The organism is Pseudovibrio sp. JE062 (assembly GCF_000156235.1).
Taxonomy (GTDB): domain Bacteria; phylum Pseudomonadota; class Alphaproteobacteria; order Rhizobiales; family Stappiaceae; genus Pseudovibrio.
In genome coordinates, this window is sequence record NZ_DS996815.1 from 1 (window position 1) to 57,507 (window position 57,507).

Annotated in this window: 57 protein-coding genes (1 of these 57 only partly in view); 44 read left to right on the top strand and 13 right to left on the bottom strand. The window is 52.7% G+C overall.

Features of this window, described 5'->3' with window-relative positions; translation table 11 throughout:
* On the bottom strand, window positions 1-1,007 hold a 1,007-nt coding region (locus PJE062_RS22520), incomplete at its 3' end, for a class I SAM-dependent methyltransferase (RefSeq protein WP_008552334.1).
* A 356-nt stretch (window positions 1,008-1,363) separates the two neighbouring features.
* Here PJE062_RS22520 and PJE062_RS22525 point away from each other — a divergent pair.
* The 5 genes from PJE062_RS22525 to PJE062_RS22545 all read left to right on the top strand — a co-directional run bounded on the left by PJE062_RS22525 (window position 1,364) and on the right by PJE062_RS22545 (window position 6,559).
* Window positions 1,364-2,071, top strand: a complete 708-nt coding sequence (locus PJE062_RS22525; RefSeq protein WP_008552452.1) for a carbon monoxide dehydrogenase subunit G — start codon at window positions 1,364-1,366, stop codon at window positions 2,069-2,071.
* Window positions 2,072-2,257: 186 nt separating this feature from the next.
* Complete coding sequence (locus PJE062_RS22530; RefSeq protein ID WP_008552435.1) at window positions 2,258-2,746, top strand: (2Fe-2S)-binding protein; 489 nt, start codon at window positions 2,258-2,260, stop codon at window positions 2,744-2,746.
* Between the two features lie 105 nt (window positions 2,747-2,851).
* Complete coding sequence (locus PJE062_RS22535) at window positions 2,852-5,215, top strand: xanthine dehydrogenase family protein molybdopterin-binding subunit (protein ID WP_008552448.1); 2,364 nt, start codon at window positions 2,852-2,854, stop codon at window positions 5,213-5,215.
* 4 nt (window positions 5,216-5,219) lie between these two features.
* Window positions 5,220-5,717 carry a hypothetical protein gene (locus tag PJE062_RS22540; RefSeq protein ID WP_008552425.1) on the top strand — a complete coding sequence of 166 codons (498 nt, stop codon included), beginning with the start codon at window positions 5,220-5,222 and terminating at the stop codon, window positions 5,715-5,717.
* A gap of 41 nt (window positions 5,718-5,758) precedes the next feature.
* Entirely contained in the window at window positions 5,759-6,559 is an 801-nt protein-coding gene (locus PJE062_RS22545; RefSeq protein ID WP_008552347.1) for a xanthine dehydrogenase family protein subunit M, read from the top strand.
* Window positions 6,560-6,592: 33 nt separating this feature from the next.
* On the opposite strand, the gene PJE062_RS22550 is transcribed toward PJE062_RS22545, so the two are convergent.
* Together PJE062_RS22550 and PJE062_RS22555 are read right to left on the bottom strand one after the other, a co-directional pair.
* Window positions 6,593-7,318, bottom strand: a complete 726-nt coding sequence (locus PJE062_RS22550) for a hypothetical protein (RefSeq protein WP_208982444.1) — start codon at window positions 7,316-7,318, stop codon at window positions 6,593-6,595.
* Window positions 7,319-7,484: 166 nt separating this feature from the next.
* Window positions 7,485-8,246, bottom strand: a complete 762-nt coding sequence (locus PJE062_RS22555) for an SDR family NAD(P)-dependent oxidoreductase (protein WP_008552480.1) — start codon at window positions 8,244-8,246, stop codon at window positions 7,485-7,487.
* Between the two features lie 117 nt (window positions 8,247-8,363).
* On the opposite strand from PJE062_RS22555, the gene PJE062_RS26195 reads away from it, so the two are divergent.
* Both PJE062_RS26195 and bfr read left to right on the top strand, forming a co-directional pair.
* The gene (locus tag PJE062_RS26195; protein ID WP_063286750.1) at window positions 8,364-8,573 is read left to right on the top strand and encodes a bacterioferritin-associated ferredoxin; all 210 of its coding nucleotides are present in this window, start codon (window positions 8,364-8,366) and stop codon (window positions 8,571-8,573) included.
* Window positions 8,574-8,627: 54 nt separating this feature from the next.
* On the top strand, window positions 8,628-9,113 hold the full coding sequence (bfr, locus tag PJE062_RS22560) for a bacterioferritin (protein WP_008552486.1): 486 nt from the start codon (window positions 8,628-8,630) through the stop codon (window positions 9,111-9,113).
* 113 nt (window positions 9,114-9,226) lie between these two features.
* Here the strand turns inward: bfr and hrpB are convergent, their stop codons facing one another.
* The 4 genes from hrpB to PJE062_RS22580 form a co-directional block, all read right to left on the bottom strand.
* Window positions 9,227-11,680, bottom strand: coding sequence for an ATP-dependent helicase HrpB (hrpB, locus tag PJE062_RS22565; protein ID WP_008552478.1), 2,454 nt, complete (start codon window positions 11,678-11,680; stop codon window positions 9,227-9,229).
* A 98-nt stretch (window positions 11,681-11,778) separates the two neighbouring features.
* Entirely contained in the window at window positions 11,779-12,822 is a 1,044-nt protein-coding gene (glk, locus tag PJE062_RS22570) for a glucokinase (protein WP_008552505.1), read from the bottom strand.
* Window positions 12,823-12,839: 17 nt separating this feature from the next.
* Window positions 12,840-13,265: a methylglyoxal synthase gene (locus tag PJE062_RS22575; RefSeq protein WP_008552320.1), complete on the bottom strand. Its 426-nt coding sequence runs from the start codon at window positions 13,263-13,265 to the stop codon at window positions 12,840-12,842.
* 261 nt (window positions 13,266-13,526) lie between these two features.
* Window positions 13,527-14,351: a DUF1194 domain-containing protein gene (locus tag PJE062_RS22580; protein ID WP_208609126.1), complete on the bottom strand. Its 825-nt coding sequence runs from the start codon at window positions 14,349-14,351 to the stop codon at window positions 13,527-13,529.
* Window positions 14,352-15,078: 727 nt separating this feature from the next.
* Between PJE062_RS22580 and PJE062_RS22585 the strand changes: the two genes are divergently transcribed.
* The 22 genes from PJE062_RS22585 to PJE062_RS22690 all read left to right on the top strand — a co-directional run bounded on the left by PJE062_RS22585 (window position 15,079) and on the right by PJE062_RS22690 (window position 37,236).
* Window positions 15,079-16,011, top strand: coding sequence for a sugar-binding transcriptional regulator (locus PJE062_RS22585; protein ID WP_014283869.1), 933 nt, complete (start codon window positions 15,079-15,081; stop codon window positions 16,009-16,011).
* 69 nt (window positions 16,012-16,080) lie between these two features.
* A complete protein-coding gene (locus PJE062_RS22590; protein WP_008552342.1) occupies window positions 16,081-17,079 on the top strand; it encodes a BMP family protein in 999 nt (332 codons plus the stop codon).
* A gap of 306 nt (window positions 17,080-17,385) precedes the next feature.
* Window positions 17,386-18,924, top strand: coding sequence for an ABC transporter ATP-binding protein (locus tag PJE062_RS22595; RefSeq protein ID WP_008552295.1), 1,539 nt, complete (start codon window positions 17,386-17,388; stop codon window positions 18,922-18,924).
* A gap of 61 nt (window positions 18,925-18,985) precedes the next feature.
* Window positions 18,986-20,089 carry an ABC transporter permease gene (locus tag PJE062_RS22600; RefSeq protein ID WP_008552481.1) on the top strand — a complete coding sequence of 368 codons (1,104 nt, stop codon included), beginning with the start codon at window positions 18,986-18,988 and terminating at the stop codon, window positions 20,087-20,089.
* A 10-nt stretch (window positions 20,090-20,099) separates the two neighbouring features.
* Entirely contained in the window at window positions 20,100-21,068 is a 969-nt protein-coding gene (locus PJE062_RS22605) for an ABC transporter permease (RefSeq protein WP_008552286.1), read from the top strand.
* An 11-nt stretch (window positions 21,069-21,079) separates the two neighbouring features.
* Entirely contained in the window at window positions 21,080-21,484 is a 405-nt protein-coding gene (gene cdd / locus PJE062_RS22610; protein WP_008552457.1) for a cytidine deaminase, read from the top strand.
* A 2-nt stretch (window positions 21,485-21,486) separates the two neighbouring features.
* Window positions 21,487-22,293 carry a purine-nucleoside phosphorylase gene (locus tag PJE062_RS22615; RefSeq protein ID WP_008552326.1) on the top strand — a complete coding sequence of 269 codons (807 nt, stop codon included), beginning with the start codon at window positions 21,487-21,489 and terminating at the stop codon, window positions 22,291-22,293.
* Between the two features lie 14 nt (window positions 22,294-22,307).
* Window positions 22,308-23,087 carry a deoxyribose-phosphate aldolase gene (gene deoC, locus PJE062_RS22620; RefSeq protein WP_008552310.1) on the top strand — a complete coding sequence of 260 codons (780 nt, stop codon included), beginning with the start codon at window positions 22,308-22,310 and terminating at the stop codon, window positions 23,085-23,087.
* A gap of 1 nt (window position 23,088) precedes the next feature.
* On the top strand, window positions 23,089-24,405 hold the full coding sequence (deoA, locus tag PJE062_RS22625) for a thymidine phosphorylase (protein WP_008552418.1): 1,317 nt from the start codon (window positions 23,089-23,091) through the stop codon (window positions 24,403-24,405).
* Window positions 24,406-24,504: 99 nt separating this feature from the next.
* Window positions 24,505-25,725 carry a phosphopentomutase gene (locus tag PJE062_RS22630; RefSeq protein ID WP_008552389.1) on the top strand — a complete coding sequence of 407 codons (1,221 nt, stop codon included), beginning with the start codon at window positions 24,505-24,507 and terminating at the stop codon, window positions 25,723-25,725.
* A 148-nt stretch (window positions 25,726-25,873) separates the two neighbouring features.
* Window positions 25,874-26,749: a phytanoyl-CoA dioxygenase family protein gene (locus PJE062_RS22635; protein WP_008552329.1), complete on the top strand. Its 876-nt coding sequence runs from the start codon at window positions 25,874-25,876 to the stop codon at window positions 26,747-26,749.
* A gap of 3 nt (window positions 26,750-26,752) precedes the next feature.
* Window positions 26,753-27,754 (top strand): adenosine deaminase, encoded by a 1,002-nt coding sequence (locus PJE062_RS22640; protein WP_008552500.1) that lies wholly within the window; start codon window positions 26,753-26,755, stop codon window positions 27,752-27,754.
* A gap of 214 nt (window positions 27,755-27,968) precedes the next feature.
* Window positions 27,969-29,231 (top strand): DUF1688 family protein, encoded by a 1,263-nt coding sequence (locus PJE062_RS22645; protein WP_086005235.1) that lies wholly within the window; start codon window positions 27,969-27,971, stop codon window positions 29,229-29,231.
* Window positions 29,232-29,359: 128 nt separating this feature from the next.
* The gene (gene upp / locus PJE062_RS22650; protein WP_008552496.1) at window positions 29,360-29,989 is read left to right on the top strand and encodes a uracil phosphoribosyltransferase; all 630 of its coding nucleotides are present in this window, start codon (window positions 29,360-29,362) and stop codon (window positions 29,987-29,989) included.
* A gap of 169 nt (window positions 29,990-30,158) precedes the next feature.
* Complete coding sequence (locus tag PJE062_RS22655) at window positions 30,159-30,821, top strand: phosphoribosylanthranilate isomerase (protein WP_008552456.1); 663 nt, start codon at window positions 30,159-30,161, stop codon at window positions 30,819-30,821.
* A 164-nt stretch (window positions 30,822-30,985) separates the two neighbouring features.
* Complete coding sequence (locus PJE062_RS22660; protein WP_208609125.1) at window positions 30,986-31,495, top strand: TIGR02281 family clan AA aspartic protease; 510 nt, start codon at window positions 30,986-30,988, stop codon at window positions 31,493-31,495.
* 143 nt (window positions 31,496-31,638) lie between these two features.
* Window positions 31,639-32,631 carry an aldose epimerase family protein gene (locus PJE062_RS22665; RefSeq protein ID WP_037038092.1) on the top strand — a complete coding sequence of 331 codons (993 nt, stop codon included), beginning with the start codon at window positions 31,639-31,641 and terminating at the stop codon, window positions 32,629-32,631.
* Between the two features lie 46 nt (window positions 32,632-32,677).
* A complete protein-coding gene (locus PJE062_RS22670) occupies window positions 32,678-33,727 on the top strand; it encodes a histone deacetylase family protein (protein ID WP_008552390.1) in 1,050 nt (349 codons plus the stop codon).
* A gap of 250 nt (window positions 33,728-33,977) precedes the next feature.
* Window positions 33,978-34,415 (top strand): DUF805 domain-containing protein, encoded by a 438-nt coding sequence (locus PJE062_RS22675; RefSeq protein WP_008552419.1) that lies wholly within the window; start codon window positions 33,978-33,980, stop codon window positions 34,413-34,415.
* A 102-nt stretch (window positions 34,416-34,517) separates the two neighbouring features.
* Complete coding sequence (dapE, locus tag PJE062_RS22680; RefSeq protein WP_037038094.1) at window positions 34,518-35,687, top strand: succinyl-diaminopimelate desuccinylase; 1,170 nt, start codon at window positions 34,518-34,520, stop codon at window positions 35,685-35,687.
* Window positions 35,688-35,711: 24 nt separating this feature from the next.
* A complete protein-coding gene (locus PJE062_RS22685; RefSeq protein ID WP_008552467.1) occupies window positions 35,712-36,320 on the top strand; it encodes a hypothetical protein in 609 nt (202 codons plus the stop codon).
* Between the two features lie 94 nt (window positions 36,321-36,414).
* Window positions 36,415-37,236, top strand: a complete 822-nt coding sequence (locus PJE062_RS22690; protein WP_008552355.1) for a DUF2189 domain-containing protein — start codon at window positions 36,415-36,417, stop codon at window positions 37,234-37,236.
* A 61-nt stretch (window positions 37,237-37,297) separates the two neighbouring features.
* Here the strand turns inward: PJE062_RS22690 and truA are convergent, their stop codons facing one another.
* From truA to def, 4 genes are all read right to left on the bottom strand, one after another.
* Window positions 37,298-38,128: a tRNA pseudouridine(38-40) synthase TruA gene (truA, locus tag PJE062_RS22695; protein WP_037038068.1), complete on the bottom strand. Its 831-nt coding sequence runs from the start codon at window positions 38,126-38,128 to the stop codon at window positions 37,298-37,300.
* Between the two features lie 149 nt (window positions 38,129-38,277).
* Complete coding sequence (locus tag PJE062_RS22700) at window positions 38,278-38,817, bottom strand: GNAT family N-acetyltransferase (RefSeq protein ID WP_008552321.1); 540 nt, start codon at window positions 38,815-38,817, stop codon at window positions 38,278-38,280.
* A 55-nt stretch (window positions 38,818-38,872) separates the two neighbouring features.
* Window positions 38,873-39,811, bottom strand: a complete 939-nt coding sequence (gene fmt, locus PJE062_RS22705) for a methionyl-tRNA formyltransferase (RefSeq protein ID WP_037038097.1) — start codon at window positions 39,809-39,811, stop codon at window positions 38,873-38,875.
* A 181-nt stretch (window positions 39,812-39,992) separates the two neighbouring features.
* Window positions 39,993-40,520, bottom strand: coding sequence for a peptide deformylase (gene def, locus PJE062_RS22710; RefSeq protein WP_008552325.1), 528 nt, complete (start codon window positions 40,518-40,520; stop codon window positions 39,993-39,995).
* Window positions 40,521-40,734: 214 nt separating this feature from the next.
* Between def and PJE062_RS22715 the strand changes: the two genes are divergently transcribed.
* Window positions 40,735-41,976, top strand: coding sequence for a DNA recombination protein RmuC (locus PJE062_RS22715; protein ID WP_008552447.1), 1,242 nt, complete (start codon window positions 40,735-40,737; stop codon window positions 41,974-41,976).
* Window positions 41,977-41,979: 3 nt separating this feature from the next.
* Here PJE062_RS22715 and PJE062_RS22720 read toward each other — a convergent pair whose 3' ends face one another.
* Window positions 41,980-42,897, bottom strand: a complete 918-nt coding sequence (locus tag PJE062_RS22720; RefSeq protein WP_008552465.1) for a LysR substrate-binding domain-containing protein — start codon at window positions 42,895-42,897, stop codon at window positions 41,980-41,982.
* 140 nt (window positions 42,898-43,037) lie between these two features.
* Here PJE062_RS22720 and PJE062_RS22725 point away from each other — a divergent pair, with 140 nt between their 5' ends.
* The 13 genes from PJE062_RS22725 to PJE062_RS22785 all read left to right on the top strand — a co-directional run bounded on the left by PJE062_RS22725 (window position 43,038) and on the right by PJE062_RS22785 (window position 55,744).
* The gene (locus tag PJE062_RS22725) at window positions 43,038-43,493 is read left to right on the top strand and encodes a VOC family protein (RefSeq protein WP_008552354.1); all 456 of its coding nucleotides are present in this window, start codon (window positions 43,038-43,040) and stop codon (window positions 43,491-43,493) included.
* 10 nt (window positions 43,494-43,503) lie between these two features.
* Complete coding sequence (locus PJE062_RS22730) at window positions 43,504-44,502, top strand: carbon-nitrogen hydrolase family protein (protein WP_008552408.1); 999 nt, start codon at window positions 43,504-43,506, stop codon at window positions 44,500-44,502.
* A 223-nt stretch (window positions 44,503-44,725) separates the two neighbouring features.
* Window positions 44,726-45,721, top strand: coding sequence for a carbon-nitrogen hydrolase family protein (locus PJE062_RS22735; protein WP_008552285.1), 996 nt, complete (start codon window positions 44,726-44,728; stop codon window positions 45,719-45,721).
* A gap of 92 nt (window positions 45,722-45,813) precedes the next feature.
* Entirely contained in the window at window positions 45,814-46,758 is a 945-nt protein-coding gene (locus tag PJE062_RS22740; protein WP_008552410.1) for a glyoxylate/hydroxypyruvate reductase A, read from the top strand.
* A 131-nt stretch (window positions 46,759-46,889) separates the two neighbouring features.
* Window positions 46,890-47,105 carry a Flp family type IVb pilin gene (locus tag PJE062_RS22745; protein WP_008552504.1) on the top strand — a complete coding sequence of 72 codons (216 nt, stop codon included), beginning with the start codon at window positions 46,890-46,892 and terminating at the stop codon, window positions 47,103-47,105.
* A 108-nt stretch (window positions 47,106-47,213) separates the two neighbouring features.
* Window positions 47,214-47,726, top strand: a complete 513-nt coding sequence (locus PJE062_RS22750; protein ID WP_008552307.1) for a prepilin peptidase — start codon at window positions 47,214-47,216, stop codon at window positions 47,724-47,726.
* Between the two features lie 230 nt (window positions 47,727-47,956).
* Window positions 47,957-48,736: a Flp pilus assembly protein CpaB gene (gene cpaB, locus PJE062_RS22755; protein WP_008552322.1), complete on the top strand. Its 780-nt coding sequence runs from the start codon at window positions 47,957-47,959 to the stop codon at window positions 48,734-48,736.
* A 91-nt stretch (window positions 48,737-48,827) separates the two neighbouring features.
* Window positions 48,828-50,198, top strand: coding sequence for a type II and III secretion system protein family protein (locus PJE062_RS22760; protein ID WP_008552351.1), 1,371 nt, complete (start codon window positions 48,828-48,830; stop codon window positions 50,196-50,198).
* A gap of 11 nt (window positions 50,199-50,209) precedes the next feature.
* A complete protein-coding gene (locus PJE062_RS22765) occupies window positions 50,210-50,944 on the top strand; it encodes a CpaD family pilus assembly protein (protein WP_198136898.1) in 735 nt (244 codons plus the stop codon).
* A gap of 11 nt (window positions 50,945-50,955) precedes the next feature.
* Entirely contained in the window at window positions 50,956-52,236 is a 1,281-nt protein-coding gene (locus tag PJE062_RS22770) for an AAA family ATPase (RefSeq protein WP_037038070.1), read from the top strand.
* A 29-nt stretch (window positions 52,237-52,265) separates the two neighbouring features.
* The gene (locus tag PJE062_RS22775; RefSeq protein ID WP_008552423.1) at window positions 52,266-53,747 is read left to right on the top strand and encodes a CpaF family protein; all 1,482 of its coding nucleotides are present in this window, start codon (window positions 52,266-52,268) and stop codon (window positions 53,745-53,747) included.
* Entirely contained in the window at window positions 53,740-54,759 is a 1,020-nt protein-coding gene (locus PJE062_RS22780; protein WP_008552430.1) for a type II secretion system F family protein, read from the top strand. The genes PJE062_RS22775 and PJE062_RS22780 overlap by 8 nt, the downstream gene beginning before the upstream one ends.
* A gap of 10 nt (window positions 54,760-54,769) precedes the next feature.
* Complete coding sequence (locus PJE062_RS22785; RefSeq protein WP_008552332.1) at window positions 54,770-55,744, top strand: type II secretion system F family protein; 975 nt, start codon at window positions 54,770-54,772, stop codon at window positions 55,742-55,744.
* A gap of 1 nt (window position 55,745) precedes the next feature.
* On the opposite strand, the gene PJE062_RS22790 is transcribed toward PJE062_RS22785, so the two are convergent.
* A complete protein-coding gene (locus PJE062_RS22790) occupies window positions 55,746-56,528 on the bottom strand; it encodes a tetratricopeptide repeat protein (RefSeq protein WP_008552484.1) in 783 nt (260 codons plus the stop codon).
* 212 nt (window positions 56,529-56,740) lie between these two features.
* Here PJE062_RS22790 and PJE062_RS22795 point away from each other — a divergent pair, with 212 nt between their 5' ends.
* Window positions 56,741-57,507, top strand: the 5' portion of a protein-coding gene (locus PJE062_RS22795) for a M17 family metallopeptidase (protein ID WP_008552487.1). It continues 616 nt past the right edge of the window; 767 of the gene's 1,383 nt are visible here — the first part of the coding sequence; it begins with the start codon at window positions 56,741-56,743; its stop codon lies beyond the right edge, outside the window.

Below are 57,507 nucleotides of genomic sequence, written 5' to 3' on the forward strand. Positions count from 1 at the left end.
ATCAGCAGGAACTGTGCATTCGGTGACAGCAGCTTGCGCACACAAGCCAGCATGTGCGGCACATTCTCAAAGAAGTCCCAGACTTCACCGTTCGGTCCGCGGCCATACTTTGGCGGGTCGAGGATAATGCCGTCATAGGTGTTTCCACGGCGCACTTCCCGTTCCACAAACTTCATAGCGTCATCACAAATCCAGCGGATTGGCTTGTCTTCAAGGCCAGAAAGCTCTTGGTTTTCGCGAGCCCAGCCAATGGCTTTCTTGGAAGCATCCACGTGAGTAACATGCGCGCCAAGGGCAGCAGGCAGCAGCGATGCCAGTCCGGTGTATCCAAACAGGTTGAGGATCTTCAGCTGGCGGTCAGATTTCTTGATCTGCTGACCAACCCAATCCCAGTGGGCCGCCTGTTCCGGGAACACGCCAACATGACGGAAGGACATGAACTGGCCGTTGAAGGTGGCCGGTCCGTACTTCATCTGCCAGATTTCATCGACTTGCTTGGCAAACTTCCAGCGCCCCGGACCTTCTTCCTCAACATCGCCGGTAAAGATCGCATCAGCGCGCTTCCATTCGCTCTCCGGAAGACGCGGCGCACCCATGGCCTGAGCTTCTGGGCGAATGACCGTGTAGCGACCATACCGTTCCAGCTTCTGGCCATGCCCCATGTCCAGCAGCGCATAGTCTTCCCAGCCATTCATCTCCACCATCACAGGCAAAACGCTGGCAGGTGTCTCGAAGCAGGCAGAGGTTGGCTTGTGTTCGCGCACAATCGGCTCAACGGCAACAGGTGCCGGAGCTGAACGTGGTTGCTCACGTCGATTTGAACGGTTTGCAGCCGTGTTTTCCTTCTGGCCACCACGAGCGTCGCGGGCAGGGCGTGTGTCGCGTCCGTCTCGATTATCGCGTTTAGCGGCAAAGCTGCGCTTCGGACCATTGTCCTTCCGCGAACCGCCTTTTTTGGATTGCGCATTGCGGGCCCGTGGAGCGCCGCCTTTTGGTGATTTACTCAAGGATGTTGCCTTTGATTTTCTGCGCACAAACGCAAGGCAAGGCCTCACGCTGAATTCGTTTATTTAATGAAAAGGCATTAAGGCGATGACGCCCTCTGGTCAACGCTTTAGCGCAAAACAAGCTCTTTACCGTTAAGTGAGTATCCACAGCGGGGAAACTCCAGCATATCTCAGGACTGATAAAACGTCATTGTCTTCTGAAAAGAAGTTTTGAGCATCCATGACAATTTTAACACGAGAGGTACTTGTCTTTTCACTCGATTTAAGTCCAATCTACATGACGTGGAATGCAAAAGTGACCTTAAGGCGCGGAGCCTACCTAAAGGAAGCACTGAAAAGAACGAGGGGGCCGATCCATGGAAATGTCTGGAGAGCAGCAAATACCTGCGAGTCAGGAAAAGGTTTGGGAAGCTCTCAACGATCCTGAGTTGCTGAAAAAGTGTATCCCCGGTTGCGATAGTCTGGAAAAAACTTCTGACACCGAAATGACCGCAACGGTCACAGCCAAGGTTGGCCCGGTGAAGGCGAAGTTCAAAGGAGAAGTGACGCTCTCTGATCTGAACCCGCCAAACTCCTATAAGATCTCTGGTGAAGGCAAAGGCGGCGTTGCAGGTTTTGCGAAGGGCTCGGCAGATGTAACCCTGTCAGAGAGTGGGGATGGCACTCTTCTGAGTTATGAGGTTAATGCAAAGGTTGGTGGCAAACTTGCTCAGCTAGGAAACCGACTGATCGACTCAACAGCCAAGAAAATGGCGGAAGAGTTCTTCTCTAACCTGAATAGAGAACTCGGTGGAACACCTGCGGCGGACAAGGACGAGGCGCTTGAGTCCGTTGAACTGGATCAGGGCTTGATTGAAAAAGCAAAATCAATTGCCAACGAGCACGCCATTGAAGGATCAGTCGAAGCAATCGCCGATGCAGAGCACGCATTGGAAGATGCAGTTAAGGATGTTGAGGAGAAGGTTGAAGTTGCGGCGGGCAAAGGATTTTTAGGTGGTCCGCTGGGTTGGGGCTTGATCGCCCTTATTGTTTTACTTGGACTTTATTGGTTGCTTGGAACCTAAGAATTTGGCGGTCGTAATCAGTCGGGTGCGGAGAGGGCACTTGATTGATGAATGACCCCGCCGAATATCAAGGCCTTTGGCCTAAATTACAACCAACTGCGTTGATAGGACGGGAGATCCTGATCAGGGCTGTTGGCTTCATAGTCTGCGGACGCGAAATGCAGGCTTTATTGAGGGAGGAAAACCATGACGACTGTCTCTATGACGGTGAATGGAAAGCAGATTTCTGGTGAGGTCGAAGACCGCACCCTTTTGTCTACATTTCTGCGCGAAAATCAGGGACTAACCGGAACGCACGTTGGCTGTGACACCTCACAGTGCGGAGCTTGCCTTGTTCATATGGACGGCAAGGCAGTCAAATCCTGCAGCATGCTTGCTGTGCAGGCATCCGGTTCTGCTGTCACCACCATTGAAGGCATTTCTCAAAACGGCCAGCTGCACATCATGCAGAAAGCCTTCAAGGAAAATCACGGCCTTCAGTGTGGTTTCTGTACGCCTGGCATGATCATGTCCGCAATCGATATGGTCAATCGCCTTGGTACCGATCTGGACGAAAAAACAATTCGCCATGAGCTGGAAGGCAACATCTGTCGCTGTACCGGCTACCACAACATCGTCAAGGCAATCAAAGCCGCTGCTGACGAAATGGCGGAAGTCCTCGAAGCCGCAGAATAATCCAGAATTGACTGCTCTGTAGTCCGGCGACGCCCTGTTTCAGGTGCGTTGGACGCCCGGGCTCTATGACAGTTGCTGAAGTTAACCTTCCGGGAGGGGATGGAAATGACAGCAGAAGGAATTGGCGCACGAGTGCTGCGCAAGGAAGACAAAAGATTTTTGACAGGAAATGGCCGCTACACGGATGACATGACCATGCCTCGCATGGGCTATGCGGCTTTCGTTCGTTCAACACACGCTCACGCACGCATCACGTCCATCAATACGGACGAAGCGATGAAAATGCCGGGCGTTGATGCTGTTCTGAACGGCCACCAACTGGTGGCAGACGGTATCGGCAACATCATATGCGGATGGATGATCCACTCCAAAGACGGCTCTCCAATGAACATGGGCGCTTACCGTGCTCTGGAATCCGAAATCGTCCGCTACGTGGGGCAGGCCATCGCGATTGTCGTTGCTGACACCCAGCAACAGGCCCGTGATGCAGCCGAAGCTGTTGTCGTGGAGTATGAAGAGCTGCCAACCGTTGTCGATAGCCTTGATGCGTTGAAAGAAGGTGCGCCGCAACTCCATCCGGAAGCAGCAGGCAACCTTATCTACGATTGGGAGATCGGTGAGGAAGCAGCAACCAACGAAGCATTTGCAAATGCTGCGCATGTCACCACGATGGACATTGACAACAACCGCCTTGTTCCAAACCCAATGGAACCTCGTGCGGCTTTGGCCCACTTCGATCCATCAGAAGAGCATTACACGCTCTACACCACTTCTCAGAACCCACATGTGGCGCGCTTGGTGCTCTCAGCGTTCTACAACGTGGCACCTGAGAACAAACTGCGCGTGATCGCACCGGATGTTGGCGGTGGCTTTGGCTCTAAGATCTTCATCTACCCAGAAGAAATCGCCTGCCTCTGGGCAACAAAGCGTGTTGGGCGTCCAGTAAAATGGACCTCAGATCGCACAGAAGCATTTCTCACAGATGCTCATGGTCGTGACCATCACACAACCGCAGAACTGGCACTAGATGCGAACAACAAGATCACCGGTTTCCGCGTGAAGACAGTCGCCAACCTTGGCGCTTACATGTCGTTGTTCTCATCCTCTGTTCCAACCTACTTGTACGCAACGCTGCTATCCGGCCAATACAACATTCCAAACATCTACGCGAATGTGAAAGCGGTCTACACCAACACCACTCCGGTGGATGCGTACCGTGGTGCTGGTCGTCCGGAAGCCACGTATGTGGTGGAACGCATGATGGAAACTGCTGCGAAAGAAGTTGGCATGGCGCCAGCAGAATTCCGCCGCATCAACTTCGTCCGCGAGTTCCCGCACCAGACACCTGTGATCATGGCCTATGATGCTGGTGATTACGAAGCCTCCCTCGATGCAGCCATGAAGGCCATCGATTACGACGGCTTCGCTCAGCGCCGGGCTCAGTCCGAGGCTGCTGGCAAGCTCCGTGGCATGGGCATGTCCTGCTACATTGAAGCATGCGGCATCGCACCGTCTCAGGCCGTTGGTTCTCTTGGTGCTGGCGTTGGTCTTTGGGAATCCGCTGAGGTCCGCGTGAACGCCGTTGGAACCATTGAGGTTCTCACCGGTTCGCATAGCCACGGTCAGGGTCACGAGACCACCTTCGCACAGCTGGTTTCAGATCGCCTTGGTCTGCCAACGGAAAGCATTTCCATCGTGCATGGTGACACCGACAAGGTGCAGATGGGCATGGGCACATACGGCTCACGCTCAGGTGCGGTCGGCATGTCTGCAATTGCCAAGGCCCTCGACAAGGTTGAAGCCAAAGCGAAGAAGATTGCAGCACACCTGATGGAAGCCTCTGAAGGCGATATCGAAATCGAGGGCGGCGAACTCAAAGTCGCTGGCACCGATAAGAAGCTCACCTTCACCGAAGTCGCTCTTGCAGCTTACACCGCCCACAACCTGCCGGAAGGCATGGAACCGGGCCTGAAGGAAGGGGCATTCTACGATCCAACCAACTTCACATTCCCAGCTGGCTGTTACATCTGTGAGGTGGAAGTTGACCCGGATACCGGCGTTGTCTCCATCGAAAACTTCGTGGCGGCAGATGACTTCGGCACCATCATCAACCCGATGATTGTGGAAGGTCAGGTCCATGGTGGACTGGTACAGGGCATTGGTCAGGCCATGCTGGAAAACACCCAGTATGACGAAGATGGCCAGCTGCTGACCGCATCCTACATGGACTACACCATGCCACGCGCAGATGATGTTCCATCCTTCAAGCTGGAAACCACAGTCACCGAATGCCCGGGCAACCCGCTCGGCATGAAAGGCTGCGGTGAAGCTGGCGCGATCGGATCACCACCTGCTGTCATCAACGCCGTAACGGACGCTATTGGCATCCGCGACATGAATATGCCTGCTTCGCCAAACCGCGTCTGGCAACTCATTCAGGACAACGGCATGAAGCAGGCGGCGGAGTAAAGCGGTGACACAGGCTGGCGCAAAACCGACATTGGATCACAAGTTCATTGCCATTGAACTCAACCAGCGGGCATGGGCTCTTCTTGAAAAAGAAGGCCGCTCGCCTGAGGACAATGACGAGATGCTCCATGTCGCTCATGCCAGCCTCTGGCACTGGCTTCAGATAGGGACGAAAGCCAATCATCAACGCGGATTGTGGCTCGTGGGCCGTGTCCATGTTCTGCTCGAAAATCGTGAAGCAGCAATGCGTTACGCCCGGCAGACAATGGACATGACCGAAGCTCATCAAGACGACATGGCGGACTTCGACCATGCCTACGCCTCTGAGCTTCTCGCACGTGCCACTCTGCTTTCAGGTGAAGAAGGCGAAGCTGCCGTTCTTTTTGAAAGAGCTGCACGGCTTGGCCAACTGATCCACGGTGAGCAGAACCGCAAGATTTTCTTCTCAGATCTGGAAGCCATTCCGTATCCGAAAGCCGAATTATCCGATTTAAACTCATAGCAACTCTGCCAAAGACCCCATTAGGGGATGGGAGGCTAAAAATGTACGAGACCAAATACCATCGCGCATCGACAGTGTCAGATGCTGCGGCAATGCTGAAAAACGCAGACGACGGCAAACTGCTTTCTGGCGGTCAGACCCTGATCCCAACCATGAAGCAACGCCTTGCTGCACCAAGCGATCTGATCGACCTACGCCATATCGATGAAATCGCTGGCATTGTGAAACAAGCTGACGGCTCAATTCGCATAGGCGCAGCAACGTGCCATGCAGATGTTGCTGCCAACGAAGATGTCAAAGCCGCTCTTCCGGGACTGGCTGATCTGGCAAACACCATCGGCGATCCTCACGTTCGTCATATGGGGACCATGGGCGGTTCCATTGCCAACAACGATCCGGCAGCGGATTATCCAGCAGCTCTGCTGGCACTCGGTGCAACCATCGAGACCAACAAACGCGAGTTCTCTGCGGAAGACTTCTTTACCGGCATGTTCGAAACAGCGCTGGATGAAGATGAGATCGTGACTGCGGTTGTCTTCCCAACCGCATCCAACACGGCTTACGCCAAGTTCCCGAACCCAGCGTCCCGCTATGCGATGGCAGGGGTGTTTGTGGCGAAGACGAGCGCTGGTGCACGTGTTGCGGTGACTGGTGCTGGACAGGACGGTGTGTTCCGCATGCAGGACATGGAAAAGGCGTTGGATAGTAACTGGTCAGCTGATGCTGTTGCTGGCATGGCGCCATCTGCTGATAACATGCTTTCCGACCTTCACGGCACTGCCGCGTATCGCGCCAATCTGGTGACGGTTATGGCAAAACGTGCTGTTGCTGCATCCAATTAAGCGTTTTGGGAGGAGGGGCCTTGTCCCTTCTCCTCACTTCTCCAATGTCACATAGCCAGCATTTTGAGCGCGCTGGAAGGTGATGGCCGCGTATCCGTGCACCTCGCCCAGATAGGCCAGCAATGCGGAGAGGAAGGTCGTCAGGCCGATCAGCTCAAAGCTTTCTTCCAAAATATAAAAGATCTTATATCCAAGTGAGTTATATCCCTCGCTGCCTGCAAACACAGCTCCCAGCATCTCAAAACCAATTGCACCAGAAAGATAGATGCTGCCTGAAATCACGAACAGCACAGCAAACCGCCGTGGAAGCCGAATAAGGAAGCGCAGGTAAACCAACCCCAGTGCTCCAACCAGGAACGCCGCAGGCAAAACCCAGGCGAAGTAAAGAGCACCGCTCAGATCAAAGGCATTGCGCAGCGGATCAATAGTCACCTCATGGATCGCGATGTTCTCATCAACTGACATGTAGAGAAACCCAAGCGCCAATCCCATCCAGTAAAGCCAGTTTTGAGGCTTGGCAGAATGTCGCTCAATCACGCCAATGAGGGCCGTCAGTCCGGCGATGCACAACATCACCATGGAAGAGAACCAGGCGCCGAGGTTGAGTTCCTCATCCAGCGAGATGTGACGCAGGTCTTTCAGCGGTGTTTCGATGCCAATCGTGTCAACAAACACCTGCTGTACGATGCCGAGCAGAATGATGAGGAGCACCATGCCGTAAAGAACGATAGGCACTCTTTTCAAATTAACCGCTGGCATGTGCTTGATTCCCCGAGACTTCCTGCTGCAACCAGCTAACTAAATCAAAGGATCCATAAAAAAGAGCTAAGAAAAATTGCCAGCGTCAGAGGCGAGTAGATCCCCTCCACCAGCCACAAAAAAGGGCGCTCAAAGCGCCCCTTTCACGTTTCACATAAGAACGCGTTTAAACGTGCTGACCGCCGTTGATATGTATTTCAGCGCCTGTCACGTAGGAAGATGGGGCCGAACACAGGAAGTAGATGGTATCAGCCACCTCAGACGTACTGCCCAGACGGCGCATCGGAATGGTCTCGACGATCTTCTCAGTGCCCGGTGACAGGATGGAGGTATCAATCTCACCTGGAGCAATCGCATTGACGCGTACACCATGCGGACCAAAGTCAGCTGCCATTTCGCGCGTGAGGGAAGCAAGAGCTGCCTTGGAGGTCGCATAAGCGGTACCAGCGAATGGATGGACCCGGCTACCAGCAATGGAGGTGACGTTCACAACAGAACCTCTGGCCGCCTTCAACTCATCAAACAAACCACGAGCCAGCATAATTGGTGCAAAGAAGTTTACCTGAAACACATTTCGCCATGTTTGCATTGGCGTGGTCAGAGAATCGAGGCGCTGGCCTTCATCATCCTTCGGGCTGATGCCGGCGTTATTGACCAAGGCGTGCAACATTGAACCATTGTCCTGAAGACGCTCTTTAATCTGGGCAACTGCTTTTTCCAGATTTTCCGCGTCACCCAGGTCGACCTCAATATGGTCTTCCGGTCCGGATGGCCAGGGACACTTGTCAGAAAAGGGTTGTCTGGAACAGCTAATGACCCGATAACCCGCCGAAGAAAACTTTTTTACCGTTGCGTGGCCGATTCCGCGGCTCGCACCTGTCAAAACGATTGTCTTGCGGAGATCCTTCGTCGTTTGGTTGGTGTTCATAGGGGCTTTGCTCGTGATAGGACTGCAGGAAACTGGAGTATTATTCTCTAGTTTTAAGAGATCTACAGATTATATAATGCTTTGCAAGCGAAATTGGGAGCCCGAAAGCAACCAACAATGATCATTTGTCACTGCAACGTCATTAATGACAAACAAATAAAACAAGCTGCACGGGAGCTTTGTGAGAATCCGGAGGGTGGAGTCCCCACTCCGGGAGCGGTATTTCGTCACCTCGGGTACAGGCCAAAATGTGGTGGTTGCTTTAAAAGCATCATCGAAGTTGTATATGCTGAGGCTGAACAAGTTAAAGATGACTCTGGACAGTAACTTGGAATTATTCTAAAAAAGGTCAATACCTCAATTTGTCAAGGAGAGAGTGACATGAAGGGTGAACCTAAAGTACTGGAATATCTCAATAAGGCGCTCCGCCACGAGCTGACTGCAGTTAATCAATACTGGCTGCACTACCGTCTCCTTGAAGACTGGGGCTTCACAAAGCTTGCAAAGAAAGAACGCGAAGAGTCCATCGAAGAGATGGAACATGCTGACAAGCTGATCGAGCGCATCATCTTCCTCGAAGGTCATCCGAATCTGCAGACACTTGATCCGCTGCGCATCGGTCAGGACCTCAAGGAATGCCTTGAATGCGATCTGGCTGGCGAATACTCCGCACGTGCTCTGTACAAGGAAGCACGCGAAGTTTGTCGCGAAGAAGGCGACTACGTCACCATGAAACTCTTTGAAGACCTGATGGCAGACGAAGAAGGTCACATCGACTTCCTCGAAACCCAGCTGGAACTTCTGGAAAAGATCGGCGTCGAGCGCTACGGCTTGCTGCAGGCAACCCCTGCAAACGAAGGCGAATAAGCTTTACACGCATGATTTTGAAAGGCCGGAGAGAGACGCGCTCTCCGGCTTTTTTTTATGGCGTATTCCCGAAAAGTGGGAACCGGTTTTCGGAGAAGAATGCGCGACGAACTCTACTTGCGCGGCTTCGCCCGGCGCGTCGCTTCCGCATCAAGCGGATTATCCGGCCAAGGATGTTTCGGATACTGCCCCTTCATATCAGCCTTTACATCTGCCCATGATCCTTGCCAGAACCCCGGCAGATCCTTTGTGATCTGAATTGGCCGCTGGGCAGGAGAGAGCAGTTGCAACACCAACTGGATCTTTCCGCCGCAAATGCTTGGATGCTGCGCAAGCCCGAACAACTCCTGCACCCGAACGGAAAGCATCGGCCCCTGTTCGCCATCATATTCAATCGGAATGCGCGATCCTGTCGGCACCACGAAGTGAGAAGGGGCCAGATTGTCCAGCTCAGTGCTCAACTCCCACGGAACAAGCGTGGACAGCGCATCACCCAGCGTGCTTGCATCCACCTGCGAGAGAGCAGTCTTGCCTGCCAAAAACGGTCGCAACCAGCCAAAATCAGCATCCAGAGCCTTATCGCTCAGATCCGGCCACTCTTTTCCGACGGTTTCACGCAGATAGTTCACTCGCCCGCGATAGCGCTGCTGATCCTTGCTCCATGGCAGCCGCGCCGAGCCTTTGCGGGCAATCTGTTCAAGAAGAGCATCGGTGATAGCTTCCGGGTCCGGATCAGAAATCTTCTTCTCGTCCAGCACCAACTTGCCGAGCACACGCTGTCGAACGGCCTTGATGACACCATCAGGCATAAACTGCACGTACTCTTTCTCGCGAATGTGCGAGCCAAAGCGGGCTTCCAGTTCTTTAAAGGAAAGCGGAGCGGCCAGCAGAATACGCGCACGGGCAGCGGTGCCGGTAACTTCCGCAATGCTGAGAAACTTCTCTGTATAGAGCGCTTCGCTCTCTTCCAGTTGCGCACCCCGGCCATTGGCAAGACGGAAGCTGCCCCGAGCGCCGCGCTGCTGCGCAATGCGGTCCGGATAAGCAAGGCTGAGAATGTCGCCTGCATCCTCAAAATTGGCGCGCTGAGAAGAATGCCCCCCAACCAGCTTCACCCAGCGCTTCGCTTGCGCGCGAGCTTCCTTACCCCGTTGGCTCTGGTCCTGCATCAATCGGCGCAAACGATCACGAAGATCCGTGGATCGGCCACCCAGCCCATGCTCGCCGATGGTCACAGCGATCAAAGAAGCCAGTTCTGCCTGATCTTCCTGTGCAGCCTGAACCAGCATATGTCCAAGACGGGGATGTAATGGCAGACCAGCAAGATCACGCCCTGCTTTCGTCAGGCTACCGTCCGCGTCCAGCGCATCCAGTTCTTCCAGCAGTTCTTTGGCTTCAGACCATGCAGCCGCGGGAGGCGGGGTCATGAACCTCAACTGTGCAGGATCAGCAACACCCCAGTTCGCCACATCCAGCACCAAGCCGGAAAGATCACTCTCCAGAATCTCTGGCTTTTCAGCAGCAGGCAGCGCTTTGGTCTGCGCTTCTTCCCAAAGCCGATAGCAAATGCCCGGTTCCACACGACCTGCACGGCCCTTGCGTTGCTCAGCAGTTGCGCGGGAAACCTTCACAGTTTCAAGACGGGTCAGCCCAGTTTGCGGGTCATAGCGAGGGACGCGGGAAAGGCCGGAGTCGATAACAATGCGCACGCCTTCAATGGTCAAAGAGGTCTGGGCAATCGCCGTGGTCAACACCACTTTCCGGCGTCCTGCCTTAACTGGGCGAACGGCAAGATCCTGCGCTTTGCTATCCAGCGCGCCGTAAAGCGGAGCTATGTCCACATCAGCGCCAACGCGACCTTCCAACAAAGACTGCGTACGCTTGATCTCACCTTGTCCCGGCAAGAACACAAGGACGGAGCCAGTCTCTTCTGCAAGAGCAGAACGAACGGCCCGCGCGATCTGATCTTCCAACCGCCCTCGTGGATCGCGGCCAATGTAGTGCGTCTCAACCGGATACTGACGGCCTTCACTCTTCAGGATCGGTGCATCATCCAGCAGCTTGGAAACCTCTGCTGCATCCAGCGTTGCAGACATTGGGACGATGCGCAGGTCATCCCGCAAAGCTTCCTGAACATCCAGAGCCAGCGCTAGGCCCAGATCACCATCCATGGAGCGCTCATGGTATTCATCGAAGAGCACAGCAGCTACGCCGGAAAGCTCCGGGTCATCAAGGATCATGCGGGTGAAGACACCCTCGGTTACAACCTCAATGCGGGTCTTTGCGGAAACCTTGCTGTCCATGCGCACGCGATAACCAACCGTCTCGCCAACGCTCTCACCAAGCGTATGGGCCATGCGCCGAGCAGCGGCACGCGCGGCAAGGCGACGTGGTTCCAGCACAATGATCTTGCCATCTTCCCGCCAGGACGCATCCAGCAAAGCCAGCGGAACGCGCGTTGTTTTACCCGCACCCGGCTCAGCGACCAGCACTGCATTGGTGTTTTGCTCAAGAGCTGTGAGCAGATCCGGCAGGATCGCATCGATTGGCAAAGAGGAAGACGTCATGGGCTCCGCAAAATATAGGCGTCAAAAAGTTGAAGCAGCTTGCCAGACCTTAAACTATGCGAAGCTGCTTCCAGTCAAATTGGAATTTTGGCCCGGACTTAGTCCGCAGTCTTGGTGTCCTTGCGGTGCCAGCTGCGGCCTGTCAGGTCCACCAGATACTCATCCGGCGCACGAGTATAAGCCGCAAGGCCTTCAAGGGCAGGGCTCTTATGCGTGATGATGTAAGTCGGAATGGACTTCATGATGCCTTCATGCGGAGCCTTGGCTTCAAAAGCAGCCCGGAATTCACCACCGTGCAGCCAATGCGAGATCTTTGGCGGAATGCCGCCAGCCAGATACACACCACCACGCGCCAGATTGGTGATAGCAAAGTCACCAGCCACACGGCCAAGCGCAGCACAGAACAGCCGCAGCACCTTCTGTGCAACCTCATCCCCGTCATCGGCTGCCAAAGGCACATCAGATGGCTTCTCATAGGTGCGGTGCACTCCGTCAGCCTGCAGAACGGCTTTGGCAAGGCGAACCAGTCCAGCTCCGCAAACAACCTGCTCAGCGCCAACACGGCCACCAATGCGCTCGATATACGGCCAGATGCGATACTCTTCGTCGCTCAACGGGCCAAGTTCCACATGGCCGCCTTCGCCCGGAACCGGAATCCACTTGCCGCAAGACCGGATCATCGCGCCAGCGCCAAGCCCGGTGCCCGGCCCAACAACAAATTTGGTCGCATTCTGGACAGCTTCACCGCCGCCCACCTGATCAACATCCATTGGTGAGAGGGAAGGCAAGGCAAGCGCCTGTGCTTCAAAGTCGTTGAGAATAACAACCTGCTCCAGCCCAAGCTCTTTAATAAGGGCAGGGGGCTCAATCACCCAGCTGGCGTTGGTCAACGCAATCCGGTCGCTGGAAACAGGAGCCGCAACAGCCAGAACAGCAGAGCGTGGAGCAGCATAACCTTGGTCCAGAACACCGGCACGAATGGCATCCTGAATGGTCGCATGCGCTTTCGTCCCTTCCTGACCACAAAGTTTGGTCGGCTCATTAGGGCCTTCGATCAGCGCAAAGCGGGCATTGGTGCCGCCGATGTCAGCGACAAGGACCGGATAGGGCAGGTTTCTTGTAAGCGGAGCAGAGTGCAGCATTTATAAGTGTGACTTTATTATTGGCTGGAAATTTCTGGTGTCTGGGAAGAGGTAGAGAGCCCTGCAAGACGTGCAGAACGCAAAATGATGTCTGCAGTGCTGCGGTTCAGGGCCATCGGAATATCATAGACAAGCGCCAGACGCATCAGTGCCTTCACGTCCACATCATGCGGCATAGGGGAAAGCGGATCGACAAAGAAGAACAGACCATCCAGCGCACGCTCGGCAATCATCGCACCAATCTGCTGGTCACCGCCAAGCGGACCGCTTTTCATGCGCTCTACATCCAGAGAAGGGCATGCATCCTGAATACGGCCACCCGTTGTACCCGTCGCAAAGAGCTTATAGTCCGCCAGTTTGCTTTCATGCTGTTTGGCAAACGCGACCATTTCATCTTTTTTGGCATCGTGGGCGATAAGGGCGAGAGTTCTACGCTCAGTCATTTTGGCTCCGTCAACACGTCGCTGGAGCGCATCCCGGAGGTGGATCCGTTAATTCGGACTGGGACACGCACAAACAAAAGCTCAGAGCTTGCCTGAAAATGTACGCGGCATGCTCTAAGCCTCTTGGGATTACTTATCCTTTAGCGCGTCTTGACAGGGTTTGAAAGAGACAACTTGCGCCGTTTGTGCCTGTTATTTGAGCGGCGACAAACGGCAGCAGGTCATGCACAGGTTTCCGAAACCTTTCGGAGCCTGAGTGCATTAGTCAAACAGCGAGCACATCACCGTATCTCTGCGGGACTTGGCGCGGATGAACTTGGGTTGGTCATCGACAAGACCGGCAATCTCCAACACAAGCTTCATACGGATTGCATCACTGAAGCCTTCCTTAGAGCGCACGGGAATCGAAAATGCGCCCGGACCGCCAATGACACAGTCCTCATAGTAATGGTCCAGATGCAGCATGGACTGCCAGGAGATGCTCTCTTCCTTCAGCATCAGTGGCAAGCCATTGACCGTAACACCTTGCGCGATCGCAGCATCGCGCGCTTCGGTCACTGCACTACCCTGATTGTTCGGACCATCGCCGGAAATGTCGATGACACGACGCATGCCGTTATACTCATTGGCCGTAACCAGATTGACCGCTTGCGTCAGAGCCGAGGAAATGGAGGTGCGTTGTACACGGCGCAAAGGAGCCTCCGCGATTTTGCCAGCAAACTTGCCAGCCGATGCCTTGTCTGAAATGACGGTCCAGTCCGCAACAACAAAGTGCTCGTCCTTCCCGCCCCACTCCATATAGGCAACAGCAATGCGACCGATGGGGCCGTATTTGATCGCATCAAGCACTTCGTCAGATGTCAGTGCCGCAACATACCCTTCTCTCTGAACGCGCTGTTCCTCCGGGTCCATACTCTGCGAAATGTCCACGGCCAGAACCAGTTCAAGGTCCACTTCCTTAGACATGTCGAAATTCAAAGATGCATGAGTGTTAGAATTAGCCAGGATGGGGGTTGAGAACAAGAAACCACCAAGTGCGAATGCGCCCGCAATCGCTTTGAGGGTCTTTGTGCACATGGGCCGCATTTTCAGCCTCCTTTTTTACAAGGTTCAGGGTGTCCCGGTCACGACCTCCCCACCTCAATTTTTTATTTTTGCTGTAATCGGCACTGAGCTAACGAAAACAGGTTACATCCATAGTATTCCTTAGGTCATCCATGAATGTGGAAGACCATTCACTAGCATTGATATATATAGGGTTGTATTAAGCTGGCTCTGTCGAAAATAACTGTTTGATTTGCCAGTAAACGCAATCTGAAGATTTTGCGGCGACAAATGATCACCGAGTTAGTGCGTTGAAAATATTTTGTTTATTTCACTAATATTCAGAGTTGATCAAATGTTACATAAAGTTGATTAATTTCTTCATGATCGCTTTGCGATTTGGTCTCTCAGAGTGAGTCGACACCTAAGTAATTTCCGCAAGTACTTGAATCGAAACTATTTGATTTTATTAGTATGGCAAAAACAGTGGTTTAGTTAGCTAGCAGTAAGATTCTGCAAATCGCGACCTTTATTTCCTTGACCTTCCGTTTCACCTAATGCAAATGTGTGTTTGAAATATTTCTCACCTCGTGAAGAAATATTCTTTTCTGATTTGGGGGAGTGCTCAGAAGCTCTGAAACTGGGCATTTCAGACGGAAATTTGGGAATGGATTCTGGAGGAATCTCCAGAAAACCATATAGGAATATAAGAGGCTAGACCATGAAGGCAGACGAATGGACCACATCTTTGGCCATTAGAGCCGCTTGGATGTCTTTCATTGGCCGAAGCACTCAGGGGGAGATTGCTGGCCGCCTTGGGGTTTCTCCTGCAAAGGTTCATCGCCTAATAGCACATGCTCAAAAAGAAGGCTTGATAAAATTTCATATCGAAGCCCGGCCTTCTGAATGCGTTGAATTAGAACAATTTCTCTGTAAGCGAATGAATCTGGAAAATTGCTTTATTGCTCCAGATCTTGGCAGCGGCGACGAAGCCGACTCTTTCACGGCAGTTTCATCATTTGCAGGCCAATATCTTCATTCACTTTTTACAACAAACCCGCCTAAGCGCATCGGCGTAGGTATGGGCCGGACGCTCCAGTCCACCATCGAGGCCATGCCTCGTGTCCATCTTCCTGAGCTTGAGCTGCTGTCTGTATCCGGCTCGCTCACCCGCCGCCTTTCTGCCAACCCGTATGATGTTGTGCAGCAGCTTTGCGCAAAAACCGGCGGTGAAGGTTTCTACCTTCCTGTTCCGTATATCGCTGAAACTAAAGCAGAAAGAGACACTTTCGTTTCTCAGGGCGCAGTGCAGGAACTGCTCTCCAAAGCGAAGGCTGCCGAGCTGTTCATCATCGGTATCGGATCTGTAGAGAAGGAAGGTCACCTGGTACAGCGCAAGCTGATTACCTCAGAAGAACGCGAAGAACTGCTGGACAGCGGCGCGTGTTCTGACGTGATGGGCCGCTTTGTCGATATTAACGGCAATGAAGTGTCCTGTTCTCTAAACGAAAAAGCAGTCGGATTGCACTTTGATGAAGTCCGTAAGGCGCATGTCGTCGCAATCGTTGGCGGCTACCGCAAAGCGAAAGCAACACTGGCGGCACTTGCGACCGGTATCATCAAGGATCTGATCATCGACGAGGTATTGGCCAGAGAACTCGCTGGCCTGCTGAAAGAGAACGAGCTCGAAACAACAGCATAAGTTGGAAGCCCGTTCTTTTAAGGAAGAGCCCTTTCCGCTCTAAGGAAAGACTATAATAAGGAAGAAACCGTGAAAACCACAACAATCCTCGGTGCAGTTGCCCTGGCAGCCGTCATGACGACAGGAGCAATGGCAGAAACTTTCAAGCCCGCAGTCGTTTACGACTTCGGCGGTCGTAACGACCGGTCTTTCAATGAAGCTGCTTACAAAGGCGCATTGCAGTTTGAAGAACGCACAGGCGTAAAGTTCCGCGATTTTGAGATCCAGAATCCATCTCAGCGCGAACAGGCTCTGCGTAACTTCGCTCGTCGCGGCCTCGATCCAATCATCACGATTGGTTTTGCTCAGGCAGCAGCGCTGGAGAAAGTTGCGAAAGAGTTTCCTGACACGCACTTCGCTATCGTTGACGCAGTTGTAGACCTGCCAAACGTACGTTCCATCGTCTTCAAGGAAGGCGAAGGCTCGTTCCTCGTTGGTCTGCTGGCAGCAATGGCAACTGAATCCAACACCATTGGTTTTGTTGGTGGTATGGACATTCCGCTGATCCGCAAGTTTGCATGTGGCTACAAGCAGGGTGCGAAATACGCAAAGCCTGACATTGAAGTCATTGAAAACATGACCGGAACCACCGGCGCAGCATGGACTGACCCACTCAAGGGTGGTGAGCTCGCGCGCTCTCAGTTCGCACGCGGTGCAGACGTTGTATTCCATGCAGCTGGCCTCACCGGCACTGGTGTTCTTCAGGCAGCAGCTGACGAAGGCAAACTGGGTATCGGCGTAGACTCCAACCAGAACCACCTGCACCCAGGTTCCGTTCTGACATCCATGATCAAGGGCGTAGATGTAGCTGTCGATAAGACACTGACAGACGCACAGGAAGGCAAGTGGACTTCTGGTGTTGAAGTACTCGGCCTTGCTGAGAATGGTGTTTCCTGGTCTTACGATGAGTACAACAAGCCGCTTATCAGTGAAGATATGAAGTCTGCAGTTGAGCAGGCGAAGATGGATATTATTTCTGGCAAAGTAGAAGTTCACGATTACATGGTGGATTCTACCTGCCCGTTCTAATTTAATAGAAGTGCCCGCACTACCTGGTGTGGGCATTTTCGCTTACGGTTGTTCTTCGGGACGACCACTTCTTCGGAGCTTTGATGTTCTGAAGGAAATTATGAGGGACTTGCGCCCCTGTAGCCCACGTAGAGATTTCAGCCTTTGGGAGCGAAGGTTGAGGGGGAAACGAGGAAACTGCATTGGGATCTGTTCGCTGCTTCTCCTGGGGGTGGGGCAAAGCTTTTGAAACGGTGTACTTCGAAAGCAGGGAATAAGATCGATGCGCAAGTTATTGATTTGATAGACCAGAAAGGCCGGGCAACAGTGGCTGAAAGCAATGTACCTGCCATCGAGTTAATTGGCGTAAGTAAGAGTTTTGGGCCTGTTCAAGCGAACAAGGACATTGACCTTGTAGTTGGAAAAGGTTCCATTCACGGGATCATTGGTGAGAACGGAGCGGGTAAGTCCACCTTGATGTCGATCCTCTACGGCTTTTATCACGCCGATAGCGGAACAATTAAAGTCGATGGTAAGGCAACCACTATTCCTGATTCGAAGAGCGCGATTGCGCAGGGCATCGGTATGGTGCACCAGCATTTCATGCTCGTCGATCCATTCACAGTTCTAGAAAACGTTATTCTTGGCGCTGAGGGCGGCGCACTGTTGAAAGACGGTGTCGCAAACGCACGTCGCGAACTTAAGCGTTTGGCAGACGAATATGACATGACAATTGACCCAGACGCAGTCGTGGGTGAATTGCCAGTTGGTTTGCAGCAGCGCGTAGAGATCCTGAAGGCTCTTTACCGTGGTGCAGACATTCTCATCCTTGATGAGCCTACAGGTGTGCTCACACCTGCTGAAGCTGATCACCTCTTCCGCATCCTTCGCGTACTGCGCGATCAGGGCAAGACAGTTCTGCTGATCACCCACAAACTGCGCGAAATCATGGATGTGACCGATACGGTTTCCGTGATGCGTCGTGGTGAAATGGTTGCGTCACGCAAAACTGCTGAAACTTCCATGGAAGAACTGGCCGAACTCATGGTTGGCCGCAGCGTTCTCCTCGAAGTTGATAAGCCTGAAGTGGAAGTTGGCAAGCCACTCCTTAAAGTGGAAGGCCTCAACGTACGCGACGAGCGCGGTGTTCTGCGCGTGAAGGACGTATCCTTCGAAGTACGCGCAGGTGAAGTTCTTGGTATCGCAGGCGTTTCCGGTAACGGCCAGTCAGAGCTTCTTGCAGCTCTTTCCGGTATTACCCGCGCTGAAAGCGGTAAGATGGAACTGGTTGGCGAGAAACTGGACCTCTCCGAAGCACACGATGCAGCAGAGATGCGCCAGCGCGGCATGAGCCACGTGCCAGAAGATCGCCACCGCATGGGTCTGATCAACGCGTTCGCTGAGTACGAGAACTCCATTCTCGGCTACCACCGCGAACCAAAGTACTCAAAAGGTCTGTTCCTCGATAAGGGCGCGATCCGCAAGGAAGCAAACGAACGCATCGAGAAGTACGACATCCGTCCTCCAACCACTGAAATGGCAGCCGCGAAATTCTCAGGCGGTAACCAGCAGAAAATCGTTCTGGCACGCGAAATCGAATGCGATCCAGACGTTCTTCTGATCGGTCAGCCAACACGCGGTGTTGATATCGGTGCGATTGAGTACATCCATAACCGGATCATGGACATGCGCGCCCAAGGCAAAGCAGTCCTTCTCGTATCCGTAGAACTAGACGAAATTCGCTCTCTCTCAGACCGCATCATTGTCATGTTTGATGGCAACGTGGTCGGTGAGCGTGGGGCCGAAGCAACAGAGCAGGATCTTGGTCTCCTCATGGCTGGTGTCAATCAAGAGGCAGCAGAATGATCATGAACAACCTGTTTCACAATAATATTTGCTTTGACCTGACATTTGGGGGAACACAGAAATGAGTAAGGGGCAACTTCCTCGTTGGGTTGATTACGGTCTGCTACCGGCCCTCAACCTGATCGCGGCATTCATCGTTTCTGGCTTGGTGGTTGTAGTAATTGGCGAAGACCCGTTCGAAGCTGTTAAATGGCTTGTATGGGGCGCTCTGGGTTACGGTGAAGGCATCGGCTACACCCTGTACTACGCAACAAACTTTATCTTTACCGGTCTGGCAGTGGCAGTCGCCTTCCATGCTGGTCTGTTTAACATTGGTGGTGAAGGTCAGGCCTACGTAGGTGGTCTGGGTATCGCTTTGGTCTGTCTTGCTATGGACCGCTTCGTTCCATGGTGGATCACATTCCCGTTTGCGATTGCAGGCGGCGCGCTCTTCGGTGCAGCTTGGGCATTCATCCCAGCATATCTGCAGGCAAAGCGTGGATCCCACATCGTTATTACGACAATCATGTTCAACTTCATCGCATCCGCGCTGATGGTGTACCTGCTGTCTAACGTCCTGATCCCTCAGGGCACCATGTCTCCTTCCTCCCGTAACTTCGAGGCAGGTGGTCAGCTTCCGCTGCTCAGAAACGTCTTCACAAGCTTCGACTTCGGTCAGTCTCCTGTGAACCTGGCGTTCTTCCTGGCTCTTGCAGTTTGTGTGGTTGTCTGGCTTCTCATCTGGCACACCAAGCTCGGCTACGAAATCCGCAGCTTTGGTAAGAACCCTGATGCAGCGTCTTATGCTGGTATCTCTCCGGTTCGCATCACCGTTGTGACCATGCTGATTTCCGGTGCTCTTGCTGGTCTGATGGGCATCAACGTTGTGATGGGTGAGCAGACACGCCTGCTTCTCGACTTCGCAGGTGGTGCTGGCTTCGTTGGTATCGCGGTTGCCCTGATGGGACGAGGACATCCGATCGGGATTATTCTCGCATCCATGCTCTTCGGTCTGCTCTATCAGGGCGGCGCAGAACTGGCGTTCGAAATCCCAACAATCTCACGCGACATGATCGTGGTTATTCAGGCCCTGGTTATTCTCTTCGCTGGTGCACTTGAGCATATGTTCCGCCCAGCAGTCGTAGCGTTCTTCGATCGCTTCTCTTCAAACACAGCAGAAGCTTAAGGAGACGGACATGTTAGACACAATCATTCTTGTTCTCGACAGTACATTCCGCCTGTCAACTCCTCTTCTGTTTGCGTGCCTTGCTGGCCTGTTCTCAGAGCGTTCCGGTATCGTCGATATTGGTCTGGAAGGTAAGATCCTCGGCGCTGCATTTGCAGCAGCTGCAGCGGCCTATGTTTTCCAGAGCCCATGGATCGGCCTTCTTGCGGGCATCATCGTTTCCGTTCTTCTGGCTCTGGTGCACGGTTATGCATCCATCAGCCAGCGCGGTAACCAGGTGGTGTCTGGCGTGGCGATCAACTTCCTTGCGGCTGGTCTGACCGTATTGCTTGGTCAGGCATGGTTCTCTCAAGGTGGTCGGACTCCGGCGCTGTCTCCAGCAACACGCTTTGAAAGCATTACATTGCCATTCGCCGATACTCTGGCGAACGTCCCTGTGCTCGGCCCGATCTATGCAGATCTGATCTCCGGTCACAACATCCTGGTTTATGCATCCTTTGCTGCCGTACCGTTGACCTGGTGGATCGTGTTCAGAACACGCTTCGGCCTGCGTCTTCGCGCAGTAGGCGAGAATCCTTCCGCTGCTGATACTGCGGGTCTATCAGTAACACTGCTACGTTACCGTGCGACAATCATCTGTGGTATTCTCTGCGGGTTCTCCGGTGCTTACCTGTCTGTTGCGCAGGGCGCTGGTTTTATTAAGGACATGAGTGCGGGTAAGGGCTTTATTGCTCTGGCAGCTCTTATCTTCGCTAAGTGGAAGCCAGTGAACGCCATGTTCACCTGTCTCCTCTTCGGCTTCCTTGATGCATTGGCAATCCGTCTTCAGGGCCAGGAAATTCCTGGAATTGGTGAAGTACCTGTTCAGGTCTTCCAGGCTCTGCCGTACGTGCTGACTGTGGTTCTTCTTGCCGGCTTCATTGGTCGCGCAATCCCACCGAAGGCATCTGGTATCCCTTACGTTAAAGAGCGTACATAAGGACAATAATAATGAGCGCATTTGACAAGCTTTTCGAAGAAGCAAAGGCGGCGCGAGAAACCGCCTATGCGCCATACTCCAACTTCAAGGTGGGCGCTGCATTGCTCACCTCTGATGGCAAAGTGGTCTCCGGGTGTAACGTCGAAAACGGCGCCTACCCGGAAGGCACCTGTGCTGAAGGCGGAGCAATCGCGGCCATGATCCGCGGCGGCTCTTCCAAGATTGATGAAGTTGTAGTTCTGGCAGACGCCGCGCTGTGCACACCATGTGGTGGTTGTCGTCAAAAACTTTCGGAATTTGCGAGCAACAAGCAGATCAAGATCCATGTAGCCAATCTAGAAGGTCTGCGTAAAACCTTCACCATGGAAGAACTGCTGCCTGCTGGCTTTGAATTGAATGAACAGATTGAGGATTGATTATGAGCGGATTTGGTAAGGAATCAGCGGAAATTGTACGCGCTGCTCGCCCAGGTGATTACAAAGTTGGGATGATCCTCGGTTCTGGTCTGGGTTCCCTGGCTGAGGAAGTGGAAGACGCAGTACGCGTTCCATACAACCGCCTCACCGGTTTCCCTGTCTCTTCTGTTACCGCGCACGCAAGTGAGCTGGTTGCAGGCACTCTGGAAGGTGTTCCGGTCATTATTCTGTCCGGTCGTGCACACTACTATGAGAGCGGCAACCCATCCGTAATGCGCACTCCGCTTGAGACCCTCAAAGCACTTGGCTGTGAAACAATCGTTGCAACCAATGCTGCGGGTTCCCTGCGTGAAAACATCAAACCGGGTTCTCCAATGCTGATCAACGACCACATCAACTGGTCTGGTCTGAACCCGCTCATCGGCGAAGAAGACGAGAGTCGTTTCCTCGACCTTTCCGCCGCATACGACCCAGAGCTTCGTGAGCAGCTCAAAAAAGCAGCTGCTGAAGTTGGTGAAGATCTCGAAGAGGGCGTCTACATGTGGTTCTCCGGTCCGTCTTTCGAGACCCCGGCAGAAATTCGCATGTCTCAGGTGCTCGGTGCTGATGCCGTTGGCATGTCCACCGTACCGGAAGTGATTATGTCTCGCTTCCTCGGCATGCGCGTCGCAGCAATCTCCACCATCACCAATATGGGAGCTGGCCTACAAGCCCACGGCCTCTCTCATGATGAAACCAAGGAAATGGCCCCGCTTGGAGCGGCCAAGATCAAAAAGATTTTGCGTGCCTTCCTCAAAAACATGGCTTGAAGGAAACTGGCAAAATGACCGAAGCATCAACAAAAGAAATAGCAAAGCGTGCTCTAGGACTTATCGATCTTACCAACCTGAACGATGACTGCACCGCAGAAGATGTAGCAGCACTTATTGAGCGCTCCTCTACACCTTACGGGCACACTGCAGCCATCTGCATCTGGCCTCGCTTTATTAAGCAGGCAGCTGAACTGCTGAAGAACTCTCCGGTTCGCATCGCAACCGTTGTAAACTTCCCGGCTGGCGGTGAAGACACAGCAGCAGTGATCGAAGAAACCAAACAGGCTCTCGCTGACGGCGCGGACGAAATTGACCTCGTCATGCCATATCGCGCATTCGCAGAAGGCCGTCGCGGTTTCGCTGAAGATCAGATTAAACAGGTTCGTGACGCAATTCCTGCTCCAGCACAGCTCAAGGTTATCCTTGAAACCGGTGAGCTGAAGGATCCTCGTCTGATCCACCTGGCTTCTGAAATTTCTATTGCGCAGGGTGCAGACTTCATCAAAACCTCCACAGGCAAGGTGAAAGTCAACGCAACTCTCGAAGCTGCAGAAATCATGCTCAATGTTCTGCGTGAAACTTCCAAGGAAGATCACCGCGTTGTTGGCTTCAAGCCAGCTGGTGGTGTGCGCACTGTAGAAGAAGCAGCTGAATACCTGAAACTGGCTGACGAACTGATGGGCAGCAACTGGGTATCTTCAGCAACGTTCCGTTTCGGCGCAAGTGGCCTGCTCGACGCAGTGCTCGCTGGCATCGAAGGCCGTGATAACGACACTAAAGAGACCTACTGATATGCTTCCTCAAGAAATCGTTCGTAAGAAACGTGAAGGCGAAGTCCTGACTGCAGAAGAAATCCAGTTCTTCGTAAAGGGCATCACCGATAACAGCGTAACTGAAGGACAGGTTGCTGCTCTGGCAATGGCTGTGTTCTTCAAAGGTCTCAGCGTTGACGAGCGCGTCGCTCTGACCCTTGGCATGCGCGACAGCGGTGACGTTCTCGACTGGTCCGACATCGAAGCACCAATCGTTGACAAGCACTCCACTGGTGGTGTTGGCGACAACGTGTCTCTGATGCTTGCGCCTGCACTGGCTGCAAATGGTGCTGCAGTTCCAATGATCTCCGGTCGTGGCCTCGGCCACACCGGTGGTACTCTGGACAAGCTGGAAACCATTCCTGGCTACTCTGCAAAACCATCCAACGAACTGTTCCGCAAGGTTGTTCGTGAAGTTGGTTGTGCAATCATCGGCCAGACTGGTGACCTCGCACCTGCTGACAAGCGCTTCTACGGTATCCGTGATGTGACCGCGACTGTTGAGAGCATTGATCTCATCACCGCGTCCATCCTCTCCAAGAAGCTGGCTGCTGGCCTTGAAACTCTGGTTCTCGACGTTAAGTGGGGCACCGGCGCATTCATGGCGAACTACGAAGACGCAAAAGCTCTGGCTGAAAGCCTTGTTCTTGTTGCAAACGGCGCTGGTCTTAAAACCACCGCATTGCTGACAGATATGAACGAGTCTCTGGCATCTGCAGCTGGTAACGCGATCGAAGTTCAGAACGCTGTAGACTTCCTGAAAGGCACTCACGTCGACAACCGTCTGTGGGATGTGACCGTTGCAATTGGTGCAGAAGGTCTTGCCAACTCAGGTCTTGCTGACTCCGTTGATGACGGTAAGAAGAAGATGGAAGAAGCCTTCACCTCTGGTAAGGCAGCTGAACTCTTCGGCAAGATGGTCGGTGAACTCGGCGGTCCTAACGACTTCATGGAGAAGCCAGAAGCATACCTTGCGAAGGCTCCGATCCAGCGTCCAGTTTACATGCCGGAAGCGTCTCTGGTTACTGGTGTTGATGCACGTGCAGTTGGTCTTGCAGTTGTTGAACTCGGCGGTGGTCGTCGTGCAGCAGCGGACGAAATCGATCCAGCTGTTGGCCTCACAGACATCGCTGGTGTTGGCACATCTGTAGATAGCGAAACTCCAATCGCTATCATCCATGCACACACCGAAGATCAGGTAGAGCGTGCAGAGAAAGTTCTGCGTGACGCTTACACCTTCGGTTCTGCAGCGGACGTCAAAGAATTCGACACCATCCGTGACCGTATTGCGCCTTAATCAGCGCAGCTATAATTAACTGGCAGGACAGCCTCTCACCTCATTAGAGCAGACATTATCTGACTGAGAGCTGTCCTCCAAAGACTTAAGGAAACGCGAATGCCACGCGCAATTATGTGTGTACTCGACAGCTTCGGTATCGGCGCAGCCGACGATGCTGACAAGTTTGGCGATGTCGGCTCCGACACCCTCGGTCACATTGCCGATGCATGTGCAGAAGGTAAAGGCGATAAAGAAGGTCTGCGCAGCGGTCCTCTGTCTCTGCCTAACATGGATCGTCTTGGGCTGGGCGCTGCCGCTCGTGCATCCACTGGCAAAGACGTTAAAGGCCTGGATTTCTCCGGCACTCCAGAATCCCATTGGGGTTTTGCTGCTGAAGTTTCCAACGGCAAAGACACACCATCCGGTCACTGGGAAATCGCTGGCGTACCAGTCACGTTCGACTGGGGCTACTTCCCGGATGAAAACCCATCTTTCCCTGCTGAGCTGGTCGAAAAGATCATCGAAGTGGGTGAGCTGCCAGGCGTTCTGTGCCTGACACATGGTTCCGGTACTGTCGTTATTGAAGAGTTCGGTGAAGAGCACGTCAAAACCGGCAAGCCAATCATCTACACCTCTGCGGACAGCGTTCTGCAGATTGCAGCACACGAAGAGAGCTTTGGCCTTGAGCGCCTGCTGGACCTCTGCGTGAAGTGCCGCACGCTGGTGGACGATTACAACATCGGTCGTGTGATTGCTCGTCCGTTTGTTGGATCTAAGGAAGCTGGCTTCGAGCGTACTGCAAACCGTCGCGATTACTCTGTTCTTCCACCGGCTCCAACTGTTCTGGACCGTCTGGAAGATGCTGGTCGTCAGGTGATTGCAGTCGGCAAGATCTCCGACATCTATGCAGCTCAAGGCATCACCAAATTGCTGAAGGGCGCTGGCAACGATCAGCTCTTTGACCGCACTTTGGAAGCAATGGACTTGGCGAAAGACGGAGACCTTGTGTTCTCTAACTTCGTCGACTTCGATATGCTCTACGGCCACCGCCGTGACGTACCGGGTTATGCCGCAGCTCTGGAACACTTCGATAAGCGTCTGCCAGAGATGATCGAAAAGATGAACGACGGCGACCTGTTGATCCTGACTGCTGACCACGGTTGTGACCCAACCTGGAAAGGCACAGACCACACCCGCGAGCACGTGCCTGTGCTGGCTCTGGTGAAAGGTGAGCAGGGTTCCGACATCGGAAAACGTCCGACTTTTGCTGATATCGGTGAGTCTGTTGCCAAGCATCTTGGCATTTCAGCTGGCGAAAACGGAAAGAGTTTTCTGTAGATCCAGCCGGGATATTTGAAAATAAGCCGGGCAAGCTCCGTTTGCCCGGTTTAGTGTACCGCGATATATTTCCGAATTGCCTATGATTTGCAAATGGTAAGGATGCAGGGAGAGGCATCCGTCGTGTTACATTAGAGGGGAATGCAGCATGCAGGCTCGCAAGTTTACTGCACAGCAAGATGGAAGCTTAACGCCGGAGATGAAGAAGGCGTTTGAAGAAGATGGCTTCCTCGTTCTTGAAGGATTTGCATCTCCAGAAGAATGCGATCAGCTCAAAGCACGCATGAACCAACTGATCGACGAATTCGACCCGTCATCGGTTGCGTCCGTTTTCGAAACCAATGCCCAATCCCATGCGAAGGACGCTTACTTCCGCGAAAGCGGCGATAAGATCCGTTTCTTCTTTGAGGCTGAGGCATTTGATGAAAACGGTGCTCTGACAAAGGACAAGCATCAGGCGTTGAACAAGGTGGGCCACGCCCTCCATGATTACGACCCGGTGTTTGAACAGTTCTCACGTTCCCCCAAGATGGAACGTGTTGCAAAAGATGTTGGACTGATAGAGCCGTTGCTCGCGCAGTCCATGTACATCTTCAAGCCACCGCACATTGGTGGCGAAGTAAACAACCATCAGGACTCCACCTTCCTCCACACAGCGCCGTTGACCTGCACAGGCTTCTGGTTCGCTTTGGAAGATGCGGATGAAACCAATGGTGGTTTGTATGGCGTTCCAGGCGGCCACAAAGGGCCACTGCGCAAACGCTTCCATTACAACGGCGAAGCCCTCGTGATGGAAACCCTAGACGAAACCCCACTCGAAAAATCTGAGGAAGACGCTGCACCGTTGGTCGCCCCGAAAGGAACCCTCGTCATCCTTCACGGACTGGTGCCGCACAAGTCAGCTCCGAACCGCTCTGACAAATCCCGTCACGCCTATGCAGTTCATATGGTAGACGGTACAGCAAAGTGGTCGGACGATAACTGGATTGTTCGGGCTAAAGACAAGCCAATGCACGGATTTTAAGAAATGAGACCAAAGCAGAATGTGGTGCCACGCGCTGAACTGCACTGTCATATTGAAGGTGCTGCACCTCCAACGCTCGTAAGAAAGCTGGCTCAACGCTATGATGTAGATCTGGGTGATCTGTTCGACACCAACGGAGCCTACAGCTGGCATGATTTTACCACCTTCATTCAGCAGTACGATGTAGCCGCATCCCTGTTCCGTCGCCCTGGCGACTACGCAGAACTCGCTGAAACCTACTACAAAATGCTGGCCGCCGAAGGCGTGATCTACGCGGAAGTGTTCATCTCTCCGGACCATGCTGTCAAAGCTGGCCTGAGCTACCAGTCCTATCTGGAAGGCCTTGTCGCTGGCCTTGAGCGCGCAAAAGCAGACACCGGCATCGAAGGTCGCCTTGTGCCACTTGGTGTACGCCATGAAGGTGCTGAGTCCGTTGAAGGCGCAATCAAAGCCGTCATCGACAACCCGCACCCAATGGTCACCGGTTTCGGTCTGGCAGGTGATGAGCGTATCGGTCCGGCAAAGGACTTCGAAAAAGCCTTCGCAATGGCGCGCGAAGCAGGCCTGGGCCTTACCGCACACGCGGGTGAGTTCGGAGGTGCTGAAAGCGTCCGTGATGCACTAGATTACCTGAAGATCACCCGTGTTGGTCACGGCGTCCGCGCTGTAGAAGACGAAGCACTGGTTCAGCGTCTGGTGGATGAGGAAATCACCCTTGAGGTGTGCCCGCACTCCAACATCGCGCTCGGTGTTTACTCCAACCTTCGCTTCCACCCGGTGAACATGCTGCGTCAGGCTGGTGTCCGCATCACCCTGAACTCCGATGATCCGCCATTCTTCCACACGACCTTGGGCCACGAATACGTGGAAACCTCTCGTGTGTTTGGGTGGACCCGCGACATCCAGAAATCCATCACGAAGAACGCGCTGGAAGCAGCCTTCGTGGATGAGGAAACCCGTGCTGTTCTTCTAAAGCGTTTGGACACTTTAACTGAAGAAGCATGAGTTTTTGCTTGAGTTGAGTGTGCATAAGCGGGAAAACTGGCATAGCCGGGTTTCTTATGCTCAAAACCTCAGAGCGTAGCTTGAAAAAAGCCCGTACCTCCATAAAAAGGTGCGGGCTTTATAGTGTAGGCCACTGGGGCATTTTAGGCTTCGGGCTGATATTGCATAAGGCCTACTCCGGCAAACCAGAAACACGAGTGCTTTCGGGCCTCACATGGCAAAACGACAGGAAACGACGAAGATGGAGATGCAAGCATCGCAGGCTTTGTCCTTGCTCAACGCAAAAGCTGTACGTGAACGCTCACACATGCTTTTGGAGCTGGGATTGCAGGGCGAACTTGAGCACTTTGCCGTTGATCTCTCGCACCTTGCAGAAGCAGCCCGCAGAACGCTGGCAGCAACTGATAACAGCTATCCTGACAGGCAGATCCCGTTTCATGCGCGTTGGCGCCATTTTGAAACCGGTGGCATCGACCGTTGGGCCATGCTGGCCGGTGCGCGCCGCTTTTCAGACGTGCAAGGCATGGGCCGCGCCGCATTCGATCTGGCGATTGTTTCAGCTCTGCTCGATGCCGCTGCAGGCGAAAACTGGAAGTACCGCGAAGCCATCACTGGCGAGACGTTCAGGCATTCTGAAGGTCTGGCAATCGGCTCACTGGCCATGTTCTCCGCCGGCTTCTTCTCCGATGAACCGCTGGACCCACTTCGGGCAGATGCTGTCACATTGTTCCGTCTGGACAAAGACGAACTCGCAGAAGGTCTGCAGGTCACAGATAAGAACCAGCTCATTGGGCTGGATGGACGGTTGTCTTTGCTGAACCGTCTGGGGGAGGCCGTCTCTCTCCGTGATGATCTGTTTGGCAAGGAAGATGAGCCACGTCCGGGCGGGCTGTTCGATGTCCTCTATGAAGAAGGGCAAAGCGGACCTCTGGATGCTGAGCGCATTCTGGAAGTGGTTCTGGATGGTCTGGGACCGATCTGGCCCAACCGTGAGCAGATTGATGGTGTGATCCTGGGCGATACCTGGCGCCACTCAAAGGTCACAGCTCAGGACAAAACAGACAATCTGGTGCCTCTTCACAAACTTTCTCAATGGATTGCCTATTCTTTAGTTGAACCTCTCTCGTGGGCTGGTATTGAGATGGCAAACATTGATGGTTTGACCGGCCTTGCTGAGTATCGCAACGGTGGACTGTTTATGGACACAGGCGTGCTGCGCCTGAAAGACCCACAACAGTCCTTGAACAAGCACGAAGTAAGTAGCGAGCTGGTTGTTGAATGGAGAGCCCTGACGATCGCTCTCCTCGATAAGCTCGCCGATTGGATTCGGGCAGATTTGTCTGTCTCTCGGGACCAGCTTCCTCTGGCATGTGTACTGGAAGGTGGTTCCTGGGCAGCAGGACGACAGATTGCCCTTGAAAAACGAGGTGATGGATCTCCACCCCTGATGATTATCAGTGATGGAACGGTTTTTTGATCTATAACCTGAAATCAATTGCACCCGGCCATATCGGGTGCCGAACATAAGACACGCACTGCCATGTACATGCTGACAAACGGCAGGTGCACATAAAAGACCCGACAGGGTTGAAAAAGAGGAACACGATGTCCGGCGCAACCGTAATCGCACACCCGCTTGTCCAGCATAAGCTGACCCACATGCGGAGAAAAACAACTCCGACGCAGGACTTCCGCCGCTTGCTGCGCGAAATCTCTCTGTTGCTGTGCTACGAAGTAACACGCGACCTGAAGATGACCACCCAGACCATCGACACGCCTGTCGCTGAAATGGAAGCACCTGTTCTGGCTGGTAAAAAGCTCTGCTTCGCATCCATCCTGCGCGCTGGTAACGGCCTGCTGGAAGGCATGCTGGAACTGATCCCATCCGCTCGTGTTGCGCACATCGGTCTCTACCGTGATCCTAAGACCCTGGAAGCAGTTGAATACTACTTCAAGGCACCACAGGAACTGGACGAGCGTCTGGTGATTGTTGTTGATCCAATGCTCGCAACTGCAAACTCCGCAATCTCCGCTGTTGAGCGCCTGAAAAAGCGCGGCGCGAAGAACATGGTGTTCGTATGTCTGCTGGCAGCTCCTGAAGGTGTTGCACGCTTCAACGAAGCGCACCCGGACGTGCCGATCTACACCGCATCCATCGATGAAAAGCTCAACGAGAAGGGCTACATCGTACCGGGCCTGGGCGATGCCGGTGACCGGATGTACGGTACAAAATAAACTTTCTTGGTTTATAAGCGTCAGACCTCAGGTCTGGCGCTTTTTTCTTGTAGGGACACTCAAGAAATACAGACAGAAATACCGGAGACGATACGCACCGCAAAACTGTGTATTCGTCCCTTATGAGGTGCATGCCGTTTAAAGGCGATACGCAGAAGGGGATGATGGAATGCCAAACAATGCTCGTACCCGTCTGAAAGTGTGCTGTATTTCAACATCCGGCGAAGCAGCTACAGCTGTTGCCTGCGGTGCCGATGCTGTCGGTCTTGTCGCGCACATGCCCTCCGGCCCCGGTGTGATCGAGGATGATCTCATTCTCAATATCGCCCGGCAAATCCCACCTGCCGTCGCCACCTGGCTCCTCACATCCCGCACGACAGCACGGGAAATTGTCGAACATGTGCTGACCTGCGGAACCAACACAGTCCAGATCGTCAGCCCAATCGACCCCGGCGAATATCAGGAGCTACGTCTTGATCTCCCTGCAAGCACGCGCATCGTTCAGGTTGTTCACGTCGAAGACGAATATTCCTTTGAAATCGCACAGGAATATGGACGCGTTGCTGATGCTGTCCTGCTCGATTCTGGTCGCCCCTCGGAGAATGAACTGGGTGGAACTGGGAGAACCCACAACTGGGACCTAAGCCGTCACATCGTTGAGAAGCTGGATGTACCTGTCTTCCTTGCTGGAGGCCTTACACCGCAGAATATTATCGAGGCGATTGAGACTGTGAAGCCATACGGTGTCGATGTCTGCAGCGGTGTCCGCGTCAATGGTCGCCTCAACAGAACCCGCCTGACAGAATTTGCCGCTGCGATCGCCTGTACTTGATGACTAGGTAGATCTCCGGAATTCTTCGGTTTTTAATTAGAATTCTTGCCTTTCTCTTCGGCTCGGCTGTATACCTATGAAAAGTAATGGGCAAAACGCTGAACGATCTTTGAACACGGCGAAAGACCGGGATGCTATGCTGCCCAAAGGGAGCGGGGGAGCACGTGCAACGATATATCTGGGTCATGGTTGTTGTTGTTTGCGCCGCACTGATCGTACCAAAGGTGCTGGAAGAGCGTTTGCTGGGTGTTGTTGAGGTTCACGAACCTAAGCCTGACGCTCAGCCGACCAAGACAACCAAGCGCACGACCCGGATCAGAAAAGCCGCCAATGGCCACTTCATGGCTTCCATCAAGATCAATGGTCATAAGACCGAGGCCCTGATCGATACTGGCGCGAGTCTGCTCGCTATTCCTTACAGTATCGCCCGTAAAGCTGGCATCCGTGTCCGCAACGAAGACTTCACTGTCGAAGTGCGCACCGCCAACGGCATCACCTCTGGTGCAACAGCCTCAATTTCAAATCTCTATTTGGGCTCAATTCATATACGCAACGTTAAAAGTCTTATCCTTAAAGATGAAGCGCTCTCGCAGGTGCTTTTAGGGATGTCTGCGTTGAACAGGCTTGGCAAAATCACACTCGGCAACAAAGAGCTTGTGATTACACCAAGATAAGCAAAAAAATAAATCCTGCTGCGTGCAGCCCTGCAAAGGGCGGTATCCTTTTGTCTTGCTTGTACTAATTCTCGTTTCATAGGAGGTTGGTAGTGAAACGGTGACCTGAGGGGGAGGCAGGTCTGCAATTGAAAGGGAAAGCAGTGGCTATTCGTGATTTCGGTGAGCTGGAAAACCGGGAAACTGTGAAGGAAGTGACACTGCACGGCGGAGATCTGACCGCAAGCATCCTCACTTACGGAGCCACAGTACGCAGACTGCAACTGGGAGATCGTGACTTAACGCTCGGCTTCGACAATCTGCGCGACTACGAACTTCACTCCCCACACATGGGCGCCACCGCAGGCCGCTGCGCCAACCGCATTACAAATGGTTGCTTCTCAATCGGCGATGACGAGTTCCAACTCTCCGTCAATGAAGGTGGACGTCACCATCTCCATGGCGGACACACAGGGTTTGCCCACCGCATCTGGACCATCGAAGAAGCCAGCGAAGACAGCGTTTTGCTCTCTTTGGAATCTCCGGATGGGGAAGAAGGCTATCCGGGCACTGTCCAGATCACATGCCGCTATACCCTCACCAAAGACAACACGCTGCGCATCGAGTTTTCCGGCTCCACAGATAAGCCGACCCTGTTGAACCCTGCGCACCACAGCTACTTCAATCTGGGTGATCATGAAGATGTGACAAAACACCAGGTCATGATCCCGGCCCGCTCTTATCTGCCAGTTTCCGATGAATTGATCCCAACCGGAGAAATCGTTGATGTGGCTGGCACCGCCTACGATTTCCGCGAAATGCGTCAGATCCAGGATGAGCAGGACAACCGTTTTGACAACAACTTCTGCCTTCGCCAGTTCCGTCTGGAAAAGCCAGAGCTGTCCGCTGTCGTGTTTGAGCCTGAAACTCAAATTAAGATGGAAGTCTGGTCAACCGAGCCGGGCATTCAGTTTTACGATGGCAGCTCGCTGAATACACCAGTTCCGGGCTTCAATGGCAAAAACTATGGCCCACGTGCTGGCCTGTGCCTTGAGCCTCAATGCTGGCCTGATAGCCCAAACCACGAGGAGTTTGCGTGTTCCACGCTTCAACCAACTGAGCACTACCTGCAAATAACAGAATACCGTTTCATCTGATGTGCTGAGGAGAGTAGCACATCAGGCGTTGTAAAGGACGATAACAGTGAAGACTATCTTTTCGCCTGATCAGCTGTTGCATGCCCCGACCAAAGAAATCTCGGATGGGAAACTGGTACCTGCCAACGAGATACCCTCTCGCGCCGAAATCGTTCTTGAGCACATCAAGAAAGCGCAGTTCGGAGAGGTTCTTGCTCCCAACGATTTTTCTCTGGACCCGATCCTTAAAGTCCATGACGCGGACTATGTCACGTTCCTGCTGGATTTCTGGCAGCTCTGGCTGGCAGAAGGGCGCACTGAAGAGGAAGTCTTCCCGTTTGTCTGGCCAGTCCATGGCCTCAGACACGATATCGTCCCCGATCAGATTGATGGCAAGCTCGGCTTCTATTCGTTTGATGCAGGCACCCCCATGGGGGCTCACACATGGACTGCAGCGCGCAAGAGTGCAGAAACGGCTTTGACCGGGGCAGACCTGCTCCTCTCCGGCGACAACTCCGCATTCGCGCTCTGCCGCCCTCCGGGACACCACGCCCACCGCCGCCTCTATGGTGGCTACTGCTTCCTGAACAATGCCGCAATCGCAGCCCAGCATCTGCGCGATCAGGGCGTAGGCAAGGTCACGATTTTCGACGTGGACTACCACCACGGCAATGGAACACAGGCGATTTTCTATGACCGGGCCGACGTCCAGTTCCTGTCTATCCATGCGGACCCGAAAGTGGAGTTTCCCTACTACCTGGGCCATGCCAACGAGCGTGGCCTGAAAGAAGGAGCAGGGTACAACCACAACTACCCACTTCCACATGGAACCTCCTGGGTCGAGTGGGCCGAAGCCATGGAAGATGCTTGCCGAAGCATCGAGAAGTTCGCGCCGGACGTGATCATTGTCTCCCTTGGCATGGATCTCTATGAGAAAGACCCGATCTCCAAGTTCAAACTGAAGACAGATGACTTCTCCAGAATAGGCGCCCGCATCGCCAGACTGGGCAAACCAACACTGTTCGTGATGGAAGGCGGTTATGCTGTCGGAGATTTGGGCACCAACTGCACCAAGGCACTCAGCGGATATCTCGATACTGTGACTGTCGGTTCCTGACAGGCTAACACACTCTGAAACATGCATTTTATACCGTGGCGGGAGATTATCTTCCCCGCCACTTGTGTCTTGCGGCTGCCTCCCTCTTGAAAGCAGCTCACATTATGCGTACATCCTTGCGAACTGAAATTTCTTAAAGCGTATTCCCGTAAGGTGGGGAACGGTTTTCGGATAACAACACGCAAGAACATGAGGGATTAAAGCAGCCCAGCCGCTTAACCAAAAGGCAGCTGCTTTAAGTGATCAGATAATGCCAGAGCAAAATAGCCCGAAAACAAACCTGTTTTGGTTGTTTTTCAACCCGTTTGGACGAATCTCCAAAGGCGTATACTGGCTCGCAATCGCGCTGATCTTCTGTGTGATGTACATTGCTATAAGCGTGACTGCTGGCTCGCTGACTTACAACGAAAGTGATGCAGTAGATCTCACACTGGCGCAGGTTTACAACGATATGTTGGCAACAAACCCGCTGTTGTTTCCGCTGATCCTCCTCACAAACTTTATGATGTTTATGCTTGTGATCAAGCGTCTGCAGGATCGTGGAATCACGGGATTTGTGGCGCTGACCTTGTTCCTGCCTTTCCTCAATCTGCTTGTGCCAATCGTCGTTGGCTTCCTGAAAAGCGAGGAAGGCCCGAACAGGTACGGTCCAACGTCCAACAGCCGCCCGATTAAACCCAAAAAGTAAGTGTCTCTGTTGAGATTTTGCGGTGTTATAGGCCAGTGAAATTCACGAAGTGCTGGCAACTCGTGATTGACCATCTGGCACAGCACAGCTAAATCTCTGAGCATGACTGATACGCTTTCTCCTGCGGTACAGATCTGCCGCGACCTTATCCGTTGTCCAAGTGTCACCCCAGCTGAAGGCGGTGCTCTTTCCACGCTCGAAAACCTGCTTGCAGGCGCTGGTTTCGATGTTTCCCGTGTCACCTTCACCGATGAAGATACACCGGACGTCGAGAACCTGTTTGCCACCATCGGCAAAGGCAAACCGCACTTCGTGTTTGCAGGGCATACCGATGTTGTACCAGTAGGCGACGAAGCCGCATGGACCCATGGCCCGTTCGACGGCACCATCGCAGATGGCATGCTGCACGGTCGTGGAACGGCAGATATGAAAGGCGGTGTAGCAGCGTTTGCAGCCGCTGCTCTGGACTATGTGAAAGCGCATCCAGACGGAATTCCGGGCCAGATCTCCTTCCTCATCACTGGTGATGAAGAAGGCCCTGCAATCAACGGCACTGTGAAACTGCTGGAGTGGGCCAAAGAGCAAGGGCATGAGTTTGATGCTTGTATTGTTGGCGAACCAACCAACCCGGATGTTCTGGGCGATGCCATCAAAGTGGGACGCCGCGGCTCCCTGACAGGCACAATTAAAGTCAACGGCACACAGGGCCATGTGGCCTATCAGCATCTGGCAGACAACCCAGTTCCGGGCATGCTCAAACTGCTGAGTGCAGTGGCTGAGGTGGAACTGGACAAAGGCAACGAGCGGTTCCAGCCATCCAATCTGGAAATCACCACCGTCGACGTTGGCAACACAGCAACCAACGTTATTCCGGCGCACGTAATGGCGAAGTTCAACATTCGCTTTAACGATCAGTGGTCCGTCAAATCTCTGAGCGAGCACGTCACCAAACTTCTGAGCGATGCAGCGCCAGAAGGTCTTGATTGGAGCATTGAGTACGCCAAGGAAGCAACCGACAGCTTCCTGACCCATGACGAAGCGCTGATTCAGACCCTGTCCAACTCCATCAAGACAGTTACAGGCCGCACGCCGGAGCTGTCCACCGGTGGCGGAACTTCAGATGCACGCTTCATCAAGAACTACTGTGCTGTAGTTGAGTTCGGCCTTGTTGGTCAGACCATGCACAAGGTCGATGAGCACGTCGCAGTGGCGGATATCGAGCAACTCGCCGACATCTACCTCCGCTTCCTGCAAGACTACTTTCAGGCTTGAGTTGATTAGGAACAGGATGGTGTGATGGCTCTTGGCATTCAGGAAATTCGCCAGTCCTGCATTGCATCCTGGAGGATCATGAAGGGTGAGGCAGAAGCGGTGCAGCAGTTTGATCTGTCTGCCGACGGCTTCTGGCGCTCCTTTCTGGTCATCTTCCTGTTGCTGCCCCTTTACTTCCTGTCTCTGATCTCCGAGCAGGCTTTGATGCTTGAGCATCAGGCCGCGATGGGACCAGAGGCGACGGAAGTTGTTGCAACTGGTGCTCAGTTCTATACCGGCAAAACCATCTCGCTGTTCGTGGATTGGATTGCCTTTCCGATCGTCGTCGGTCTTCTGGCTGGATCTCTGGGTCTGGGACGCAACTACGGCCCCTACATCATCGTCAGAAACTGGAGCACACTGCTCATTCTGCTGCCACAGACGTTCCTCAATCTGTTCTATCTGGCAGGGCTGATCCCGTCTGCTCTGCTGATCATGCTGACATTCCCGATTGTCGGCTGGGTGCTGTGGTACCGATTCCAGATCGCCCGCATTGTTGGCGGGTGCACATTCTCCATTTCAATCGGTCTTGTTGTGCTGGATCTGGTGCTTTCCATCTTGATCAGCGCCTCGTTTGACCGGCTGTTTGCCTGATCAAACCAGTTTTTCGCCTGCCCCTTTAAATTTTCAGTAGCGCTCACCTAAGTTTCCGCGCACACTTGACGTGGAGGAAAATTGGGAGGGACGGATGTCAGACAATCATCTGACTGTACCTGCGGGTGCACAAAACCCGCAGAACAAGCTGGCGAAACCAATAGTTCGTCAGGTTACTTTGGAGGATATAACAAGCTCCCTAAAGCTTGGAATTCTGGACTTTGTGAAAACGCCGGTTATTGGCTTAACCTTCGGCGCGTTCTTTATGATCGGCGGAATACTGGTTACATTGCTCTCGTTCTGGGTGGACATGAGCTACATCAGCTACCCGCTGGCCTGCGGCTTCCTGCTGCTTGGGCCATTTGCAGCGCTTGGGCTCTATGAAGTCTCCAGACGGTTACAGGCAGGGGAAACACCACGTATGAGTGGCCTGTTCACTCTGATGTGGGAGCAACGGCGTGGTGAGATCGCCTGGATGGCCTTTGTGGTGATCTTCATCCAGTTCCTATGGATGTTTAAAGTCCACCTGCTACTGGCACTCTTCTTAGGGATGCAAGGCTACGGCACATTTGTGCAGTTCGCGCAGACGATCTTTGAAACCTCGGACGGCCTCCTGTTCCTTGCGGCAGGCCATCTTGTGGGGGCGTTCTTTGCAGTCCTGCTGTTTGCTGTCAGCGTGGTCTCTTTTCCAATCCTGTTGGATACGGAACTGGACTTTGTCACCGCGATGATCACGAGCGTAAAGGTCGTAACTGGAAGCCCTGTGGTCATGGTTGGATGGGGACTGCTCATCACGGCAATCCTGATGGTCTCCATGATCCCTGCGTTCATCGGTCTGCTGGTCACACTGCCAGTGCTGGGCCACACCACATGGCACCTTTACAAGCGTGTGGTGACCTTCGAAGACGCAAAGTAAATCGGCAAACCGGGGGAGGACGGCCTCCGGTTTCCTTTTTTAAGCTGTCGGGAAAAGTAGCCTAGTCTTCTTCATCCGCTGGCGCTTCATCAGCACCAACGTTCTTCAGGCTATCCTGATAGGCGAGGAAAGACGCTTCATCCTCTTCTGGCGTGCGATAGTCCACCTGAGTGAGGTAAAGCCCTTCAGGAACCGCAACAGGTCCACATGCCTTGCGATCACATGCTTCCAACGCCGCTTTCAGATCATCCTTGGTCCAGCGGCCTTCGCCCACAAGACGCAGGCTACCCACCATAGAGCGAACCTGATTGTGCAGGAACGAGCGGGAGCTGCATTCCAGAAATACGTGATAGCCTTGACGATAAACGCAAATGCGCTCCATGGTCTTCCACGGGCTCTTCGCCTGACATCGCGTATGGCGGAATGTCGTGAAATCGTGATGCCCCAGCAGCACTTGTGCCGCTTCATTCATGGCTTCTGCATCAAGCTCCGGCTTCACATACCAGGCCAAGCCACGGTCATGCGTCAGAGGCTCAAGACGGTTGGCAATCTTGTAGCGGTAATGACGGCGGATGGCAGAAAAGCGCGCATCAAAGCCAAGCCCCGCCTTCTCACAATCAAGAATAGCAACAGGGTCCGGCTGCGCATGAAAGTTCAGCGCATTTTTCACGGTTTCTGCTGGCCAGTCCTTGGAAAGATCCAGATGCGCCACCTGGCCCGTTGCATGAACACCTGAGTCCGTGCGGCCAGCGCCACCAATGGTCACTGTCTCACCTGTGAAAGACTTGATCGCGCGCTCAATCACACCCTGAACTGTTGGGCCGTTGTCCTGACGCTGCCAGCCAACGAAAGGGCGTCCGTCATAATCAATGGTAATTTTGTAGCGCGGCATTCTTGTTCTTTGCAAAGGTTGAGCGGCAGGCTGTTCAGCCCGTGCAGAGTGGCACAGGCGAACGCCCGCAGGATGCATCGGAAATTTCGCGCTGTACTATCAGATTTGAATGAGCAAGACCAGACCTCGTGACAAGGCTGGAACGGAACCTACTCAAACTCCTGAAATGGCGTAGCATAGGTCACTTCAACAGGAAGCTCCTCACGCCCCGCCTGCGTAAATGGCAGCGCCATGAAGATGGGCCCCGCATACGGCCCTTGCACCTTCTTCGCCAGCTCATTGTCAAAGCCAAAACGGTTGAAGTAGTCGGGCGCACCAAGCACGAGGACAAGATCTTCACCCAACCCCTGCAACTCATCCAGCGCTGCTTGAATAAGCTTGGTACCAACGCCTTTGTTCTTGGCAGCTGGCTCTACGCAAACCGGTGCAAGGCAGCTGATCTTCAGCCGATGACCTTCGCCAGTGCCAGTCACCCGTGAGAAGGCAAGGTGCCCTAGAAGATTGCCATCAGTATCCGTCGCAATCCGTTCCAGAACCAGAGCGCCGCAACCACGAAGCCGCTCAACCAGACGACCCTCATTGCTCTGCCCGAATGCCCGAACCAGCAGCGACAGGATCGCAGGTTCATCTTTCTTTTCTGGCCCACGGAGATCAACCTGATCCACTCCAAACTGTTGGACTTCAACCATGTCGCCTCCGTGTGTTCTTGTGTCTCTTAAGAAAAGCCTATCTGATTAAGGTGGGTCAGGAAACCTTGTCTCCAGCACTAAGCTTAGAGCCGCGTAAAAATTCATCGGTAGACATGGCCTTTTTGCCTGCCCGCTGAACCTGAACCAGCTTGATTGCACCAGAACCACACGCAACGGTCAGCGTGCTTTCTTCTGCAACCAGAACCTCGCCAGCAGTGCCAGAACCTTCAGCAAGGCTGCTGCGCAGGATCTTCACACGCTCAGCGCTCTTGCCGCCCAGTTCCATCTCACACCAAGCACCTGGGAAAGGAGAAAGGCCGCGAATATGGTTGTGCACCTGCTCTGCCGGCAGAGACCAGTCAATGCGGGTTTCGCTCTTCTGGATTTTCTTGGCATAGGTCACGCCATCCTCAGACTGAGGCGTAGAACCCAAGCCGCCACGAGACAGCGCAGAAAGCGCACGCAGCATCAGGTCGCCACCAAGGCCGGAAAGGCGATCATGCAGTTCGCCAGCAGTCATATCCTCAGTGATCGCAACGGTTTCAGACATGCATACTGGGCCTGTATCCAGCCCTTCTTCCATCTGCATCACCTGAATGCCAGAGGCTTTGTCACCTGCCATAATCGCACGGTTGATCGGTGCAGCACCGCGCCAGCGTGGCAGCAAGGAGGCATGACCATTCAGGCAGCCGTACTCGGTACCTTCCAGAATGGCTTTCGGCAGCAGAAGACCATAGGCCACCACAACAGCCACATCTGCTTCAAAAGAGCGGAACCGTTCCTGTTCCTCTTCGCTCTTCAAAGAGGTCGGCGTGAACACAGGAATGCCAAGGCTCTCAGCAGCTTCATGCACCGGTGTCTTCTTCAGCTCCATGCCGCGTCCGGCTTTGCGTGGTGGCTGCGAGTAACAGGCAACCACATCCCAACCTTGCCCAACAATCTCAATCAGAGTTGGGACGGAAAAATCGGGAGTACCCATGAAGATGACGCGCAATGACATAGCTGACCTGCCTGCTGTAATTTTTGTGTTGCTGCTTTATAGCCTATCTCCGGCAAGTGGAAACCGGTTTTCCAGCAAAGATGCGTGGGAAACAGCCCCTCTTGCCGCTGGGAGGAACGCAATAAAAAAGCGGCCTCCGCAGAAGCCGCTTAATCTGAATGCATTGCCAGGTGGATCAGGCTTGCTTCTGCTGCTTGATCATTTTTTTGACGATCCGGTCACGCTTCAGGCGAGACAGATAGTCAATGAACAATACGCCGTTCAGGTGGTCCAGCTCGTGCTGAATACAGGTTGCCAGCAGGCCGCCAGCTTCAATTTCCTGTTTCTCACCTTCGATGTTGAGGAAGGAGACGCGAACCTCAGCAGGGCGCTCAACATCTTCATAAATCCCAGGAATGGAAAGGCAGCCTTCCTGATAGGTGTTCTTCTCTTCAGAAGACCAGGTGATCTCAGGATTGATGAAAACCATCGGTTCTTTTTCGACGCTGTCGTCTTCTTCGCTTTCGCGCTCTGCAACATCCAGAACGAACATGCGCTTCATCACACCAATCTGGCTCGCAGCAAGGCCAATGCCCGGCGCGTCGTACATGGTCTGCAGCATGTCGTCGGCAAGTGTTCTGATTTCGTCGTTGATGTCTTCAATCGGAGCGCACTTCTCACGAAGGCAGGCTTCCGGGACAAATTTAATCTCGCGAATCGTCATAATTACTTTTGAAGTTGTTCTCGTTGCAAAGCTGTCATGCTCAACATGAGGCCGGCTGACATTGATGTTCTGGCTTCATATCCTCTTATAGGAACTTTGCCAAGTCGTTGACTATAGGCTTTTGGCTAGAGGTTTTTAAGAGGGCTCCCCATCAATTGAAGGATGTGGGTTGCAGTGCATCCAAGAAAGCTGAGAGGTATCGCGGGCTTGCAAAGTGTTCTATGTTTGTTTCATGGAACAGACGGTCTTCACATACGGTGCATTCACCCTCTCATACATTCAGGCAGCCATCATTGGTGGCGGTCTTTTGTTCTTGCTGCTGCTCATCTGGATCATGGGTTTACGCGCAAAATTGAACAGGGTGCGCGTTACATCGGCGCTGGAGCAAAAACAGGCTGCGGATACGGAAGCTGCTCTGGCAGAACTGGTGCGCTCTCAAGGGGAGATGACCGGCCGCATGCAAACCATGGCAGAGGTGTTTGGCTCCCGCCAGTCAGACCTGATGCGTGTGGTGAATGACCGTCTGGATGGCCTCGGCAAAACGCTGGGTGCCTCTGTTCTGGAAACCCATCGCCAAACCCATGCCAGCCTGACGGGACTGCAGGAGCGGATGGCTCTGCTCGATAAAGCCAACAAAACCATGGGTGAGTTGGCCGGGCAGGTGACGGACCTGCAAATGGTGCTAAATGACAAGCAGTCTCGCGGCGCGTTTGGACAAGGTCGCATGGAAGCCATCATTGACGATGCATTGCCGCCAACCAGCTTTTCGTTTCAGAGTACACTCTCCAACCGATCACGCCCCGACTGCCTGATCCATATGCCAACGGGCGCACCGCCTTTGGTCGTTGACGCCAAGTTCCCGTTAGAGGCGTTTGCAGCCATCAAGGATGCTGAGACCAAGCCAGAGCTGAAAGAAGCTGCTAACCGTTTCCGAAAGGATATCTCCAAACACCTTGAAGATATCGCAGGCAAATACTTGCTACCGGGTGAAACGCAGGACACGGCACTCATGTTCGTGCCCTCTGAAAGCCTCTTCGCTGAAATCCACGAGGGCTTTCCAGACCTGACCCAGAAAGCTCACCGTCTGCGGGTGGTGATCGTATCACCATCCCTGCTGGTTCTGGCCGTGCAGGTGATCCAGTCCGTACTGCGAGATGCACGCATGCGCGAACAAGCCCATCTCATTCAGGCGGAAGTTGGCAAGCTGCTGCTGGACGTTGGTCGGCTGACAGAGCGCGTCTCCAAACTGCAAAACCACTTCGCCCAGACCAACAAGGATCTGGACCAGATCATGATCTCTGGCGATAAGATCAGCAACCGCGCCCGCAAGATCGATGAAATGCAACTGGGTGGCAAAGCGAGTGAGCCGGTTACGTCCTCTGCATCGCAAGCACCACAAACAACCCATCTGGCTGATGATGAACTGCCATCGCCCTTTCAGTTCGATCGCAGATAAGCTCTAGGAAACCTGCGCGAGATGGTCCCGTAGCGCCGCCACTGCCGGACGCCGCCACGCTGCTGAGCTTCCCACCATGTAATAGGCGTTCCCCGTTACATGACGAGCGGAAACCGGTTCTATCAAAGTGCCATCCGCCAGATCTTTCTCAATCAGGAGGGAGGGGAGCAGTGCAAGCCCAAGCCCCTGACGCGCCGCCTCCAACACCATAAAGAAGTGCTCAAAAGAGAGGGAGGTATCTCCCGGCAAATAGCTGGAAAGCTTATGCGCCTCCGCCCAATACTCCCAGCTACCAAGGCGAGTGGAATGGATGAGCCGCGGCAAACCAAGGACATCTTGCAGGCTCTCCGGTTGCACATCACCCAGAAGGCTTTGGCTGCACACCAAAACCATCTCTTCATCGCAGATATGATGGCTCTCTAGCGCAGACCAGCTACCCCGCCCAACAGTAAGCGCCACATCCACGCTGGAAGGATCCCAGTTGACGGGGTCTTTGTGCCCAGCAGAAAAATCCGCTGGGATCGTGACAAGATCAATGCTGATAGCAGGGTAGGCCTCTGTGAAACCTTTGATCCTCTGCATCAGCCAAAGGTTAGCCAGAGACGGCAAAGTGCCAATGCGCAGCTGACCTGAGACCGAGCCCTTCAGCTCATGCTCCAGATCCTCAACCAGCTTCAGTGCATTCTTCGCTTTCTGGCTAAGCAGCAATCCATCCTGCGTCAGCGCCAGTGTCTTCCCCTGCCGGGAAAACAGAACAAGCCCAAGCTGCTCCTCCAAACTCTGAATGCGCCGCGAAACAGCACCCTGTGTAATGCCCAGTTCTCTGGCCGCCCGCGTAAAGCTGCCATGACGCGCAGCAGCGTCAAAAACAGGCAGCACAGATAGGATTTGAGAGGTGATCGAAAGATTGTGTCGGCTCATAATATGAGTTTAACTCATGTCTATGTGACTGTCATTGGCCTATTCATGAGATTTTAGGCAGTTTAAAACAACTCCAACATGAGTTTTAGGTATAGAACGTACTTCAGATAGTGCTTCCGCTTCTCTCATCTGAATGCGTAATGAAGTTTGAAAGTAAGGTGAGGCTGATCATGGCGCATCCATTCCATCTGGCATTTCCAATTGATGATCTGGAGCAGACCAAAGCGTTCTACATGGGCGTGCTTGGGTGCAAACAAGGCCGTGAGCTGGAAGGCAAATGGGTCGATTTTGACCTGTTCGGTCACCAGATGTCCGCTCACCTTCGCGATAAATCGCAAATCTCAATCGGAGTCACTGGCGTAGTTGACGGCGATGCTGTCCCCGTTCCTCACTTTGGCGTTGTTTTGCCAATGGATGAATGGTTGGCTTTAGCAGACCGCCTGAAAGCGCATGAAGGAATTGAATGGCTGCTTGAACCGAAGATCAGGTTTCAGGGGCAGCCGGGAGAGCAGGGAACTTTCTTCATCAAAGATCCCTCGGGCAATGCTCTTGAATTCAAAGCTTTCGCCAGTGACTCTGACATTTTCGCAACCTGAGTAGAACCCCATGGAAATTTTAGAAGCAACACATACAACACAAAACCTTAGCGCATCTGATAAAATCAAAGTCGCTCTCGCTCAGATCGCTCCGGTCTGGCTGAAGCGTGAAGCAACACTGCAAAAAGTGGCAGATGCGGTAGAACTCGCAGGCAAACAAGGCTGCCAGATCGTCACCTTTGGCGAAGCTCTGGTGCCGGGTTACCCGTTCTGGATTGAACGCACTGACGGTGCCCGCTTCAACGACCCAAAGCAAAAGGCGATTTACGCCGAGTACCTTGAGCAAGGCGTTGTGATCGAAGACGGCCACCTTGATGGCATCTGCGCAATCGCGAAGAAGTACAGCATCGCTGTTTATCTTGGTGTGATGGAGCGCGCGGCCAACAGAAGCGGCCACAGCCTTTACTGCACACTGGTTTATATCGATCAGAACGGTGAAATCGGCTCCTCTCATCGCAAGCTGCAACCAACCTATGAAGAGCGTCTTGCTTGGGCTCCGGGCGATGGCAACGGCCTGCGCGTGCATCCGCTGGGCCGCTTCACTGTTGGTGGCCTCAACTGCTTCGAAAACTGGATGCCTCTGTCTCGCGCTGCTCTGTATGCACAAGGTGAAGACCTCCACGTTGCTGTCTGGCCGGGCGGACTTCACAACACGGAAGACACAACCCGCTTCGTTGCGAAGGAAAGCAGAAGCTATGTGATTTCAGTATCCGGCCTCATGCGTCCATCAGACTTCCCGCAAGACACGCTGGAGCTCGCCGAAATTCTGGAAAACAGCAATGACTTCCTCGCAAACGGTGGCTCCTGTATCTCCGCACCGGATGGCTCCTGGGTCGTTGAACCTCAGGTCGGCAAAGAAGTGCTTATCACGGCTGAGCTGGATCATGCTGTGGTACGTGGTGAACGCCAGAACTTCGATCCGACCGGCCACTACAGCCGCCCGGACGTGACACGTTTGGTCGTCGATCGCAAACGCCAGCAACTGGCTGATTTCATCGACGCTGAATGAAACTAAATACTCAGGAGTAAAGAGTGAGGCAGGACGTAAAGTAGCCCAGTTTTTCTCTCAAAAATTTCAGTGAAGTTGAGAGAAGCAACCCGCTACAGACCAACCTGCCTCATAGTAAGATTAAGATCTGGAACGGCAAAATCTTGTCATTCAAACGACATTGGACTTTGCGGCCCTGCCGGGCTTCTTTTTGATCTTCACCTTGCATACTGAGTACTAAGCCATGGAAATTTTGGAAGTTACGCATACATCGCAAAACCCATCCGCATCAGACAAAATCAAAGTGGCCCTCGCGCAGATCGCACCGGTCTGGCTGAAGCGAGAAGCGACCTTGCAAAAGGTACTGGATGCGGTGGAGTTGGCGGGCAAACAGGGCTGCCAACTCGTGGCCTTTGGCGAAACACTTGTGCCGGGGTATCCCTTCTGGATCGAGCGAACAGATGGAGCACGGTTCAACGACCCAAAGCAAAAAGCCATGTATGCGCGATTTCTGGATCAAGGCGTCGTCATTGAGGAAGGCCACCTCGATGCAGTCTGCGCCATGGCGAAGAAACACAGCATATCCATCTACCTCGGTGTGATGGAGCGGGCGGCGAACAGAAGCGGCCACAGCCTCTACTGCACGCTGGTCTACATTGATCAAAACGGAGAGATCGGATCAGTCCATCGCAAGCTGCAACCAAGCTATGCGGAGCGCCTTGCATGGGCACCGGGTGATGGCAACGGCTTGCGGGTGCATCCACTAGGCCGGTTCACCGTTGGAGGCCTTAACTGCGCAGAAAACTGGATGCCGCTTTCCCGTGTTGCCCTGTATGCGCAAGGCGAAGATTTGCATGTAGCTGTCTGGCCGGGTGGTTTGCGAAACACGGAAGACCCAACCCGCTTCGTGGCAAAGGAAAGCAGAAGCTACACACTCTCTGTCTCCGGCCTCATGCGGGCTTCAGATTTTCCGGAGGATACGCCGGAACTCGCTGAAATCCTTGAAGGCAGCAGTGAGTTCCTCGCTGATGGCGGTTCCTGCATCGCTGCGCCGGATGGCTCATGGATTGTGGAGCCGCAAGTGGGCAGGGAGATTCTGATCACCGCAGAGCTGGATCACGCCATGGTCCGTGCTGAGCGCCAACTCTTCGACCCAACCGGTCACTACAGCCGACCGGATGTAACCCGCTTGGTCGTCGACCGAAAACGTCAGCAGCTTGCTGATTTTGTCGACTCTTAATAAAACGAACTGCGTAATTGATATATGACTGCGCAGTGCCGAAGATTACTCGCTGATCCTCGGATAAAACACACTTGAAAATGGAGTGCCTTATGAACCTGGTCTTGTCTCTCAAAAACTTCAACGAAGCTGAGTGGATCGACCGGCTACAAGCACTCCTGCCCAACCGAAAGATCGAAGGCTGGAATGGCGGTGTCTCCGAGCCGGAAAAGGCAGAGTATCTGCTTGCATGGAAACCAGACCCAGCTGTTTTCGCTGCTCTGCCGAACCTGAAAGTAATCTTCTCATTGGGCGCAGGTGTTGACCATCTCACCTCTCTGCAAGAGCTTCCACAGCTTCCACTCGTGCGCATCGTTGATCCGGACCTGACCAGTCGCATGACCGAGTGGGTCGTCTTCCAAACATTGCTCCACCATCGCCAACACCTGACGTACGCGGCTCAACAAGAAGCGGGCGTTTGGCATGGCCACAGGCAATGGGCTGCAAAAGATGTTCGTGTCGGCATTCTGGGGCTTGGAGAGCTGGGATTGGATTCCGCCAAAGCGCTCAAATCACTCGGTTTCAACGTTGCAGGTTGGTCCCGCACGTTGAAAACGGCTGAAGGCATTGAAAGCTTTGCCGGTGAAGACCAGCTGGAAGCATTCCTGAGCCGCACGGATATTCTGGTCAACCTTCTGCCATCTACGCCAGCAACTCATAAACTGATTAACGCAGATCGACTTGCCATGTTATCGCAAAATGGAGCGCTTGGTGGTCCTGTCTACATCAACGCAGGTCGCGGTGCGACGCAGGACGAAATCGCGATTGATGCAGCTTTGACGTCTGGCACACTCAAAGGCGCAAGTCTCGATGTGTTTGCTATTGAGCCTCTGCCGGAAGAGAGCCCGCTCTGGAAACAGAAAAACTGCATCATCACCCCACATGTTGCCGCCGAAAGCGACCCGCAGGCGCTTTCAGAGTACGTCGTAAAGCAAATCAAGAGCTTTGAGAGTGGGGAGGCCTTGGAGAACCTCGTAGACTTGGAAGTTGGCTACTAAGCGGATTATTTCTTGATGAAACCTTAGCGGGAAAGCCCGAAAACCCAAACAAGTTGAGTGCCTCAATCAATCTAAGGTTTAGCTGCAAGGAGTAGCATCACACACAACTATAACAATAAAGTTGTGATCTGATGCTCTCCATCCTGCGAGGTTTGTTCCAGCGAGAACTGGGCAGTGCGACAATTGAATTCGGGCTTATCTCTGGCCTTATCGCTCTGGCCATCCTCGCCATGGTGTCTGCCCCCACACTCACCAATTCTGCCTTTGTTCCAGCCAGTAACAAGGCACAGATCGGTGAAGCGGAGCGTGATCTGCAACTGTGGGAACTCGTGAAACCAAACAATTAAATTTGTAAATAAATGAGGTTTCAGGAGATAAAAATATCAGTCGTTAAGCTCCTGTTTGGATTTACCCTTGCAAAACCATAGTACGGTATTTGTGGGAGAGATCACGACATGATTGCAAATGGACTATTGATCATATTTCCATTGCTGCTTGCAGTTGCTGCTTTCTTTGATCTCTTCACTATGACAATCCCGAACAAACTCAACTTGCTTCTTGTCGTTGCATTTGTCGCCATGGCCTTCCTGCTACAGCTACCACTCCAACAAGTGGGCATGAGCTTCGCATTAGGCTTCGGCGTCATGGTCATTGGCTTTGGATTGTTCGCTCTGGGTGTGATGGGCGGCGGTGATGTCAAATTTCTAGCCGCAATCTCACTCTGGCTGGGTTTGTCCATGAACATGTTGGACTTCATCCTGCTTACCAGCATCTATGGCGGGGCATTAACGCTGGTCATCCTGGCATTGCGAAAAGTGCCGTACTTCCCGCAGTTCATGCATGGGCAGGCGTGGTTGTTGAAGTTGCACGATAAAAAGTCCGGTGTTCCCTATGGAATAGCCATCGCGATAGCAGGGATTCAGGTGTATCCGAACACCCTCTGGTTCTCGCAGATTCCAACTTTGTGAGCATATCGCGAGCAATTAATCTAAACAAAGTATTAATGTTTGGAACTAGTGTGTCTTCACTGGGGCTAACCTGTTGCTCTTCATAGATATTCCCAAATTGACTCTATGCACATAAGTAAAAATTACAAATGTAGTGTTGTTACGGAATATTAACTATGTCTTGACAATTTTTGCTCAAATTAGGGTTAACGAATGCTGCTTAGCCAAATCTCTTAGAGGGTGGGTGCCACATGAAGGCCTCCAGATTATTAGTTTTAATTATCGCTTTAAGCGCCGGTGGATTGGCCGCTTGGCTAAACCTGTCTTCTGGTTCCCGGGAGCCGGCACAAACCATCGTTGTGCAGGAACAGGAAATACCTTCTCTGGAAATTCTTGTCGCCGCACAGGATCTCAAAGTCGGCACCGCTCTCACTGAGGGTGATCTGAGCTGGGCCAAATGGCCGGAAGAATCTGTATCTGACGGCGTGATCCTGCGAAGCTCCAGTCCTCAGGCGGACGAAGAGTTCCTCGGCCAAATCATCAAAGCTGCAATGTTCAGCGGTGAACCAATCCGCGCAGAACGTTTGATTAACACCGACAAAGGCTTCCTTGCTGCGATCCTCCCAAAAGGAAAACGCGCAGTTGCTGTGCCGGTGGACGCGGTCTCCACGGCGGGTGGTTTCATTCTTCCTGGCGATAAGGTTGACGTGCTGATCAGCATGCAGGCCAAGAAACGCGATGAAGGCTTCATCAGTGAAACGCTTCTCGAGAACATCAAGGTGCTCGCCATCGACACCACGACAGCGTCAGAGAACAGCGAAAAGGCCATGTCACCGGATCAGACTGCCACGCTGGAACTCTTCCCTCACGAAGCCGAGACGATCGCACGCGCCACTCAAATGGGAACGCTCTCGCTGTCACTGCGCAGCGCAGCGGACTCAAAAGATGGTGTGAAGCAACCACCACGCGTGAAAGGTGGTGTGAAGTTTGTGAAGTACGGGATTGCCTCCCAGTCTGTTAACGGAAATTAGTAGGTAAACTATGGTTTTTCATCGACACATTCGTCCGGCGAGAAGTTTACCGCAGAAATCCCGTTTCAGCGGAGCTCTCCTAAACCTGTTCATGGCGCTGACACTGACAGTTACCGCACCTCAACTGGCCACAGCCCAAACCAACTTCGAAGCCACAGTAGAAGTCACCTCCCAACACAGCGTCAAAGTCCGCCAGCTGAATGTGGGTGAAGGAAGATCTATTGTTCTGAACACAAACGAAGAAGTTCGTGATGTGTTGGTTTCGAACCCAAAGATTGCAGATGCAGTTGTTCGAACAAGAAATCGTGTTTTTGTCTTTGGAAACGAAACAGGGCAGGCTTCTCTTGTCTTGTTTGGTAATGGTGGCAAACAATTAGCGTCGTTTAATCTGAATGTTCAACCCGATCCATCTGGTCTTATCGAACTCATCCAGCGACTGCTTCCAAACTCTGCAATTAATGCTGATATCGTAAACGAGAGTGTTGTTCTCTCCGGTACTGCTATTTCTGCTCTTGAAGCCCAGCAAGCTTACGATATTGCTCTGAAGTTTGTTGGCAATGACGACAAGAAGATAGTCAATACAATCGCCGTTGCTGAAAAAGATCAGGTCCAGTTGAAAGTGACGGTAGCTGAAGTTGAGCGCACGACAATCAAACAGTTAGGCGTGAGCCTACAAGGCGCATTGTCTATTGGTGCGTTGGATGTCAAATTTAACACATCGCCTGCATACAACATCAATCCGTCAGTTGTGAATGCTGGTCTTTTTCAAGGACAGCTGCCAATTGGTGGTGGTTCAATTGTACCGACGATCAAGGCACTTGAACGTGATGGAGTGATGAAAACACTCGCTGAACCAACACTGGTTGCAGTCTCTGGTGAGAATGCAAGTTTCCTGGCCGGTGGTGAATTCCCAATTCCAGTTGCTTATGAAGACAACAAAATCAGTTTGGAGTTTAAACCATTCGGTGTTGGGTTGGATTTTACTCCTGTTGTGTTGTCTGAAGGGCGTATCAAACTTCGTATTAAAACCGAGGTTAGTGAGCTGAGTTCCGAAGGCGCGGTTAACTTGGCTGGTGCAATTTCTGTATCTGCTTTGAAAGTACGCCGCGCAGAATCTACGTTGGAGCTGCCATCAGGTGGTACGTTGGTAATGGCCGGCTTGTTGAAGCACAATTATGGTCAGGAAATTGATGGGATACCTGGTTTGAAAGATGTTCCAATTCTTGGAACCATGTTTAAGAGCCGCGATTACATCAATAAACAAACCGAGCTGGTAATTTTTGTAACACCTTATGTCGTAAGGCCAGTTGCACGTTCTCAGATCGCGCGCCCGGATGACAACTTCGCAGCGCCGAGTGATCAATCAACGATTTTTCTAAACCAGCTTAGCCGGATTTACAGGTCAACAGATGCACCTGTTAAAGGCAGCTATCACGGTAAAATTGGCTACATTTACGAGTGAGGATGCGTTCAATGAGTGTACATATGTCACCCTCTACAAAGTGTAGCGGTTTTATCAGGAAGACTGTCGTATCTGTAGGTGGTTTACTATTGCTAGCTGCTTGTAACTCAACGTCATCTTACGTTGAACAGCATACTGTTGCTGATATTGATTACAGAAAACGGCATCCGATTGTTATTACTGAAGTGCCTGAGAATTTTGATATTCCAGTTTCTGGTGAAGCTAGAAATCTGAACCGTTCACTGAAGACAGCCGTAGCAGCCTTTGGTCAACAAGCAATCGTTGATGGAAATGGTTTTGTAGAAGTTTTAGTTCCTTCCGGATCCGCAAATGAGGCAGCGGTGAGAGCAATTTCTCCGCAAATCAGAACAGCGTTAAAGCAAGGTGGAATGGAAGCAAACAAGATCGTTATGAGGTCATATTCTGTTTCTGATATGGCTGCATCTGCTCCCGTTCGCCTCTCCTTTATGCGGATAAAAGGAGCAGTCCGAGATTGCGGAAACTGGCCAACTGGCATGGTCGTCAATCATCAGAATCTTGATTACCATAACTTTGGTTGCGCATCGCAAGCAAATCTCGCCGCGGTGGTAGACAATCCTACCGATTTGCTGCGTCCACGTACGCTTGGTCCTAATGACCCAAGCCGTACAAACGTAGTTCTGACCAAGAACCGGGCAGGTGAAGTAACCGCTGGGGATTATGCAACCGGTGTTGGCGCAGCGATATCCTCTGTAGCGCAGAACTAGTGGGATAAAACATGAGTGATTTGGCATATAAGGGGTCTGGCAACGACCCAATGCAAAATTCGTCAGGGCAACTCTCAACCTCTGAGTTTCAGTTCGTAAGCATCCCGCGGATATCTGTTCAGGCATTTTGCTTGGATGCGCAGACTGCTGAGACGATCCAAAATGCAAGTCTGGATCGCCGCATGTCCAAGGCGCACACGATGGTGCGACAGGGAGGCATTCCAGCCGCTGTAGAGACCTTCCAAAGCGCCGCAACACCTAACTTTTTGATCGTAGAGTCTCTCTCTAGTCCTAATGAGGTTATTGAGGAGCTGGATCAGCTTGCTGAAGTTTGTGATGCTGGGACCAATGTGCTGGTTATCGGTCGTGTAAACGATGTGAACCTCTATCGCGCGCTCATTCAGCGCGGTGTTGGCGAGTACATTGTTGGGCCAGTCGATATCGCACAGATCATCAATACAATTGGCCAGTTTTATTCAGATACAGAAGCCGAACCGTTTGGTCGTACGATTGCTGTGATCGGTGCTAAAGGTGGGTGTGGTGCTTCATCTGTTGCACACAATCTCTCTTGGTCCATCGCCAAAACCTTAGACAATGATGTCGCGATTGCTGATCTGGATTTGCCTTTCGGAACCGCTGGTCTGGACTTCAACCAGGACCCGCTGCAAGGCGTGATGGAAGCTGTTGCTTCACCTGAGCGTCTGGATGACACACTGCTCGATCGTTTGCTCTCAAAGTGTAATGACCGCCTGAGCCTGCTCGCAGCGCCAGCAACGCTTGATCAGACCTATGACTTTGAAACCGACAAGTTCGATCAAGTCATTGAAGTGATGCAGAAGGGCACGCCAACAGTTGTCTTGGATTTGCCTCATACGTGGAACGGCTGGGTTCGTCATATCCTTGCACATGTAGATGAAGTTCTGATCGTAGCGGAGCCTGATTTGGCCAACCTGCGCAATGCTAAGAACCTCGTTGATAGCATCGGACAACTGCGTCCGAATGATGCAAAGCCTTACTTGGTTCTGAACAAGGTTGGTATTCCAAAGCGTCCTGAGATCAAGCCTGATGAGTTCAGCAGCGCGTTGGATGTAGTTTCCTTGGCATCGATGCCATTTGAGCCAGCACTGTTTGGTACAGCTTCCAACAATGGCCAGATGATTGCTGAGTTTGATAGCCGGCATGCGGTGTCTGGTCTGTTTGAAGAGATTGCGGCGAAAGTAACTGGCAAGGCTGAGATGAACCAGAAGAGTAAATCTCTCTTCGCATCCCTAATGAAAAAAGTCCGTAAATAGTCCTTGGGCTGATTTAAAGGCGTTAGAATATGTTTGGTAGACGTGGCAACGGTGAATTTGGAAACAAAAAACCAAAGTCTGCTCCTGTAAACCCAGCGGTACAGGCGCAGGCAACAAAGCCTGTTGTTCAGGAAACGCCGAACAAGATAAAGCCAGCTCAACCGGTTGTCGAAAAACAACCTGATAAGCCGAAGGAAAGTGCACCTGAGAACAAACGAACTCAGGAGTACTATGCGACCAAGGCCTCCATCTTCAATGCGCTGGTTGAAGCGATTGATCTCTCTCAGTTGAGCCGTCTGGAACAGGACGATGCCCGGGATGAGATCCGCGATGTCGTCAACGACATTATCGCCCTCAAGAACCTCGTCATGTCCATCGCCGAGCAGGAGGACTTGCTCGAAGATATCTGTAACGACGTTCTTGGCTATGGTCCGCTGGAACCGTTGCTTGCACGTGATGATATCGCAGATATCATGGTGAACGGCGCAAACACCGTCTACATCGAAACAGATGGCATGGTGGAACAGACCGGCATCCAGTTCCGCGATAATCGCCAGCTGATGAATATCTGCCAGCGCATCGTATCACAGGTCGGTCGCCGCGTTGATGAATCCAGCCCAATCTGTGACGCCCGCTTGCCGGATGGATCTCGTGTAAACGTGATCGCACCACCGCTGTCTTTGGATGGACCAGCCCTCACAATTCGTAAGTTTAAGAAAGACAAACTTACACTGGACCAGTTGGTGAACTTTGGCTCTATCTCACCTGAAGGGGCTGAAATTCTCGAGATTATCGGGCGTGTGCGCTGTAACACGGTTATTTCTGGTGGTACGGGTTCAGGTAAAACAACACTCCTGAACTGTTTGACGCGCTACATCGATAGCACTGAACGCATCATCACCTGCGAAGATAGTGCGGAACTTCAGCTCCAGCAGCCTCACGTTGTCCGATTGGAAACCAGACCTCCAAACCTGGAAGGTGAGGGGGAGATCACAATGCGTGATCTCGTCAAGAACTGTCTGCGTATGCGTCCAGAACGTATCATCGTGGGTGAGGTGCGTGGCCCGGAAGTGTTCGATTTGCTCCAGGCCATGAACACCGGTCACGATGGCTCAATGGGCACCATCCACTCTAACTCACCACGTGAATGCCTGAAACGTATTGAATCTATGATCGCGCTAGGTGGTTTCTCGCTCCCATCCAAAACAGTGCGTGAGATTATCGTTGGCTCCATTGATGTGATCGTACAGGCCGCCCGCCTTCGAGACGGTTCGCGCCGCATTACACACATCACTGAGGTTGTCGGTATGGAAGGCGATGTCATCACCACACAGGATCTCTTCACCTACGACATCACTGGTGAAGATGCGAACGGCAAGATCGTAGGCCAACACCGCTCAACCGGCATCGGTCGCCCACTCTTCTGGGATAGAGCAAGATACTTCAACGAAGAAGAACGCCTGGCCCGCGCGCTCGACGCCTCAGACATCTCAGGAGGACTGCATGGCTAATCTCGATAGCTTCCTAGCGTCTCCTCTGGCTGATTATCTGATTACGGCACTTATAATGATCAGCGTCGTCGGCGTGACGTTCACCTTGCTGGCGCCGTTGTTCTCAAAAGATAAGCTTGGCAAGCGAAAGGAAAGCTTGGTCCAGAAAGACATTTCTGGTCTCAAAGGGAGCAATAAAAAGCTGGATATTACGGCGCGCAGAAAGTCCGTACAAGATCAGCTCAATGCTATGGAAGCCGCGCAGGCTGCCAAAAAGAAAAACGCTGATAAACCGATTTTTGCAGACTGGATTGGGCAGGCTGGGCTCAACTGGACGAAACCGAGATACTACGCCTATTCTGTAATCTGCGGTGTGCTTTTGTTTTTGGTTAGCATGCTCTCAGGGCAGTCGATCTGGATTTCATTAGCTCTCCTGTTTGTTGGCATATTTGGTCTGCCTCGCTTTTATGTTTCCAGAGCCAGGAAGAAGCGCTTCAATCGTTTCCTTGAAGAGTTTCCAAATGCGGTTGATATCATTGTGCGCGGCATCAAGTCCGGTATGCCGCTAGGTGATTGCATGCACATCGCGGCTTCAGAGGCGAAAGATCCTGTCGGGACTGAGTTTTCCTTGGTTTTGGACAAAATGCAAATGGGGATGCCGCTTGCTGAAGCAATTCAGTCTTTGCCCAAAAGAGTACCCCTGCAGGAAACCAACTTTCTGGCGATTGTTGTAACCATTCAGGCTCAGGCCGGTGGTAGCCTATCGGAAGCTTTGGGTAACCTTTCTAAAACTTTGCGCCAGCGGAAGGAAATGAAAGGGAAGATCCGAGCCGTGAGTCAGGAAGCAAAATCGTCTGCTGCGATTATTGGATCCCTTCCATTTATTGTGACCGCCCTGCTATTCGTTCTGAGCCCGGACTACATAAAGTTACTCGTGGATACGGATATAGGTCTGGTTCTGATTGGCATTGGTTTGTTCTGGATGTCGATTGGAATCCTCGTAATGCGCAAAATGATTGACTTCAAGATTTAGGGTAGCGAACATGAATCTGGTATCTTTGGGAGGTAACAACATCTTCATGGTCGTCCTGACGCTTATCGCAGTGTCAGGAACTGTGTTCGCTCTTTTATCTCCGCTTTTTGAGAGAGATGATCTCAAAAGCAGAATGAAATCTGTTGCTTTAGAGAGGGATAAAATCCGCTCTCGTGAACGAAATCGTCTCGCTCAGGAAAAAGAAAATCAACGTGTGTCGCTGCGCAGTAATCCGAAGGATGGCGTTCGGGAATTTGTTGACAAATATGACCTGAAGAAGCTGCTATCGAGTGATAATGTTGCCAAGAAGCTCAAAATGGCAGGGTATCGGGGGGTATCACCTCTTTATACCTACCTCTTCTTGCAGATTATTCTCCCTGTCGCTTTTTTCGCAGCCTCATTTTTCTATCTGGTCGTTATCCTCCAACTGGATATCCCTTTTGCTGGTGTAGTCGCTTGTAGCTTGGGTGTGGCTGCGATTGGTTTCTATGGCCCGAGTATTATCGTACAGAACAAAGTGATGAAGAGGCAGGAATCCATCAGGCTAGCTTGGCCAGATGCGATGGACTTGATGTTGATCTGTGTTGAATCTGGAATGTCTATTGAAGCTGCCTTCAAAAAAGTAGCAGAAGAAGTTGGTCCACAATCGACAGCGTTGGCGGAAGAGCTGATTTTGGCGAATGCAGAGTTGTCTTACCTTGATGAACGCAGAAAAGCTTATCAAAACTTAGCGGAAAGAACCGGATTGGATGGCGTCAAAAACGTTGTCGTGGCGCTTTCTCAAGCAGAAAAATACGGTACACCAATCGGTTACGCCCTTCGCGTTCTATCTGAGGAAAGTAGACAAGAGCGTATGCAGGAAGCAGAGAGAAAAGCTGCAGCTCTCCCACCAAAGCTTACCGTGCCAATGATGCTATTCTTTCTGCCTGTATTGTTTATCGTATTGATTGCACCAGCAGTCATCAAAGTCTCAGCGCACTTCTAACTCACGCCTTCCCGAGCATCGTCTTCAGGTACGCCACGTTTTCGGCGGCCTGGCGGGGGTCGATGTCGGATTGTGCTACGCGGACGGCCTCATCGAAGCGGCCTTGGAGGCCGAGGGTGAGGGCGAGGTTTTGGCGGACCTGGCTGCCGGCGCGACCTGTGTCTAAAGCTGAGCGCAGAGCGGTTTCGGCGTTACGCAGGTCTCCGGCCAAAAGATAAGACATTCCCAGATTGTTCAGCACAGATGGCTCGTTCGGGGAGATCTTGAGCGCCTGCTGGTAGGTGGCGCGCGCCTGCTTGGTTTCTCCCAGTTGATCCAAGATAGCAGCTTTGGCTGAGAGCATTTTCCAATTTGGCTGCGCAGGGTCAAAAGCGTTGTCGATGACGTTCAGCGCTTCCTGCAACTTGCCGTTTTCTGCAAGCACCTTGCCGTAACTGGCAGCAATGGTTTTGTTCTCAGCATTGGCGATAACACCACGGCGCAAGATTGCTTCTGCTTGTTGGCCTTGGCCGTCAATTCGAAGGGCTGCTGCATAGTTCAGGATCGTGCGTGGGTTCTTCTGATCCTTAGAATAAGCGCCGCCCCAATAGGCAAGCGCTTTCTGCATTTCCTGTGAGCCTGGCTTTAACTGCTGACTTTGAGAAACAGAAGCCTGTGCCCGAGGTTTGTTCGTCGCACAGCCGGAAAGCGCAATCCCGCAAGCCAACAGCAATGAGACGGCTGTCGCACTTTTGAAAATGCCGGTAGACATCTTGGTTTTGTGTGTGCGGTCAAATACGGCCATGGAACCCTCAGCAACGAAGCAATTCAAATATTGTTTGAAAATGAAATATTAACCCTAATTTCTGGTTAACTCTCACGGTTCGCTCTCCCTGTAAGGCAGGGGAGGGAGCTGCTCTCTGTCTTGCACAGAGCCAGTAACGTGGTTAGGTTGCCTCAACGCTGCCCATTCAGGACAGATCATAGATTTCTCACATCTTAAAAATGGAGCTCCCGGTGCACGGTCCGTTAATTTCTGCAGAAGAAACAGTCAATCCAATTCCAGTGGTCGCACTCTCGACCAGCGAGTTGGAAGCGCACCTCGAAGCGGCAGGTCCAGTGGCGCAGGCTTGGGCAAAAGCGCAGGAGTTCGAGGCCGCATTTGGTGATACGCTTGTTATGCCGAATGAAGCTGGTGAAATCGCAACCGTTCTGTTTGGGTATGGCAGCGGTCAGAAGGACGCTTTGGAAACCGGCGCAACGCTGAACAAGAAGTTGCCTGCTGGTGCTTTTGAACTTTCCAAAGGCTTCGAAGATCATGCCGGTATTGCGCTTGGCTTCTCTCTGGCAGCTTATCGGTTTGATGCCTACAAAAAAGTGCCAGCCTCAAAAGCGCAACTGGTTATTTCTGAAGCTGGCATTCTTGAAGAGCTGGCACCCGTTCTTGCTGGCACGCGCCTCGCGAAAGACCTCATCAACACGCCTGCCAACGATATGGGCCCGGAAGAGCTGGCAGCCGCAGCTTCTCAGCTGTTTGAAGACCACGGCGGAAACGCAAAGATCATCATGGGCGATGTTCTGGAGAACGAGTTCCCGCTGGTACATGCAGTCGGCAATGGCAGTGACAGAGCTCCCCGCCTGATTGACGCCACTTGGGGGAAGGACACCGACCCCAAAATTACTCTGGTTGGCAAAGGCGTAATCTTTGACAGTGGTGGTCTGGATGTAAAACCAGCTGCTGGCATGATCCTTATGAAAAAAGACATGGGTGGTGCAGCGAATGT

Excerpts from the sequence above, each read along its gene's own strand:
- PJE062_RS22525 (WP_008552452.1), top strand. The coding sequence starts at position 1,364 with ATGGAAATGTCTGGAGAGCAGCAAATACCTGCGAGTCAGGAAAAGGTT.
- PJE062_RS22530 (WP_008552435.1), top strand. The coding sequence starts at position 2,258 with ATGACGACTGTCTCTATGACGGTGAATGGAAAGCAGATTTCTGGTGAG.
- PJE062_RS22535 (WP_008552448.1), top strand. The coding sequence starts at position 2,852 with ATGACAGCAGAAGGAATTGGCGCACGAGTGCTGCGCAAGGAAGACAAA.
- PJE062_RS22545 (WP_008552347.1), top strand. The coding sequence starts at position 5,759 with ATGTACGAGACCAAATACCATCGCGCATCGACAGTGTCAGATGCTGCG.
- PJE062_RS22550 (WP_208982444.1), bottom strand. The coding sequence starts at position 7,318 with ATGCCAGCGGTTAATTTGAAAAGAGTGCCTATCGTTCTTTACGGCATG.
- PJE062_RS22555 (WP_008552480.1), bottom strand. The coding sequence starts at position 8,246 with ATGAACACCAACCAAACGACGAAGGATCTCCGCAAGACAATCGTTTTG.
- PJE062_RS26195 (WP_063286750.1), top strand. The coding sequence starts at position 8,364 with ATGATCATTTGTCACTGCAACGTCATTAATGACAAACAAATAAAACAA.
- bfr (WP_008552486.1), top strand. The coding sequence starts at position 8,628 with ATGAAGGGTGAACCTAAAGTACTGGAATATCTCAATAAGGCGCTCCGC.
- hrpB (WP_008552478.1), bottom strand. The coding sequence starts at position 11,680 with ATGACGTCTTCCTCTTTGCCAATCGATGCGATCCTGCCGGATCTGCTC.
- glk (WP_008552505.1), bottom strand. The coding sequence starts at position 12,822 with ATGCTGCACTCTGCTCCGCTTACAAGAAACCTGCCCTATCCGGTCCTT.
- PJE062_RS22575 (WP_008552320.1), bottom strand. The coding sequence starts at position 13,265 with ATGACTGAGCGTAGAACTCTCGCCCTTATCGCCCACGATGCCAAAAAA.
- PJE062_RS22580 (WP_208609126.1), bottom strand. The coding sequence starts at position 14,351 with ATGCGGCCCATGTGCACAAAGACCCTCAAAGCGATTGCGGGCGCATTC.
- PJE062_RS22585 (WP_014283869.1), top strand. The coding sequence starts at position 15,079 with ATGTCTTTCATTGGCCGAAGCACTCAGGGGGAGATTGCTGGCCGCCTT.
- PJE062_RS22600 (WP_008552481.1), top strand. The coding sequence starts at position 18,986 with ATGAGTAAGGGGCAACTTCCTCGTTGGGTTGATTACGGTCTGCTACCG.
- PJE062_RS22605 (WP_008552286.1), top strand. The coding sequence starts at position 20,100 with ATGTTAGACACAATCATTCTTGTTCTCGACAGTACATTCCGCCTGTCA.
- cdd (WP_008552457.1), top strand. The coding sequence starts at position 21,080 with ATGAGCGCATTTGACAAGCTTTTCGAAGAAGCAAAGGCGGCGCGAGAA.
- PJE062_RS22615 (WP_008552326.1), top strand. The coding sequence starts at position 21,487 with ATGAGCGGATTTGGTAAGGAATCAGCGGAAATTGTACGCGCTGCTCGC.
- deoC (WP_008552310.1), top strand. The coding sequence starts at position 22,308 with ATGACCGAAGCATCAACAAAAGAAATAGCAAAGCGTGCTCTAGGACTT.
- deoA (WP_008552418.1), top strand. The coding sequence starts at position 23,089 with ATGCTTCCTCAAGAAATCGTTCGTAAGAAACGTGAAGGCGAAGTCCTG.
- PJE062_RS22630 (WP_008552389.1), top strand. The coding sequence starts at position 24,505 with ATGCCACGCGCAATTATGTGTGTACTCGACAGCTTCGGTATCGGCGCA.
- PJE062_RS22635 (WP_008552329.1), top strand. The coding sequence starts at position 25,874 with ATGCAGGCTCGCAAGTTTACTGCACAGCAAGATGGAAGCTTAACGCCG.
- PJE062_RS22640 (WP_008552500.1), top strand. The coding sequence starts at position 26,753 with ATGAGACCAAAGCAGAATGTGGTGCCACGCGCTGAACTGCACTGTCAT.
- PJE062_RS22645 (WP_086005235.1), top strand. The coding sequence starts at position 27,969 with ATGGCAAAACGACAGGAAACGACGAAGATGGAGATGCAAGCATCGCAG.
- upp (WP_008552496.1), top strand. The coding sequence starts at position 29,360 with ATGTCCGGCGCAACCGTAATCGCACACCCGCTTGTCCAGCATAAGCTG.
- PJE062_RS22655 (WP_008552456.1), top strand. The coding sequence starts at position 30,159 with ATGCCAAACAATGCTCGTACCCGTCTGAAAGTGTGCTGTATTTCAACA.
- PJE062_RS22675 (WP_008552419.1), top strand. The coding sequence starts at position 33,978 with ATGCCAGAGCAAAATAGCCCGAAAACAAACCTGTTTTGGTTGTTTTTC.
- dapE (WP_037038094.1), top strand. The coding sequence starts at position 34,518 with ATGACTGATACGCTTTCTCCTGCGGTACAGATCTGCCGCGACCTTATC.
- PJE062_RS22685 (WP_008552467.1), top strand. The coding sequence starts at position 35,712 with ATGGCTCTTGGCATTCAGGAAATTCGCCAGTCCTGCATTGCATCCTGG.
- PJE062_RS22690 (WP_008552355.1), top strand. The coding sequence starts at position 36,415 with ATGTCAGACAATCATCTGACTGTACCTGCGGGTGCACAAAACCCGCAG.
- truA (WP_037038068.1), bottom strand. The coding sequence starts at position 38,128 with ATGCCGCGCTACAAAATTACCATTGATTATGACGGACGCCCTTTCGTT.
- PJE062_RS22700 (WP_008552321.1), bottom strand. The coding sequence starts at position 38,817 with ATGGTTGAAGTCCAACAGTTTGGAGTGGATCAGGTTGATCTCCGTGGG.
- def (WP_008552325.1), bottom strand. The coding sequence starts at position 40,520 with ATGACGATTCGCGAGATTAAATTTGTCCCGGAAGCCTGCCTTCGTGAG.
- PJE062_RS22720 (WP_008552465.1), bottom strand. The coding sequence starts at position 42,897 with ATGAGCCGACACAATCTTTCGATCACCTCTCAAATCCTATCTGTGCTG.
- PJE062_RS22725 (WP_008552354.1), top strand. The coding sequence starts at position 43,038 with ATGAAGTTTGAAAGTAAGGTGAGGCTGATCATGGCGCATCCATTCCAT.
- PJE062_RS22730 (WP_008552408.1), top strand. The coding sequence starts at position 43,504 with ATGGAAATTTTAGAAGCAACACATACAACACAAAACCTTAGCGCATCT.
- PJE062_RS22735 (WP_008552285.1), top strand. The coding sequence starts at position 44,726 with ATGGAAATTTTGGAAGTTACGCATACATCGCAAAACCCATCCGCATCA.
- PJE062_RS22740 (WP_008552410.1), top strand. The coding sequence starts at position 45,814 with ATGAACCTGGTCTTGTCTCTCAAAAACTTCAACGAAGCTGAGTGGATC.
- PJE062_RS22745 (WP_008552504.1), top strand. The coding sequence starts at position 46,890 with ATGCTCTCCATCCTGCGAGGTTTGTTCCAGCGAGAACTGGGCAGTGCG.
- PJE062_RS22750 (WP_008552307.1), top strand. The coding sequence starts at position 47,214 with ATGATTGCAAATGGACTATTGATCATATTTCCATTGCTGCTTGCAGTT.
- cpaB (WP_008552322.1), top strand. The coding sequence starts at position 47,957 with ATGAAGGCCTCCAGATTATTAGTTTTAATTATCGCTTTAAGCGCCGGT.
- PJE062_RS22760 (WP_008552351.1), top strand. The coding sequence starts at position 48,828 with ATGGCGCTGACACTGACAGTTACCGCACCTCAACTGGCCACAGCCCAA.
- PJE062_RS22765 (WP_198136898.1), top strand. The coding sequence starts at position 50,210 with ATGAGTGTACATATGTCACCCTCTACAAAGTGTAGCGGTTTTATCAGG.
- PJE062_RS22770 (WP_037038070.1), top strand. The coding sequence starts at position 50,956 with ATGAGTGATTTGGCATATAAGGGGTCTGGCAACGACCCAATGCAAAAT.
- PJE062_RS22775 (WP_008552423.1), top strand. The coding sequence starts at position 52,266 with ATGTTTGGTAGACGTGGCAACGGTGAATTTGGAAACAAAAAACCAAAG.
- PJE062_RS22780 (WP_008552430.1), top strand. The coding sequence starts at position 53,740 with ATGGCTAATCTCGATAGCTTCCTAGCGTCTCCTCTGGCTGATTATCTG.
- PJE062_RS22785 (WP_008552332.1), top strand. The coding sequence starts at position 54,770 with ATGAATCTGGTATCTTTGGGAGGTAACAACATCTTCATGGTCGTCCTG.
- PJE062_RS22790 (WP_008552484.1), bottom strand. The coding sequence starts at position 56,528 with ATGGCCGTATTTGACCGCACACACAAAACCAAGATGTCTACCGGCATT.